The following is a 55,317-nucleotide window of genomic DNA, read 5'->3' as shown; positions in this document are numbered from 1 at the left end:
GCCCGGCACAACCTCGCCCGGTGGCGGGCCATGCACTCCTGATCGGCAGCCCGGCGCGGCGACGCGCTGTTGAGCGGGACGGCGGGACGGGACGGCACGGCACGGCGACGCACGGCTGAGCGGGCCGCCGGCGGGAACGGCGCCGCTGGCGCCCGCCGGGCGGGCGGGCGGGCGGGGCGAACCGTGAATGACAAGATCAAGATGACCTTTTTGTGATCACGCGGTGACGCCTGACGGGGCGCGCTGGCCTGCCTCTCGGCAGGCGACTACAGTGCGCAATGACGGCCCGCCCCGGGCCGGCAACGGTGCCGCGACGGTCTGACGGACTTCGACCCTGGGGCTTGACGGGCTTAATCGAAGGCTCCAGGAGGATGAGCAGATCATGCGTATCGGCGTGCTCACCGGTGGTGGTGACTGCCCGGGTCTGAACGCGGTGATCCGAGCGGTGGTGCGCAAGGGCGTCGCCACCTACGGCCACGAATTCGTCGGATTCCGGGACGGGTGGCGTGGCCCGCTGGAGGGGCTGACCAAGCCGCTCGGCATCGCGGAGGTCCGGGGCATCCTGCCGCGCGGCGGCACTATTCTGGGCTCCTCCCGGACCAACCCGTTCAAGATCGAGGGCGGCGTCGAGCAGATCAAGAGCAACCTCGCCGAGCAGGGTGTCGACGCCCTGGTGGCGATCGGTGGCGAGGACACCCTCGGTGTCGCCACCAAGCTCCACGAGCTCGGTGTCCAGGTGGTCGGCGTACCGAAGACGATCGACAACGACCTCGGCGCCACCGACTACACCTTCGGCTTCGACACCGCGGTCAACATCGCGATGGAGGCGATCGACCGGCTGCACACCACGGCCGAGAGCCACCACCGCACCCTGGTCGTCGAGGTGATGGGCCGGCACGCCGGCTGGATCGCCCTGCACGCGGGTCTCGCCGGTGGCGCGAACGTGATCCTGCTTCCGGAGCGGCCGTTCGACGTCGACCAGGTCGCCGGGTACGTCGAGAAGCGCTTCCAGCACCAGTACGCCCCGATCGTGGTCGTCGCCGAGGGTGCCCAGCCGCTGGAGGGCCAGATGGTCCTGCAGAACCAGGAGCTGGACTCGTTCGGGCACGTCCGGCTCGGTGGCATCGGCCAGTGGCTCGCCGAGCAGCTGGAGGCGAAGACCGGCAAGGAGGCCCGGACGGTTGTCCTCGGGCACATCCAGCGCGGTGGCACCCCGACCGCCTTCGACCGGGTGCTCGCCACCCGGCTCGGCCTGCAGGCGATCGACGCGGTCAACGAGGGCGACTGGGGCAAGATGGTCGCCATGCAGGGCACCAACATCGTCCGGGTGCCGCTGGTCGAGGCGACCAAGGAACTCAAGACCGTGCCGCTGGAGCGTTACACCGAGGCCGAGGTCTTCTTCGGCAGCTGACGCCCGGTGACGGTGGGTGGCCCGCCGCGCCCGGCTCCGAGCGGTCAGACCTGACCTCCCGGCCGGGCCCGGCGGGCCAGCCCCGTCCCGGGTGCACCCGCCCGCGACGGCTTGACGGCTTCCAGCTGAGGAGAAGCGATGGCGCCGGGAGCGCACACGGTGGCCGTGATCGGCACCGGCAAGATCGGTGAGCTGATGCTCTCCGGACTGCTCCGTGCGGGCTGGCCGGCGGAGCGGTTGCTCGCCACCACGCGTCGCCCGTCCCGGGCGGAGGAGATCACCGCCCGGTACGGCGTACCGGTGGTGGACAACCTGGTGGCGGTGGCCGAGGCGGACGTCCTCGCCATCTCGGTCAAGCCGCAGGACGCGGACGCGCTGCTGGACGAGATCGGGCCGAAGGTGCCGGCGGACAAGTTGCTGATTTCGCTCTGTGCCGGCCTGCCGACGAGTTTCTTCGCCCGGCGCCTGCCGGAGGGGACCCCGGTGATCCGGGTGATGACCAACACGCCCGCCCTGGTCGACCAGGCGATGACGGCGATCTCCGCAGGCTCCCACGCCACCGGCGCGCACCTGGAACTGGCCGAGGAGATGTTCCGGCCGCTCGGCGCGACGATCCGGGTCCCCGAGGCGCAGCAGGACGCGGTGACCGCTCTCTCCGGTTCCGGCCCGGCCTACTTCTACCTGCTGGTCGAGGCGATGGTCGACGCCGGGATCCTGCTCGGACTGCCCCGCCAGGTCGCGCACGAGCTGATCGTGCAGACCGCCATCGGTTCCGCGACCATGCTGCGTGATTCCGGTGAGCACCCGGTCAAACTGCGGGAGGCGGTGACCTCGCCGGCCGGGACCACCATCTCGGCGATCCGCGAACTGGAGAACCACGGCGTGCGGGCCGCGCTGCTCGCCGCGCTCGAGGCGGCCCGGGACCGGGCCCGGGAGATCGCCGCCCAGCACGAGTGAACGCTCCGGGCGGGCTCCACCGCGACCAGTGGTCGCGGGCCGGCCCGGGAAACCGTCGTGTTGCCGGGCCGTGAACTTGCCGGTCCGTTGTCGGACGGCCGGCCGTCCGTGCCCGATACTGTCCGTTGTGTTCACCCTCGCCCAGGCACGGCACATGATCGCCACGCTCCGACCCCGGATCGACGAGCTCATCCGGCTCCGCGCCGACCTCGCCGAACTCCGGGTCGACCTGGCCGATCGCGGAACCAGCCCGTTCGGCGGACTGGCCGAGGTCAAGAGCCTGGAGGCGCGGATCTTCGGTCTCCTCGAGGAGCTGACCGGGCACGACATCCAGGTCAAGGGGTTCGCCCCGGTACTGCTCGACTTCCCCGGCGAGCGCGACGGCCGGCCGGTGCTGTGGTGCTGGCTGGAGGGGGATGACGACGTGGGGTGGTACCACCGGGTGGAGTGCGGGTTCCAGGGGCGTCGCCGGGTCTGACCCGAGGCCGGCACCGGCCGTGCCGGTGGGGCTTGGGGCCGGGCACCCGCTCCGGGCGGTCGGGCTTGATCCGGTCGCGGAAGATCCCGGCGCCCCGCCCGCGCCAGGTCCGGCGATGGCTGCGGCGGATTATCCGGCGGCCGAGTCGGGGAGGCGTACCGGCAGGTCGGCGACGGCGTAGACGACCAGGTTGTCCCGGTAGTGCCCGACCGGCCGGTCGAACAGCCCGGTGCAGGTGATCAGCCGCAGTTCGGGGCCGGGGGTGGGACCGTAGACCACGGTGGTGGGGAAGTCCGCCTTGGCGTGCCGGCTGGCGCCGGTGACCCGGAACCGGAGCCAGCGGTTCCCACGCCGTACCTCGACCAGATCGCCCGGCTCCAGTTCCGGTAACCGGTGGAATACCGCCGGACCGGTCTTCGAGTCGACGTGCCCGGCGAGCACCGCCGGGCCGACGTCGCCGGGGACGACTCCGTCCACGTACCAGCCGGCTTCGCCGAAGGCCGCCGGCGGGGTGAGCCGCCCGGACCGGTCCAGCCGCAGTCGGGCCAGCGTGCTGTCGACCCGGATGCGCGGGATCCGTACCCGGGTCGGCGGGCCGCTGGGCGCCGGGTCGGCGGGCCGCGCGGCGTTGCCGGGAGCGGGCGCCTCGACCCGGCACGGCGGCCCGCAGGCCGCCGTGCCGCACACCGGTGGACAGGTCGCGGCCCGGGCCGGAGGAGGTGCCGGCGTCCGCACCGGCAGCCCGCCGTCCCCGGTCAGGGTGACGGCGAGACCGGCGCCGAGTACCAGACAGAGCAGCAGACCGCCGACGCCCCGGGGGCGTACCGGATCGGCGGGTACGAGGTCGCCGACGGGTACCGGCCCGGGTCGACTCCGGCCGGGCCCGTCCGTCACGAGCTGCGGGTACGCCGCCGTAGGGCGTACCGACCGGCCACCGCGACGAGGAACGCGCCCAGCGCGACCAGCGGGGCGGCACCCGTCGGGTACGAACCGTCGCCGCTTCCGGCGGTGCCGCCGGCCCCGGTGTCCACCCCACCGGCCGGTACGACCACGCCACCCCGGGCGTCGACCCGTAGTTCGGTGGTCAGCCCGCCCTGCTTCGCGTCGAGGACCAGCAGCGAGTAGACGGCGCCGTCGTGCAGCGACACGGCGGTGGTGGTCGGCGCGGCTCCGGTGCCGGCCAGCCGCAGTGTGGCGCGTCCCGGTTCGACCTGCTGGTAGGGGGTGGTGGTGGCGAACTGCACGGCGTTGGCGATGCGCTCCCCGTCCGCCACCGACACGTCGATCACGGGTGCCCGGACCGATGCCTGGACGACCCGGACCTTGGCCCTGCCGTCCGCCGGGGCGCTCAGGTCGTCGTCCAGTACCTTCAGTCCCAGTTCGGCGTAACGGCCCACCCCGGCGACGGTGTACGCCTTGCCGGCGGTCACCGAGACGCTGGTGGTCAGTACCGGCGGGTCGCTGGCCGGCGCCCCTGCCCTGCGCATCGCGACGGCGTACGGGCCGACGGGCAGTGGCAGGTACGGCGACAGCACCCCGTAGCCGACCGCCTTGAACACCTGCGGATCCGCCTTGTCGGACTCGGCGCCGAGGTAGACGTCGACCGCCGGGGTGTCCGGGGAGAGGTGGGCCAGCCGGACGTAACCGACCGGGGCGGCGGAGGCCACGGCGGGGCCGGCGACCACCGTGGTCAGTCCCGCGCCGAGCAGAAGTGTGGCGGCCACGGCGACGACCTGCCGTGGGATCCGTGAAAGTTGGTGGTTGTCTGTCATCTCGCCTCCTGAGCATGCCGGGCAACGTGCGCCGGGCAAGGTAACGGCCCGGTGGCCCGGGACGTCGCACTCGCGGTCCGTCGGGCCGGGGATGGTCGCGAGGTGGTGCTCGGGAGGCGGTGATCGCGATCGGATGCTCGGCGGGACCGGTGCCGCCCCAGGGTCGCGATCGTCGGGACAACTACGCAAGCGCGCCACGCAGGGTGATCCGATTGTTACGAGCCGACGGCCGGGTCGTGCCGGTGCCAGTGTGCCCGGCGCTGATCTCACAGCGGCCCACGTAATTCGATTCTCGGGGCGGCCGGACCGGAATTCGTGAAGCAATGCGAATATGGCTATGGAGTGCGGCGGCTTTCCATTGTGGTGAGAATCGTCACGCTCGGGCCCGGGACCGGGATAAGTGCGGCAACGGGATTCGGGGCGGCGCCGCGACCTCTTTATGCTGTGCCGGTCCCGAACGTTCGACCACTGCTCGGGCGGCCTGCACCGGTCAGTCGGGCCCGGTGACGCGCAGAACCCATTCGGGGGAAAGGCACAACGATGAGCGGCACCGCCACGCGTTCCTGGAATGGCATGACCATCCCGGCCGCCGGTACCTACAAGCTTGATCCCGCACACAAACGGATCGGTTTCCTGGCCCGGCACATGATGGTCAGTCCGGTACGGGGCGAGTTCGGCGAGGCGACCGCGAGCATTGTCGTGGCGGACGACCCGGTGGATTCCTGGGTGACCGCGAGCATGTGGTCGGCGAGCCTCACCACCGGCCACGCCGACCGGGACACCCATCTGCGCAGTGCCGACTTCCTCGACGTGGAGCGGTATCCGACGCTCGAGTACCGCAGCACCGGGATCAAGTGGGAACAGGACCGGAACGACGAGATCTTCTTCTGGGCCCGGCTGCGCGGCAACCGCCTGGGCCGCCGGGCCGAGGCACCCAACGTTCCGGAGCAGCCGAGTCGTACGTCGGGACGGTTCCTGCTCGCCGGCGAACTGACGGTGAAGGGGATCACCCGGGCGGTCGATCTGCGGGTGGAGTTCGGCGGTGCCCGCCGGGATCCCTACGGACAGGACATCTTCGGGTTCAGCGCGACGGCGGAGATCGAGCGCGAGGACTACGGCCTGCTCTGGAACGTCGCCCTGGAGAGCGGCGGGGTGCTGGTGGGGAAGACCGTGCTGATCGAGATCGCCGGCGAGGCGATCCGGCAACCCTGACCCCGGCCCTGGGCCCCCGGGACCGTCCCGCGCTGATCGGGCCCGGCCTGCCCGGGCCATGGGTGACCGGGCCGCGGGTGGGCGGGCTGCGGGTGACCAGCCAGCGGGGAATCGAAACATGGACATCTTGACGAACCGGTGAACCGGTGAGTAGCGTCGCCTCACGTTAAATGGAAAGTTTCCTAAAAATAAAGGGAGACGCCATGGGAAGATCCTTCCGTCGGGCGATGTGGGCCGGCGTCGTGGCGGCACTGGCCGTCGCGGCGGTCCCGGTCACCGCCGCCTTCGGCGCCGGCAACCTCACCACCAGCTTCACCTCCACCTCCGACTGGGGTTCCGGCCACGAGGTCAGGGTCACCGTCACCAACGGCACCGACGCTCCGGTGTCCACCTGGCGGGTGGAGTTCGACCTACCGTCCGGAACGACGGTCAGCAGCTTCTGGGACGCGGACGTCACCCGCAGCGGCAACCGCTACACGGCGGTGAAGAAGAGCTGGGCCGGTGCGATCGCCCCCGGGGCGTCGTTCAGCTGGGGCTACGTCGGCACCGGCGGCTACCGGGCACCGTCCAACTGCACCGTCAACGGTGCCGCCTGCGGCGGCGGTGGTACGCCGAATCCGACCACCACGCCACCGACCACCACGCCGACGACCAACCCGCCCACCACCCCGCCGACGACCAACCCGCCGCCGCCCGGCGACCAGAAGGTGGTCGGCTACTTCGCCCAGTGGGGTGTCTACGCCCGCAACTACCACGTGCGGAACATCCACACCAGCGGCTCGGCCAGCAAGCTGACCCACATCATGTACGCCTTCGGCAACACCACCGGCGGCCGGTGCACCATCGGGGACAGCTACGCCGACTACGAGAAGGCGTACACGGCGGCGGAGAGCGTCGACGGCGTCGCCGACACCTGGGACCAGCCGCTGCGGGGCAGCTTCAACCAGCTGCGCAAGCTCAAGCAGATGTACCCGCACATCAAGGTGATCTGGTCGTTCGGCGGTTGGACCTGGTCGGGCGGCTTCACCCAGGCCGCGCAGAACCCGGCCGCGTTCGCCGAGTCCTGCCACAACCTCGTCGAGGACCCGCGCTGGGCGGACGTCTTCGACGGCATCGACATCGACTGGGAGTACCCGAACGCCTGCGGCCTCACCTGTGACAGCAGCGGCCCGAACGCGTTCAAGAACGTGGTTTCCGCGCTGCGCAGCCGGTTCGGTTCGTCCGCGCTGGTCACCGCCGCGATCACCGCTGACGGCAGCAACGGTGGCAAGATCGACGCCGCCGACTACGCCGGTGCGATCAACAACCTCAACTGGCTGATGCCGATGACGTACGACTACTTCGGCGCCTTCGCCGCGCAGGGCCCGACGGCCCCGCACTCGCCGCTGACGTCGTACTCCGGGATTCCGCAGCAGGGCTTCTGGTCCGACGCGGCGATCCAGAAGCTGAAGAGCAAGGGCATCCCGGCCAGCAAGCTGCTGCTCGGCATCGGTTTCTACGGTCGCGGTTGGACCGGCGTCACCCAGGCCACCCCGGGCGGTACGGCGACCGGCGCGGCCCCGGGCACCTACGAGGCCGGCATCGAGGACTACAAGGTCCTGAAGAACACCTGCCCGGCCACCGGCACCATCGCCGGCACGGCGTACGCCAAGTGCGGCAGCAACTGGTGGAGCTACGACACCCCGGCGACCATCGGCGGCAAGATGTCGTACGCGAAGGGTCAGGGCCTGGGCGGCTCCTTCTTCTGGGAGCTCTCCGGCGACACCACCAACGGTGAACTGATCAGCGCCATCTCCAACGGTCTGCGGTAGCCGGACGGCACCCCGGCTGTCGGAGGCGGGCCCTGGTCACCCTCGGGTGACCAGGGCTCCGCCCGTTGTGTGGCACGCCGTACCGGCCCGAGCGCCGGTCAGCCGGTCAGCCGCGGATCAGGAAGACCTGCTGGGTCGCGTCCCGCTGGGTCCGGGTCGCGGCGCGGTCGCCGGTGAAGACCACCGTGCCACGGTCGACCGCCGGCCAGGTGCCGTTGCCCCGGGTGGTCAACCGCACGGCCGGCGTCCAGCCCGTCCGGCTGTCGCGGCGGGAGGTGAAGACCTTCCAGCGCCAGTCGGTGGAGCGCGAGTCGTACCAGACGGCCCGGACCGCGCCGTCGGCGTCGTTGCCCAGCCGGGGTCGCTGACTCATCGCGTTCGGGTCGACCGCCACCGGCTCCGCCGGGGACCAGGTCCTGCCGTCCGTCGACCGGCTCGCCCGCAGGGACAGGTTCACCCCGGCGGGGGAGAGCACCTTGGTCTCCCAGGCGACGACGAGGGATCCGTCCCGGTCCACCGCGAGACTCGGGTGCCGGTCGGCCGCGTCGTCGTTGTTGCTGACCCGGACCAGGCCACTCCAGGCTGACCGGGTACCGGCCCGGACCGCCGCGACGATCTCCCAGTTGTCCGGGTTGGTGCCACCGCTGGCCTCCTCGCCGGGCGGCGGGGTGTGCCCGGTCCAGCCCGGGTCGGGGTCGAACCGGTTGTCCTGCCAGGTGACGACGATCCGCCGATCCGGGGTGACCGCGACCGAGGGGAACAGCGAGGCGGGGTGCCGGGGCGAGCGGGCGTCCGTCGGCGTACCAGGGTCGATCACCTTGCCGGCGGCCGAGACGTTGACCGGAGCCGGATCGACGCCGACGACCTGGACGCGTACGTCGAACGCGCCGCCGCCGTTGTCGGTCCAGGCGACGACCGGGTGCGTGCGGTCCACCAGCGCGATCGCCGGGTGCAGGGCCCGGCCCCGACCGTCGCTGAGCCGGACGGCGGAACCGAAGCTCCGCCCCCCGTCGCGGCTGTGCCGCAGGTGGATCGCGGGCCGGTGCGGCCGCTCGTGGCCCCGGGCGTCCTGCCACACCACCCAGACGTCGTCACCGGCGGCGACCACCCGGGGCGACGACGCCGTCCCCGAGCTGTCGGAGAGGACGATCGGCTCGCCGTGTCCGTCGTGCTCCCCGTCCAGCCGGCGGTACACCACCGCACTCCGGTGGTCCCGGTGCAGCTCGGCGACCACGTGGGTCACCCGGCCCTCGACCGCCAGGTCGGCGAAGCCGGCGAAGTCACCGGACTCGCCGAGGACCAGGCTCGCCCGGTCGTCGCCGCCGAGCGGGGCCGGCAGGTTGAGTTCCGGAGCCGGTACCGCCGGCTGCCGGACCGAGACGAAGATCGGCGAGGTGGCGGCACGGAGCTGGTCGGGCAGGTTCGGGTCGGCCTCGCGTCCGGAGAGTTCGCCCGGAGCCCGCACCTCCACCCGGTACCAGCTCTGCGCACCGCGCAGGGTGAGCGGAAGCAACCAGGTCTGCTCGTCCCGGTCGGGAACGAAGGTGGCCAGCGGGCCGGCGGAACGGCCCGGCGAGCCGTACACCAGGACCTTTGTCCCGACGGCCGCGCGGGCCCGGATCCGCAGCTTCGCCCGCTTCGACAGCCGGTCGGTGCGGACCACGACCTCGTCGCCGCCGATCGCCTCGAACCGGCCGTCGCCGTCCACATCGGCCTCGATCGTCACGAACGGTCCGTCCGGCCCCATCGACAGCGTGGTACGCCCCGCCTTGAGCGCGTCGAGGATTGCCCGGGTCGAGCGTTCGGCGGCGAAGACCCAGGTGGTCGGCCGGCCCGGCGCGCTCACCGGGCGCAGCTCCTTGAAGTGGCTGTCGCTCGCCGCGACGCCGCCGAACCGGAACCCGTGGTTCCACCGGTTCTCGGCGTACTCGATCTCGGCGTCGGGGTTGTTGCTGACGTTCCAGAGCTCGACCACGTCGACACCCTGGGCGCTGGCGTTGTCGTTCGGACCTGTCGCCGGGGTGTACTCGCCGTCGTCGGGGTGCGCGACCGACCAGACCGCGTGCTGGGCGTGCGCGTCCCAGATCGACTGTTGGATGTGCCGGAACGCCGCCGAGCCGGGCGGGTTGGCGCCGTCGACCACGGTGTCCACGGCGCCGAGCACCACCGCGTGCGGTGAACCGTTGACCTCCTCACCGGTGAGCAGCAGCAGTTTCGACGAGGTCCACTGCGGATCCCAGTGCTGGTCGTACGTGCGGTGGTCGGTCAACGGCAGGAAGGCCAGCCCGACCCCCTCGGCGTACCCGATCTGGTCGCCGACCGGCAGGTTGCCGGGGTCGCGCTGGTCCGAGAGCTGCCGTGGCGCGCTGCCGTCCGACGAGTGGTCGTCGTGGACGTGCGTGTCGCCCGGCAGCCACATCCCCTCGGGTCCGGCGCCGTGCTTCCCGGCCTCGTCGTGGTCGCCGGGGTCCGCCTGAGCGGCGGTGGCGGGCCCGAGCCCACCGGCGGCGACCACGGCCCCACCGACCGCGATGAACTGCCTGCGGTCCAATTCCATCCAGTCCCCATTTCCACAGAACCCACGTTGTGGCCGCTCAGGGACCCCACACGGCCCGGCGACCAGGAGTTCGATCACGTCCTAGGCGGGCCGACGCTAATCCTGCGGTGGGCAGGGGACGTGAACCCCGGGTGAACCCCGGACGGCGACGCCACCAGCTACCGGGTGGTATCCGGCAGGACCGGACAACGGTGCTGAGCTGCTCCCGGCCGCCCGGGTCGGGCCGACGGCCGGGCCGCCGGTGCGTAAGGTGATCAAGTGGTCGCGGCGCTGGAGTTGTACCTCGATACCGACGCCACCCGGCGGATCCGGGTGCTCTGGGACGCGCTGGAGTCCGAGGGGGTGCAGAGTCTGCGCTCGCTGCTCGGCCAGCGACACCGGCCGCACATGTCGCTGGCGGTCGCTCCGCGACTCGACCCGGAGCAGGTGGCCGGCGCGTTGACCGGACTGGTCGTGGCCGCGCCGCTGCGACTCGACTTCCAGTGCGCCGGACAGTTCGTCGGTCGGGTGCTCTGGCTCGGGCCGGCGCCCACCGCCGAACTGCTGGCCCACCAGGCGTCGGTGTACGACCGCCTGACCGGTGCCGGGGTCGCGGTCAGCAAGCACTACCGGCCCGGCCGCTGGGTGCCGCACTGCACGCTGTCGATGCGGGTGCCGAACGTGCTGATGGCGGCGTCGGTCCGCCGTTGTCTGGAGGTGCTGCCGATCGACGCGACCGTGGTCGGTGCCGCCGTCGTCGACCACGCCCGGGACATCGTCCGGCCGTTGCCCTGACGGGACGGCGGTAGACACTGTCTACGGCTTCTGGTAGACACTGTCCATGCCTCCCGACCTGGACCGAAGCCTGCGGGACCGGCTCGTTCAGGTCGGCGTCGACCTGGTCGCCCGGTCCGGCACCGAAGCCCTGTCACTGCGCGAGATCGCCCGTCGGGCCGGCGTCTCACACGGCGCCCCACGGCGGCACTTCCCGACCCACCAGGCGTTGTTGGCCGCGATCGCGATGGAGGGCTACCGCGAACTCGGCCGGCGGATCACCGAGCGGGTCACCGGTGACGGGTCCGCCGAACCGTACGCCCAACTGGTCGCCCTCGGTCGGCTCTACCTGGACTTCGCCCGGACCAACACCGGAATGTTCGCCCTGATGTTCCGGCACGACCTGCTGCGGGGCAACGGGATCGGGCTGCGCGAGGCGAGTCAGCCGCTCTTCGGCGTACTCGTCGACCTGGTCGCCCGGGCCCGCCCGCCGGCCGCCGACGTCGCCGCGCCCGCGGTCGTCGCCGGCGCGCTCTGGGCCAACTGGCACGGCATCGCCCAACTCTGGCAGTGGGGGAGCCTGCAGACCACCGTCCGGATCGACGACGTCGAGCCGCTGCTGCGGGCCGCGCTGGCCGCGCACGTCGGCCCGGCTCCCACCCCCGCCGCGACCCACTGAATCCTCCGGAGGAGAAACGTGCTGCTCCAGGGCGCCACCCGGCTGCTGCTGGTCCCACTGTCCCGGCTGGTCTTCCGGCCGGTGATCGAGGGACGGGAGAACGTGCCCCGACGCGGCCCGGTGATCCTGGCCGTCAACCACCTGTCCGCCTTCGACAGCGTGGTGATTCCACTGGTGGCCCCCCGACCGGTCGCCTTCCTGGCCAAGGCGGAGTACTTCCGGCAGCCCGGGCTCAAGGGGTGGCTGGTCCGAACCTGCCTGACCGCCATCGACGCCATACCGGTGCCGCGCGGCGGTCACCGGGCCGCCCAGGACGCGCTGGAGGTGGCGCGGGGTGTCCTCGCCGACGGCAAAGCCTTCGGCATCCACCCCGAGGGCAGCCGGTCCCGGGACGGGCGGATCTACCGTGGTCGTACCGGCGTGGCCTGGTTGGCGCTCGCCTCCGGTGCCCCGGTGGTCCCGGTCGCCGTCCTCGGCACCGACCGGATCCAGCCCGTCGGCACCCGGCTGCCCCGGATCGGCCGGATCACCGTACGGTTCGGGGCGCCGCTGCACTTCACCCCGTCGCCCGGCGCCCGCAGCGGCCAACTGCGGCGGGCCGCCACCGACGAGATCATGGCGGCGATCCAGGAACTCTCCGGCCAGGAACGGGCCGACGACTACAACGAGCTCTCCACGACCGTCTGACCGGTCGTTCGGCCGACCTGGGTAGGCTGCCGGCCGTGCCGACCGACGTGATCGAGGACGCGCTCGCCGTACTCTGCGCCCGATACATCTTCCCGGAGAAGGCGGCGACGGCCGCCGAGACGATCCGGGCCCGGCGCGACGCCGGTGAATACCGGAACCTCACCGAGGAGGCGTTGGCCGCACGGCTGACCGCCGACCTGTTCGAGACCTGCGCGGACCGGCATCTGCGGGTCCGGATCCGGGACGACCAACTGGCGACCGTCTCCACCGAGGCGGAGTTGGCGGCCGCCTGGCGTGAACAGGCGAGGCTGGCCAACTACGGCATCAGCCGGGTCGAGCGACTCGACGGCAACGTCGGCTATCTCGACCTCCGGATGATCGCCGACGCCGCTGCCGGAGGCCGGGCCATCGCGGCGGCGATGGAACTCGTCGCGCGGACCCACGCGCTCATCGTCGACCTGCGCCGGAACCGGGGTGGTTCGCCGAACGGCGTCATCTTCTGGACCAGTTACCTCTTCCCCGACGACCAGACCCACCTGAACAGCATCCAGGACGGGGAGAGTGGCCAGACCCGGCAGTACTGGAGCCTCGCCTACCTGCCCGGCGAGCGTTACCTCGACCGACCGGTCTTCGTGCTGACCAGCGGCGTCACGTTCTCCGCTGGCGAGGAGTTCTGCTACAACCTCAGGACACGCGGCCGGGCGACCCTGATCGGCGAGACCACCCGGGGCGGAGCACACCCGACCAGGATCGTTCCGCTCAGCCCGACGTTGGAGATCACCGTGCCGGACGCCCGGTCGATCAATCCGGTGACCGGCACCAACTGGGAGGGGACCGGCGTCGAGCCGGACGTGGCGGTGCCGGCCGAGCAGGCGTACCAGGTCGCCTACGGTCGCGCGCTACGGCACGTGCTGACCACCACGACCTCGGCCGCGGTGCTGGCGGAGGCGCGGGCCGCGCTGGCCGACCTGCCCGACGTCTGACCCGACGCGCGGGACGCCGCCATCCACACGGGACGGTTGGCGCGGTCGACCTGTCGTGCCGTGTCCCCGGTTGGCCCGTCGTGCCACGACCCGGTTGGAAGGCGGCGAGGTCATCTCCTATCCTCAGCCGCTGGATCATGCGACGGGGGAGGGATCGTGTCCGATCAACATTCAGCCGGCCCAGTGCCAGGTCAGCCGACGGGGCCGGCCGGGTCCGGCGACGAGCCGGCCGCTCCGGATGCTGGTCCAGCGGGCGGCGTGGCTCCGGACGCGGCTCCGCCGACGGCCGCCGGCCCGGGTGCTGGTCCGGGTGGCGACGCCCCCGGTGCCGCCCCACGGAAGCGAGGGCTGCGTGGCGTGCTTGTCGTCGCCCTGGTCGTCGTGCTGGCCTGCGCCGGTCTCTGCGGCATCGGACAGCTCGTCACCAACTTCCTGAACGCCGACGAGTGGGAGGGTCTGGGACAGCCGGTCGCTCCGTCCACTGTGCCCGCCTCCCCGAAGCCGACCTGGCAGCCGCCGAACGAGTTGGTGGACCCGCAGCCGGTGTTGCAGATCCGGCACCAGTTGGAGTCCTGGGTGCTCACCTCGGCGGGCGTGGCACGACCGATGCGGAGCAGCTGCGAGCGCCGTGACTTCACCGGCGAGCAGGCGACGACCTTCACCTGCACCGTCCGGTACGACGGGCAGGACGTCGTCTACACCATCACCGCCCGCCCCTCCGGCGGCAGCACCTTCGAGTGGGACGCAAAGGCCGACCAGACGCTCGTGACCCGGGAAGGGCTGCACGCGCTGCTGTACAGCCGGTTCGGCGGCAACGACGGCACCTGGGAAAACCTGCGGTGCGAGGAGTTCCCCGAGGTCGCGCTCGTACCGGCGGGCGAGCGGCTCGGCCAGGTCTGCTACGCCAGGCACAAGGACAGGATCAAGAGCGCCCGGATCATCATCACGCCCCAGGACCAGGCCGGGCCCTCGCTGGAGACCGAGTTCCAGGAGGAGGGCCTCCGCTGACCTCGTCGTACCGGCGGCGTTGGATCGGTGCCACTGACCGCACGGGCACCTGAATCCACTCGCGGTACCCTCGGCGCCCGACCTACGGTCGCCCGACCAGGTGGTCACCTGGCTGGCCGGCTCCGAACTGCGTGCGGCGGTCTCGGCCGCCCTTCTCGCCGCCGACGACGAGGAGACCCTGGAGATCCTGGCCGACCTCGACGAGCTGCTCGGCTGACCGGCACCTCAGCCGCCGCTCGACCCGATTCGACGGGATGTGAGTTTTCGCGGCCCACCCGGAGCATCGGGAAATCCGGTTCCATGAATCCCCGGTGGGGGAAGGAGGGAGCTCCGGCCGGGGCCGCGACGACGGGTGGAGGGACGATGCCGATGGAGGCGAACGGCGGATTCTGGGGACGTTCCGGGCCCACCGGGTGGGCCACCCGCTGGGTGTTCGGCACCGCGCTCGGCCAGGTGGTCTTCACCGGCACGACGCGGCTGGTGATGGCGGTGCTGATGGGCGCCGCCGTGGGCGGGCTCGCGGTCTGGCTCGTCCTGCGTCGCCGGTCCACCCGGCCCGGGTACGACAACACCGCGACCGCCGGATCCTCCGGCCGCGCCGGTCGGCGGGTACGCCGTCACCACGGTTCCATCCCGAACCCGGCCTACCGGTTGAGCCAGCCGCATCCGGGTGCCGTCCGGGGCCGGTCGATGTTCTCGCCGCGCGCCCGCTCCGCCCCGCTCCGGACCCAGCCGGTCCGCTCCGCTCCGGATCCGACCCGCCGGCCCACGACCGGTCCAGTCACCGGGTCCGGTACGGGCACCACGGTCGCCGGGGGCAGGGCACCACGGGCGGGACGTACCCGGGTGCCCGACGTGACGTCGACGCCGGGCTCGGGCGACCGTCGAGGATGACCAGCGGATAAACTCTGATCCTCGTACCGGGCACGTCCGCAGACGTGGGGAGGGGCCGGCGATGGATCCCGTCCGGGTGCAACGGGTCGAGTCAGCCGCGGTGGCGGCGCTGGTTGTCGTGGTGACCGTCGCCGTCGGGTACGCGTGGTGGTGGCTGCTCGCCCTGTTCCTGCTCTTCGATCTCTCCATGCTCGGCTACCTGCGGGGCCCCCGCCTCGGCGCCCTCTGCTACAACCTCGGGCACTCCTATCTGCTGCCGGCGCTGCTCGGCGCGGTGGCGGTGCTGGCGGCCGTGCTCGGCGATCCGGTCGACTGGCTCGGGGTGCTCGCCACCGCATGGGCGTTCCACATCGCCGTGGACCGGGCTCTCGGCTACGGCCTCAAGACGACCGAGGGTTTCCCGCACACCCATCTCGGTCTCATCGGCCCGGCACGACGGGACCGGACGGAGTGAGTGGCGGCCCCGGCATGCATGCCGTGGAGGTGCACCGGGTGCTGGACGCCCTTGACGAGGCTGGTTGCCCGGCCTGGATCGCCGGTGGCTGGGGCGTCGACGCCCTGGTCGGCGAACAGACCCGGCCGCACCGTGACCTGGACCTGGCGATCTCCGCCGACCGGGAGGCCGCCGCGCTGGACGCGCTCGGCCAACTCGGCTACCTCCTCGAGACCGACTGGCGTCCGGTCCGGGTCGAGGTCGTCGCGCCCGGCCGGGGCTGGGTGGACCTGCATCCGGTGGTCTTCGACGAGTCGGGTGACGGTCGGCAGGCCGGCCTTGACGGCGGCTACTTCGACTACCCGAGGGACTGCCTTGTCACCGGAGTTGTCGCCGGCCGGCAGGTGAACTGCCTCTCCGTCGCCCAGCAGTTGCGTTTCCACAGCGGCTACGAGCCGCGCGACGTCGACCGGGCGGATCTGGCTCTGCTGCACGGGCTCGCCGCGTCGTCAGGCCGGCCGCCGTTCGGTGACCGGGCACGACCATCGGCCTAGGGTCGTTTCTGCCGGTCGACCTCGGCGGTGGGGGCCGACGGCACGCCGCTGACCAGTTGACGCAGTGCCTCGACGTGGCCGTCGAAGGCGGTACGGCCGTGCGGGGTCAGGGTGACCAGGGTTCGACGTCGGCGCCCGGCGCCTTCCTTGCGGATCTTGGCGTATCCGGCCTCGGTGAGGGTCGAGACCTGTTTGGAGAGTGCGGAGTCGGAGAGGTCGAGGCTCTCCTTGAGGAAACTGAACTCGGCCCAGTCGGTCGCCGCCAGGAGGGCCATCAGGCCCAGCCGGGTCGGCGGGTGGATCAGTTCGTCGAAGCCGGCGGGTGTGCTCATGCCGTCTTCCGGCGCAGCAGTGCCCGGTACAGCGGCTCGACGGCCGCCATGTAGGCGACGAGCAGCGCGCCGATCAGGGTGTTACCCAGTGGCAGGTCGATCTGATCGAACAGCCACATGCCGCCGTAGGCGAGGCCGCCGGTGATCGCCGCGAGGCTGCCGATGACCGCCCAGAACCGGCCGGTCAGCTGGGACCGGTGCAGGGTCGCCCGGCTGCGCTGGCCGGCGCGGGTGAAGCAGGTCAGCGCGCCCACCATGGCCACGCCGAACAGGGTCATCCGCAGTGCCGGCGAGGCGGGCAGGTCCATCGCCGCGAAGCCGGCGAGCATCGCGGCCATGCCGGTGGCGTCCCAGCCCCGGTGCCGGCCCCGGGACGCGCCGTCGATGACCTGGTTACGACGTTTGGCGATCTCCGCGAGGCTGGCCTGGGCGTCTTCGATCTGGGTCATCTGGATCCTCCGTAGGTTTGACTTGCCTAGCAGGAAAGTTAACACTTCACTTTCCCGCTAGGCAAGTCAAACTCGGGGCGGCTCCGCCCCACGGCGTCCGGTCAGCTGCCGACGTAGTCCGCGAGGTGCTCGCCGGTGAGGGTCGAGCGGGCGGCGACAAGGTCGGCGGGGGTGCCCTCGAAGACGATGCGGCCGCCGTCGTGGCCGGCGCCGGGGCCGAGGTCGATGATCCAGTCGGCGTGTGCCATGACCGCCTGGTGGTGCTCGATGACGATGACCGACTTGCCGGAGTCGACGAGTCGGTCGAGCAGGCCGAGCAGTTGCTCGACGTCGGCGAGGTGCAGGCCGGTGGTCGGCTCGTCGAGGACGTAGACGCCGCCCTTCTCGGCCATCCGGGTGGCCAGTTTGAGCCGCTGCCGCTCGCCGCCGGAGAGGGTGGTGAGCGGCTGGCCGAGGCTGAGGTAGCCGAGCCCGACGTCGGCGAGCCGGTCGAGGATGGCGTGCGCGGCCGGCGTACGCGCCTCGCCGGCACCGAAGAACTCCTTGGCCTCGGTCACCGACATCCCGAGCACCTCGCTGATGTCACGGCCGCCGAGGTGGTACTCCAGCACCGACGCCTGGAACCGCTTGCCCTCGCACTCCTCGCAGGTGGTGGCGACGCCGGCCATCATCGCCAGGTCAAGGTAGATGACGCCGGCACCGTTGCAGGTGGGGCAGGCGCCCTCGGAGTTGGCGCTGAACAACGCCGGCTTCACGCCGTTGGCCTTCGCGAACGCCTTGCGGATCGGGTCGAGCAACCCGGTGTACGTCGCCGGGTTGCTCCGCCGCGAGCCACGGATCGCGCCCTGGTCGATCGCCACCACCCCGTCCCGGGTCGAGACCGAGCCGTGGATCAGTGAACTCTTGCCCGAGCCCGCCACCCCGGTCACCACCACAAGCACCCCCAGCGGAATGTCGACGTCGACATTCCGCAGGTTGTGCGCTGTCGCACCACGGATCGGCAGTTGGCCGGTCGGCTTCCGGACGCTCTCCTTGAGGACGGCCCGGTCGTCGAGATGACGCCCGGTGAGGGTGCCGCTGGCCCGCAGCCCCTCGACGCTGCCCTCGAAAACGACCTCGCCGCCCGCGACGCCGGCACCGGGGCCGAGGTCGACGACGTGGTCGGCGATCGCGATCGCCTCCGGCTTGTGCTCGACCACGAGCACCGTGTTGCCCTTGTCCCGCAGCCGCAGCAGCAGGTCGTTCATCCGCTGGATGTCGTGGGGGTGCAGACCGATGGTGGGCTCGTCGAAGACGTAGGTGACGTCGGTGAGCGAGGAGCCGAGGTGCCGAATCAGCTTGGTGCGCTGCGCCTCGCCACCCGACAGCGTGCCCGATGGCCGCTCGAGCGAGAGGTAGCCGAGCCCGATCTCCACGAACGAGTCGAGGGTCCGCTGCAGCGCGGTGAGCAGCGGTGCCACCGACGGCTCGTCGAGGCCGCGCACCCAGTCCGCCAGGTCGCTGATCTGCATCGCGCAGGCGTCGGCGATGTTGATGCCCTTGATCTTCGAGGACCGGGCGGCCTCGCTGAGCCGGCTGCCGTCGCACTCGGGGCAGGTGGTGAACGTGACCGCCCGCTCCACGAACGCCCGGATATGCGGCTGCATCGCGTCGACGTCCTTGGACAGGAACGACTTCTGGATCTTCGGGATCAGACCCTCGTACGTCAGGTTGATGCCGTCAACCTTGATCTTGGTTGGCTCCTTGTGGAGCAGGTCGTTGAGTTCCTTCTTCGTGAACCTGCGGATCGGCTTGTCCGGGTCGAAGAAGCCGCAGCCGCTGAAGATGCGGCCGTACCAGCCGTCGACGCTGTAGCCGGGGATGGTGATCGCACCCTCGTTGAGCGACTTGCTGTCGTCGTAGAGCGCGGACAGGTCGAAGTCGGTCACCGAGCCGAGGCCCTCACAGCGCGGACACATGCCGCCGGTGATGCTGAAGCTGCGACGCTCCTTCACGGTCTGCCCGGAGCGCTCCATGGTGACCGCACCCGCGCCACTGATCGAGGCGACGTTGAAGGAAAACGCCTGGGCCGAGCCGATGTGCGGCTGACCGAGCCGGCTGAAGAGGATGCGCAGCATCGCGTTGGTGTCGGTCACGGTGCCGACGGTGGAGCGGACGTTGGCGCCCATCCGCTCCTGGTCGACGATGATCGCGGTGGTCAGCCCCTCGAGTACGTCCACCTCGGGCCGCGCCAGCGTCGGCATGAAACCCTGCAGGAAGGCGCTGTACGTCTCGTTGATCATCCGCTGCGACTCGGCGGCGATCGTGCCGAACACCAGTGAACTCTTGCCCGAGCCGGAGACGCCGGTGAACACCGTCAACCGGCGCTTCGGGATCTCGACGCTGACGTCCTTGAGGTTGTTCTCACGCGCGCCCTGCACGCGGATCAGATCGTGGTTGTCGGCAACGTGCAGCGCGGGCGACTGCGGGTCCGTCCTCGTGGACGTGCTCATCGTGTCTCCATCTGTTACGCGGGAACGCCGTCCGGTCCCTGCCGGCGTCACCTGGCTCGATCTGGCCAGCTTCGAGCAACATGTTCGGTTCTTCGGTGGTGGTGCGGTCGCGGCAACGGTCCGCCGTCCACCTGATCGGCGGCCCGGCCCGGAATGGTGCGACGTCCGTCCGGGCCGATGGCCGCCGTCGCCACGTTCCGGGCAGGAACCAAGGTATACACGCCGCTGCGCCCCGTGCCGCCCCTGGGACCCGGCCACGCCGGTCACGCTAGACGCGATCCGGGGGTCGGCGCTTCTTGATTCCTGACCGGTCCGGCCGGCTGTCGCGCCGGGGCCGGCATCCCCGGCGTCGTACGCCCGACACGCCGGGTCATGGGGTGCCCGGGGGTCAGCTGACCGCCGTGGTGGTGGTGGCGGCGGCCGTCGAGTCCCACATGGTGATCACCACGCCGAGGACGAAGAGCTGCACCGGCAGCGGCAGACCCGGCAGATCGGCGGTGACGTCCCCGCGCCAGGAGTTGCTCCGCTTCACCGACCCGACCCGCTGGCCGTCGGCCTGCAACTCCTGCTCGTTGCCCCAGAACGAGGTGCGCCGGAAGTGGTACGTCCGGCCGTCCGCCTCGACCGTCCACTGCTTGCGGCCCACCCGGTCGGCGGTCGCCACGGTCGTGTCGTTCGCGTCCAGCAGGGTGTAGCGGCTGCCCCAGGTGTTGCTGCGCACCTGGTAGCTCTCCCCGCCGAGGGTGAAGTTCCCGCCGCTGCGCCACATGCTCGGCTCCCAGGTCGCGACCGCCACGCCGTCGGCGCTGACCTCGTACCGGTTTCGCCAGATGCTGGGTTTGCGGGCCTGCAACATGGCGTCAGACTAGCCCCGTCCCGCAAAGAGCCCTTTCCGAGCCGGATTCTGTTTCCGACCGTCGGCCGGCCCGCCGACGGTCGTCGGGGCGGTCGGGCGACCCGCTCGTGTCACACCCGTCAGCCGGCGACAGCGATCCAGGTGGCCCGCGCCCGGGCCAGCGCGGTGCCGTCCGGGCCGTACAACGTGCTGTGCACGAGCGCCTTGCGGCCCTGGGCGGCGGCCAGGGCACCGCGTACCACGCACCGTTCACCGGCGGCCGGCACCAGATCCAGCTGTACGGCGATCCGTCCCAGCACGTACGGCCGGCCTGCCTCGATGATCGCCCAACCGCCCGGGCAGTCCAGCGCGGCCCAGACGGTCGCGGCCGAGACGTCGTCCGGCACGGTCCAGGGCGCGGCGGTGCTGCCGTCCGCCAACCGACCGGGAAAGATCCGCAGCCCGTCGGCGCGTTCCGGGCCGCAGACGTAGCAGGTGGGAAAGGGGTGGTCGGTGAAGCCGGGATAGCGGGCGGCGGCCTCGACGGCTTCGGCGTACCCGGTCGGCGGGACCAGGGTGGTGATCTCGTCGGCCGGGCCGACCTCGGCCACGACGGCGCCGTCCGGCCCCCGGACCTGCCCGTCGAGCAGCGACAGCGCAGTGTCCAGCGGGGGTGGCCGCCGCAGGGTGACCTCGCGGTGTGTGTCGCCGGCCGGGCCGGCGAAGAGGCCGGCGGAGTAGCCGCCGTTGCCCGAGTCCGGTGGGCCGTTGAAACGGGCCGGGATGATCATCTGGAGTCTCCGGGGTACGTGGGCGTCATGGTCTCCGCCGTCCATGGGCGGTGTCGGATGCCGGTCCGTCGGCGGGGCCGGGCGGCTCGGCGGAGGCGGCGGCGTGGCAGGCGCCGTAGCCCTCGGCCCGGGCGACGATCCGACCCGCCCGGATCCGGAGGGCGGATTCGGTGGCGTCGCTGACCACGGGTACGCCGGCAGCCGCCGCCACGGCGCCGGTGGGATCCTGGACGACCTGCAACCGTGGCCACGCCGCGGTGGGGAAGGCCTGGCGCAGGCAGTCGCGGAGTTCGGCGACGGTCAGCCGGGCCAGTGGGGTCAGCTCGGCCGGGGCCTGGGTGACCAGGACGACGGTGACGTCGTCGTCGGGCGGTGCGGCCCGGACCGCCTCCTCGACGGCCGCGACGCGGTGCAGCCCCAGGATCGCCAGCACACCGTCGCCGTCGAGCCGGGCCGGGGTGCCCCGGACCGTGTCGACCGCCGCCGGTGGGGACCAGGGCTCGTCGACCGGCCGTGCCGGCGTGACGTACGGCAGGTGTACCGGCTCCCACCGGTCATCGAGATCGAGGTCGGCGAGCTGGGCGCAGGCGGCGGTGACGGTGAACGGCTCGACGAAGCCGGGCGCGGCGGCGGCCAGCTGGCTCGCGCCGTACAGGGTGGTCAGTGCGGTCTCGGCGACCCGGACCCGGCGACGATCGCCGCCTGCGGTCGGCGTGTCGCGCTGTCGCGGGTCGGGCAGCTGTTCCAGGGCGAGCCCGAGCAGCACCGCGTTCAGCTTCACCAGCTGTGCGAACGGCTGGCGGACCCGCTCGTCGGCGAGGATCTCCGGCACCAGGTCCCGGCCGAGTCGGGCGGCGCTGCGCGGTTCCTCGGTGGCGAGGGGGAGCCGGGCGACCCAGGCCCGGGCGAACGCCTCCAGCGCCTCCCGTGGGGTGCTGCCGGGCGTCGGGGCCGACGGCGGTACGACGCGTTCGGCGTCCTCGGCGAGCACCGCGAAGTAGAGGGCCCGTTTGCCGGGGAAGTTGGAGTAGACGGCGCCCCGGGTCAGTTCGGCCCGTTCGGCGATGTCGTCGATGCGGGCCTCCCGGAAACCCCGTTCGGTGAACTCCTCCCGGGCGGCGGCCAGCACCCGGGCCCGGTTGCGTTCCTGCGTCTCCGCGCGGGTGAGCCGAGCCATCGTTCCTCCTCGCACCGGTGACGTCGACTGTCCGCGATCGCCCCGCCGGGTGGTGTCGCCCGTCGGCCGGTTGCCCGGTGTCGCCTGCACAAGATACCTTCGGCACTCAGATGATAGGACCATCTGATCGTGGCATCTGAAATGAGGAGTCCATGACCGACGTCAGCCCCGGACCACACGCGGTACCCGAACTCGACCTCGCCGACCCGGAGGTGCTGCGCGACCCGTTCGGCGCGTACGGGCGGATCCGGGAGACGGCACCGGTGGCCCGGCTGGTCACCCCCGGATTCGGGGCACTACTGGCCCTGACCAGGTACGCCGACGCCCGGGTCATGCTCACCGACCCGCGCTTCGCCCTCGCCGCCCACAGCTACCTGCGGCCCGAGGTGCCGGAACACTGCCAGCCGTACCTGCGGACCATGGGGGAGATGGACGGACCGGAGCACGTCCGGTTGCGTCGACTGGTGTCACCCGCGTTCAGCGCACGCCGCGCCGCCGAGTTCCGGCCCCGGATCGAACGGATCGTCGACAGACTCCTCGACGAGTTGGCCGCGTACGCCGAGGACGGCGCGGTCGACCTGCTGCGGCACTTCGCCGGGCCGCTGCCGATGGACGTGATCTGCGAACTGGTCGGCGTACCGGAGTCCGACCGGGCCCGCTGGCGGGAGTACGGGGCCGCCGTCACGGCCGGCCACGGGGAGCGGTTCGCCGAGGCGATCCCGGGCATCATCGACGGCGCCCGGGCGACCGTGGCGAGCCGGACCCTCGTACCCGACGAGGACCTGGTCTCCCGGCTCATCCAGATCCGGGCCGAGGACGGCGACCGGCTCACCGAAACCGAACTGGTCACCCTGGTCTGGCACCTGGTGCTCGCCGGGCAGACCCCGACCAACCTGCTCGCCAACGCGGTGGAGACCCTGCTGCGGCACCCCGACCAGCTCGCCGTGCTGCGGGCCGACCCCGACCTGATGCCCGGGGCGGTGGAGGAACTGACCCGCTGGTGCGGGCCGCAGTTGCTCACGGTGCCCCGCTTCCCGAGCGAGGACGTCGAGGTCGCGGGCGTACGGATCGGCAGGGGGGAGCCGGTTACCGCCGCGCTGGTCGCGGTGAACCGGGATCCACGGGTCTTCACCGACCCGGAGCGGCTCGACCTGACCCGCCCACCCGGCCCGCCCGGACATCTCGGGTACGGCCACGGTCCGCACTTCTGCCTCGGCGCGCCCCTGGCCCGGGTGCAGGTCGAGGTGGCGCTCGCCGCGCTGCTGCGCCGGTTCCCCGGCGTCGGTGTCGCGGCGCCGCCGGAACGGATGCCGGACCCGGGCACCTGGCGGCTCGCCTCGCTGCGGCTGACCCTCGGCTGAGCACACCCGGCCGACCGTCTTCCGTCCCCGCCCAGCCCGTGGTCTGTGGCCCACCCGCCCGGGCGCCCCGTCCCGACCACGGGGCGACCCCGGACGGCCGCTGGTGGGCCGGCCGGGGTCGCCCCTGGTCGGGTGCTCCGGAAATCAGCCGCAGAGCGCGGTGTCGAGCGCGGCGAGCAGGTGTTCCACCTCGGCCAGGTCGGTCGGCAGCCGGGTGGCCGCGATGGTGGCCGCCCGGCCGTCGTCGGTCACCGCGTTGACCGTGGAGTACCCGAAGATGTTGCCGCCGTGTCCCCAGGCGAGGCCGCCGCAGCTCATCGGGGTGCTCTGCAGGCCGAGCCCGTACCGGGAGCCGGGCAGCGGGCCGGGGGCGTCGACGGTGTCGCGCATCTGCCGGAGCTGTCCGGGTCCGAGGAGTTCGCCGCCGAGCAGTGCGGTGAAGAACCGGTTCAGGTCACTCGGGGTGGCGACCACCTGCCCGGCGGCCCAGCCCATCGACGGGTCCATCACGGTCACGTCGGTCAGCGGCTGCTCCGGGCGGTCCCGGTGGTAGCCGTTCGGATGCGGTCGACGTACCTCCTGGTCGCCGACGTTCGGGAAGTAGGTGTGCCGCAGCCCGAGCGGCGTGATGATCCGGTTGGTGATCTCCTCCCGTACCGGACGGCCGGTGACCCTCTCCACCAGCAGGCCCGCGACCACGTAGTTGGTGTTGCTGTACGCGAACGTCCCGCCCGGCTCGTCGGTCGCCTGCTGGGACAGCCCCATGTCCAGCAGCTCCCGGGGCTGGACGTAGCGGTGCCGGATCAGCTCGTACGTCTCCGGCAGCAGAGCGGTGTAGTTCGGCAGGCCGCTGGTGTGCTGCAACAGCTGCCGTACGGTGATCCGCCGACCGTCGACGCCGTCACCCCGGACCAGTCCCGGCAGGTACGTCTCGACCGGCTCGTCCAGCCCGATCCGCCCCTCGCCGACGAGTTGCAGCACCACGACCGCCAGGTACGTCTTGGTGTTGCTGCCGATCCGGACGTACCCGTCGGTCGGCACCTTCGCCCGGGTCCGCAGGTCGGCGACGCCGGCCGTGTAGTGGCGGACCCGTCCGTCCCGTTCCCGTACCGAGGCGAGGGCGGCCGGGAAGTCGTCGGCCCGGACCAACTCGTCCAGGCTCCGCTGTACGGCGTCCCGGTGTCGCGGTGCGGTGTCCTCGCGGCCCGGACCGGCCTGCGCCGTCGTCGTCGCCGGTCCGGTCGCGACCGCGACGGTGCCCAGTACGGCGAGCGTGGCCACCACGCCGAGCCAGCGGTGGATGCGGGATCTCTTCTGCTGATCGGTCATGCATCGAACGTTATGGAACGACCCCGGTGCGGATCGATGGTGCGTACCCGTCTCCCTGAGGTGTAGCTGGATGCACCCAAGGAGCCGCGTTGCCCCGGGCACCGTCCAAGCCGTGCCGGGGTGCCGTGCCGACCCGGGCACGGGGAATATCGGTGTCGCTCATCGGCGTTCTCGCCTAACGTGATCGCCATGTACGGCACGGTTGGGTTCGCGCGGCCCGCAGGATTCCTCCTGCAGGGCCCCACCGCCGTGTCCCTGGCGGCGGGTTCCCTGGCCGCGCTGCTGATCCAGCCCGGACGTCTGGCTGCGCTGCTGATCCAGCCCGGACGACTGGATACCGGCGCGCGAGGCTGACCCTCCTCCCGCACCAGCAGAACCCACGGAGGAGGGTGGCCCGGATTCCGGTGCCGCCCGTTCGTACGTCTTCCAGCACCGGATGCGCGGTTCTGGCGCGGTTTCTCTTCCCCAGCGGTGTGGCAGCCGCCCGCGCTCGTCGTCCGCCGACACACTATCCACAAAGGACAGTCGGATCATGGCCAAGAGCCAGTTCATCAGGACCAAGCCGCATCTCAACATCGGCACGATGGGGCACGTCGACCACGGCAAGACCACCCTCACCGCCGCGATCACCAAGGTGCTCGCCGACCGGGACCCGTCGGTCAACCGGTTCGTCGCCTTCGACGGCATCGACCGGGCGCCGGAGGAGGTCGCCCGGGGCATCACCATCACCATCGCGCACGTCGAGTACGAGACCGCGACCCGGCACTACGCGCACGTCGACATGCCCGGACACGCCGACTACGTGAAGAACATGATCACGGGCGCGGCGCAGGTCGACGGGGCGATCCTGGTCGTCTCGGCGCTCGACGGTGCGATGCCGCAGACCCGGGAGCACGTGCTGCTCGCCCAGCGGGTCGGGGTGCCGTACCTGGTGGTGGCGCTGAACAAGGCCGACGCCGTGGACGACCCCGAACTGCTCGACCTGGTCGAACTGGAGGTACGGGAGCTGGTCAGCGAGTACGGCTTCCCCGGCGACGAGGTGCCGGTGGTGCGGGTCTCCGCGCTGCGGGCCCTGGAGGGCGACCCGCACTGGGTGCAGTCCGTCGCCGACCTGCTCGACGCCGTCGACCGGTACGTCCCGGTGCCGCCCCGGATCCTGGACCGGCCGTTCCTGATGCCGATCGAGAACGTGCTGACCATCTCGGGTCGGGGAACCGTGGTGACCGGTGCGATCGAGCAGGGCTGCCTCCGGGCCGGAGAACCGGTCGAGGTGGTGGGTCTGGCGCCGACACTGGGCACCGTCGCCATCGGGCTGGAGACGTTCGGCCGCTCGTTGGAGACCGCCCAGGCCGGCGACAACGCGGCCGTACTGCTCCGTGGGGTGAAGCGTGACCAGGTGCAGCGGGGTCAGGTGGTGGCCGCGCCGGGCAGTGTCACGCCGCACCGGCGGTTCACCGCCCAGCTCCACGCGCTGACCGCCGCCGAAGGTGGCCGGCGCACCCCGTTCCACGCCAACTACCGGCCGCAGTTCTACTTCCGTACCACCGACGTGGTCGGCACCGTCGACCTCGGCGACCTCCCGCAGGTCAACCCCGGTGACACGGTGACGCTCACCGTCGAGCTCGGCAAGCCGATCGCGATGGACGTCGGGCTCGGCTTCGCGGTCCGCGAGGGCGGCCGTACGGTGGCGGCCGGCACCGTCACCGAACTCCTCGACTGAGGTGCAAGGAGGGGGCCCTTCCTATCGTTTCTTGTACAGGAAGGGCCCCCTCCTGACCGGTGTGCCGGCCGGGGCGCTGCAACGCGACCAGCCGGTCACCGTCCTCGGTGCGGTAGTAGAGGACGTACCGGCCCGACCGTCTGCGCTGGACGAGGCGGGCGTCCAGCAGCACCCTGAGGTGACCACCCACCGATCCCAGGCCGTACCCGGTCAACGCGACGAGCTGGGTGGGGCTCCGCGGTGATTCCAACCGGGTGAGGATGTCCGCCCGGACCGGACCGAGCAGCCGGGTCAGGGCCCGGGGCGGGGTACGCCGGACCGGTTCGGCCAGGATGCCGGAGCACGGGTACACCACCGTGTGCCGGAAGGGCGCGTCGGAGCCGACCCAGCCCCGGGGTGACGTACTGGGGATGAAGAACAGTGGCGCGCCGCTGACGTCCTGCGGCGGATGGTCGTACGTGTTGATCTGAAGCTGCCCGCCGCCCAGCCACCGCATCCCCGGTCGCATCCCGTCCAGGGTGGCCGCCCAGCCGCCGGAGCTCAATCGCTGGGTCCGCGACACGATGTCGGCCTGGAACAGCCGTTGACGGCGCGGCCAGTCCGGTTCGATGGTCCGCGTCCACACCCAGGCGAGCAGTTCGGCGGCCCGGTCCGACAGGTCCGGCCCGCACAGTTCGGGCGGCAGCGCCGCGCCGCGCAGCCCGGTCGCCAGATCAGCCCGGGCGACCTCCGGCGGCGTGGCGCGGACCCGTTCGAGTTCGCCCCGGAACGTGCCGTCGACGTCGGTCGGCGGCGTGCTCAGGAAGTCCGGCAGCCACCGTGGCGGAAACGCCGCCTTGACGAACGCCGCGGTGAACGGGTCGGCGGCCAGCCGGGCCCGGTAGGCGGGCAGCTGGGCGGTGACCCAGGCCCGCTGGCCGGGCAGGGTCGGATGCCCGCCGAGCTGCTTGAGCGCCGCGACGGTCTCGATCAGTGGTGAGACGGCGAAACTGCTTCTCGCCAGTACGTCCGCGCCGATCCGCCAGACCCCCACGCCCGCCTCCCGGTCGACCCGCGCGTTTTCACGTCCAGCCGAAAACCTACCGGCGCGGAAGATCGTCCTCCGACACTGCCGGCATGCGTACCTATCGTGAACTGTTCCAGGTTCCGGAGTTCCGGCCGCTCTTCCTGGTGGTGTCCGCCCAGATCGCCGGGAGCACCGTCAACGGGCTCGCCCTCGGCACGCTGGTCTACGCCGGCACAGGGTCGCCGCTGCTGGCCGCGCTGAGCCTGTTCGGACCCTCGTTCGCGCAGGTCGTCGGCGCCACGACCCTGCTGTCGACGGCCGACCGGGTGCCGCCGCGCGCCGCGCTGGTCACGATCGCGCTCCTCCTCGGGACGAGCGTCCTCGTCCTGGCCACACCCGGGATGCCGATCTGGGGGATGTTCGTGGTGATCGGCTTCATGGGACTGGTCAGTTCGATGGGCGGCGGTGTCCGGTGGGGTCTGCTCGGCGAGATCCTGCCCGAGGGCGGCTACCTGCTCGGTCGCTCGGTGTTGAACATGTCCGTCGGTGCCATGCAGATCAGCGGTTTCGCCCTGGGCGGTGCGCTGCTGACCGTCGCCAGCCCTCGACGGGTGCTGCTGATCGGCGCCACGCTGCATCTCACCGCCGCGATCGTCGCCCGGTTCGGGCTCACCCGCCGCGCGCCGCGCGCCCTCGGTCGGCCGTCGGTCCGGCAGACCTGGCGGGTGAACGTCACGCTCTGGTCGGAGCCCGCCCGCCGGTACGTCTACCTCGCGCTGTGGCTGCCGAACGGGCTGGTCGTCGGCTGCGAGGCGCTCTTCATCCCGTACGCCCCCGGGACCGCCGGGGTGCTGTTCATGTCCGGGGCGCTCGGGATGCTGGCCGGCGACACCGTGAGGGGCAGGTTCCTGCCCCCGCACTGGCGGTCGCGTCTGGTCACCCCGCTGCAACTGCTGCTCGGTGTGCCGTACCTGCTGTTCGCCCTGCCGCTTCCGCTGCCGGTCGCGGCGCTCGCGGTCGCCGCCGCCTCGGCCGGCTTCGGCGGTGGGGTGCTGCTCCAGCAGCGGCTGGTCGATCTGACCCCGGTCGACGTCCGGGGGCAGGTACTCGGCCTGCACTCCTCGGGCATGTTGACCATGCAGGCGGTCGCGGCGACGGTGGCGGGCGCTCTCGCCCAGTGGATGTCGGCATCCGGCGCGATGGTGACGATGGCCGCGTTGTCCCTGCTGGTCACGCTGCTGCTCCGGCCGAAGCTCCGACCCCGCCCGTCGGTCGCCGCCCGGCCGGTCGACCCGGTGGTCGTGTGACGTCGACCCGGCGGCCGGCCGACCCGCTGGCGCCCACGTCGGACCTGCCGGGACGGCGACACCGGCTCCTGCCGGGACGGCGACACCGGCTCCGGCTCCTGCCGGGACGGCCGGACCCGCTCCGGGGCGATGTGCCAGACTCCCCGTTTCACTAGTCTGTGGAGCCTGTCCGGTCCGGGGAGCCTGTCCGGGAGGGAGAGCGATGCGCGTCGAGCGACAGCGGGTGGCCGTCCTGGCCGCCGTCCTGGCGGTCGTGCCACTGGGTCTGACCGGCTGCGGCCTGGTCGACTCGCCCCGACGGGCCCCGGAGAAGGCGGTGACGACAACAACCCCGGCCGTCGAGAACGGGGCGGAACGGGCCCGGGCGCGGGTGCAGGCGTACCTCGACGCGATGAAGGCGAAGAGTGTCGACGCCGGGCGCGCGCAGCTCTGCGCCCCGCTGCACGACGCCTTCGACGCGGCCGCGACCACCCCGAACGGAGACTTCGCCGCGCACTTCACCGTCTCCGGGACGGAGATCGTCGACGTCCGGGCCGTCGGCGCCGACCAGGAGGTCAGCACCTCCGTCACGGTGAAGGTGGGCGACCGGACCAGCTCGATAAAGATCCTCTTTACGGTGGCCCGGGCCGACGGTCAGTGGTGCATCGCACGGGAGGTGCCCGGCGGGCACAGTCCGACCCCGACCGGCGCTGCCACGCCGACGGGCTGAGCTGTCGGATTCGTCACGGACGGCCCATTGAGTTCGTACGGGCGGGCTGTCGGGTTCGTCACGGACGGTGGAACTCCCACGAAGCGGACCGGGCCGACCTCGGGCGGTTGCCGACGTCGGCTCGCCGTACGCTTGCCGCATGCGCCAAGAGTGGCATCAACTGAGCTACCCCGCGGTGGGAAGTACCGCGCTGCAGACCAGTCGTCCCACCGTCGACTCGGCCGAGGACGCGGCCCTCGGGTTGGACCGGTGGCGTGACCTCCCGCGAGCTCAGACGCCACCCTGGCCCGACCCGGCCGTGGTCGACGAGGTCAGCAAGGTCCTGCAGAACGTTCCGTCGGTCGTCGCACCCTACGAGGTCGACCAGCTCCGGCGGCGGCTGGCCCTGGTATGCGAGGGTCGGGCGTTCCTGCTGCAGGGTGGCGACTGCGCCGAGACCTTCGTCGACAACACCGAGAGCCACCTGCTGGCCAACGCCCGCACGCTGCTGCAGATGGCGGTGGTGCTGACGTACGGGGCGTCGTTGCCGGTGGTCAAGGTGGCCCGGGTCGCCGGGCAGTACACCAAGCCGCGCTCCCTGCCGACCGACGCGCGCGGGCTGCCGGCGTACCGGGGCGACATGATCAATTCGCTCGATCCGGTGGCCGAGGCCCGGGTCGCCGACCCGCAGCGGATGATCCGGGCGTACGCCAACTCGGCCGCCGCGATGAACATGCTCCGGGCGTACCTCGCCGGTGGCCTGGCCGACCTGCACGCGGTGCACGACTGGAACAAGGACTTCGTCCGCAACTCCCCGGCGGGTGAGCGCTACGAGGCGATCGCCCGGGAGATCGACCGGGCTCTCGCGTTCATCAGGGCCTGCGGGATGACCGACGAGGAGGCACTGCGCACCGTCACCCTCTACTGCTCGCACGAGGCGCTCGCCCTGGAGTACGACCGCGCGCTGACCCGGGTCTCCGACAGCCGGGCGTACGGACTCTCCGGGCACTTCCTCTGGATCGGCGAGCGGACCCGGCAGCTCGACGGCGCGCACATCGACTTCATCTCCCGGATCGCCAACCCCATCGGGGTCAAGCTCGGGCCCACCACCACCCCGGACGAGGCGATCGAGCTCTGCGAGAAGCTCAACCCGGACAACGTCCCCGGCCGGCTCACCCTGATCAGTCGGATGGGCAACAAGCTGGTCCGCGACGTACTGCCGCCGATCGTGTCGAAGGTCACCGCCTCCGGCGCCAAGGTCGTCTGGCAGTGCGACCCGATGCACGGCAACACCCACGAGTCGTCGAACGGCTACAAGACCCGGCATTTCGACCGGATCGTCGACGAGGTGCTCGGCTACTTCGAGGTGCACCGGGGCCTGGACACCCACCCCGGCGGCCTGCACGTCGAGTTGACCGGCGAGGATGTCACCGAGTGCCTCGGCGGTGCCCAGGCGATCGAGGACATCCACCTGCCGGACCGCTACGAGACCGCCTGCGACCCCCGACTCAACACCCAGCAATCACTTGAACTGGCCTTCCTGGTAGCGGAGATGCTTCGTGGCTGACCAAGACGCTGTCCCTCCGGTCGACCTGCGGTCCGACACCGTCACCCGGCCCACCGCCGGGATGCGGGCGGCGATGGCCGAGGCCGAGGTCGGCGACGACGTGTACGGCGAGGACCCGACCGTCAACGCGCTCGAGGCCGAGGTCGCGGCGCTCTTCGGACACGAGGCGGCACTCTTCGCCCCGACCGGTTCGATGGCCAACCAGATCGCCCTGCAACTGCTCGTGCCACCCGGCAGTGAACTGCTCGTCGACGCCGACGCGCACGTGGTGACGTACGAGGTCGGGGCCGCCGCCGCGTACGGCGGTATCTCCTCGCGGACCTGGCCCGCCGTCGGCGCCGACATCGACCCGGACCTGGTCGCGTCGATGATCCGGCCGGACGGTTACCACGCGGTGCCGACCCGGGCGATCGCGGTCGAACAGACCCACAACCGGGGCGGCGGCGGTGTGATCCCGCTCGCCACCCTCCGCGAACTGCGCCGGGTCGCCGACGAGGCCGGCCTCGGCCTGCACTGCGACGGCGCCCGGATCTGGCACGCGCACGTCGCCGACGGGGTGCCGCTGGCCAGCTACGGCGAACTTTTCGACACCATGTCGGTCTGCCTGTCCAAGGGGCTCGGCGCCCCGGTCGGCTCGCTGGTGCTGGGCAGCGCGGAGAAGATCGCGCGGGCCCGGGTGGTCCGCAAGCGGATGGGCGGCGGCATGCGCCAGGTCGGTGTGCTCGCCGCCGCCGGCCGGTACGCCCTCCGGCACCACATCGACCGGCTCGCCGAGGACCACGTCCGGGCGGCCCGGCTCGCCGAGGCGCTCGCCCCGTTCGGGGTGCTGGCCGGTCCGGTGACGACCAACATCGTGCCGCTCGACCTCACCAAGTGCGGATTCGACGCCCCCGCGCTGGGCGCGGCCGCCCGGGCCCGGGGTGTTCTCGTCTCGGTCCTCGGTCCGCGTACCGGACGGCTGGTCACCCATCACGACCTGGACGACGCCGGGGTGGAGCGGGCGGTCGAGGTGCTCACCGAGATCTTCCGGGGCTGACCGGTCGAGGCGTGCCGGGGCGGTGGCCGGTCAGCCGCCGTGCTGACTGAAGTGCTGGTGGTCGGGTGAGCGGAACTCGCCGCCCCAGTGCCATCCGACCGCCGCGAACGCCTCGACCAGCGTGCCGCCCGGGACCGCCATCCCGGGCCGGTCGTCGGCGCGATCGGTGTACGCCGTACCGGCCGGTGGCAGCACCCGGCCGTCGATCAGGTACGGGTTCTCCACCGGGTTGACGTCGATCGCCGCCCCGTACGCGTGCACCGACCACTTGGCCGGGCCGGTCGAGACCGCCTGACGGCAGTTGAAGCCGGAGGTGTTGTCGTCGGCCATCGACCTGTCGTCACTACCGCCGTACGTGTCGACGGGCTGGATCCGGCGGATCGGGAAGTGCGCCCGGTACAGGGTACGGAAGATCGTGATCACGTCGGCGACGACCGACTCGTGTACGACGATCGTGCCGACCTGCGGCTGGTCGTCGAAATCCCGGTAGCTGAGCCGTACGCGTCGAAGCTGGTCCGGCCCGACCGGGCAGCCGGGCCGCCAGCTCTGACCGAGGTCGGCGGCGGTGACGGGGGTGATCTCGGACACGAAGGCGGGTTCGAGCGTGGTGGCGGTCGTGCCGTTGCGCCCGGGGCCGGGGGAGGCCGGTGACCCGGCGGAGACCGTTCCGTCCCGCCCGGTGCCCGACCCGGCCCCGCAACCCGCCAGCGCCAGTCCGGGCAAGAGCAGCGTGAGCAGGGCACAGTACGACCATCGGCGCCGGATGGCGGGCAGTGGTCGGAGGCGTCGCATCGCGGCCACGGTACGCCCCGACCACGCTCCGTTCACCCTGGGCGCCGGTCGGACGTGGCCCGGGTCATCCCGCCCGGCGTCCGGTGCCGGGTGTCCGACGCCCGCAGCGGGCCGAAGTCTGCCGCGCGGTCCCGGCGCCCCTGGCCTACCTGCCCGAGCTCAGGGGCCGGGTCAGGGGCGGAGTCGTTTGAGCGTGCTGATGTCGTCGGCGTGCCCGAAATGCTGCTCGGTCGGCGTTTCGACGATCACCGGCACACCCGCGGTCGCCGGATGAGCCAGCAGTTCGGCGAACGGGGCCTCCCCGATCGCGCCCTTGCCGATCGTCTCGTGCCGGTCCCGGGTCGAGCCGCACGGATCCCGCGAGTCGTTGGCGTGCAGCAGCCACAGCCGCTCCGCGCCGACCGCGGTGACCAGGGCGTCCAGGGCTTCGGTCATGCCGCCCTCGCGGGCCAGGTCATGGCCGGCGGCCCAGGCGTGGCAGGTGTCGAAACAGACGCCGAGCCACGGATGCCGGTCGACCGCGTCGAGGTAGGGCCCGAGGTGCTCCACCCGGGAAGCCAGCGACCGCCCCCCGCCGGCACTCGGCTCCACCAGCAGTTTCGGGCCACCTGCGGCGGAGGTGGAGTCGAGCAGCGGCAGCAACGCCTCCCGGACCTGGCGCATGGCCGCGTCGGCGTGACCGGCGTCGACCGAGCTGCCGGCGTGGAAGACCACTCCGGTCGCGCCGATCGCGGTGCCTCGGGCCAGCGCGTGTGCCAGCGTCGCCACCGAGCGTTCCACGGTGGCCGGGGTGGGGGAGCCGAGGTTCGTCAGGAGCGACGCGTGGATGTAGACCGGAACGCCCCGTTCGGCGCAACCGGCCAGGAACGCGGCGTCCTGGGCCGGGTCGCCGGGCGGCAGCGCCCAGCCACGCGAGTTGCCGACGTAGACCTGGACCGCTTCCGAGCCGGCGGCGTCGACGTACGGCAGCGCGGCCCGGGCCAGCCCGCCGGAGGTCGGAGTGTGCGATCCGATGGGCCGGCTCGGCCGGGCGGCAGCCGGGGGAGAAGAGTTCGGGGTCGGGTCAGAAACAGGTGATGGCAACTTGGGATCCTGGTGGTACCGGAGTGTTCGGACCGGGGTTCTGCGACCGGACCGGTCCGTTCGGGTTGATCTGCAGCCCACCGACGGTGAGCCCCAGCCCCTCCAGGATCTGCCTCGCCTGCGGACATGGCAAGTTCATCACCGAGGGCACGGCGACCAGCGGCGGGCCATTGCTGACCTTGACCGTGACCTTGGCACCCGCCTCGACACCGGCCCCGTCCTGCGGACTCTGCGAGAGCACCTCGTCCTTCGGCTTGTCGGAGTCCTGCGGCTCGACGACGATCTGCAGGCCGAGTTGCTGCAGGATCGTCCGCGCCTCGTTGACGTTCTTGCCGATCAGGACCGGCACCGTGATCGGCGCCCGGCCCTTGCTCACCGTGACGGTGATCTCATCGCCCGCCTTGACCTCGGCACCGACCTCGGGCTTGACCGAGATCACGACGCCTTCCTCCAGGTTGTCGTCGTACCGGTCGGGGCCGCGTTTCATCCGGAGCCCGGCATCCTCAAGATCGAGCTGGGCCAGTTCCAGCGACTTGCCGACCACGTCGGGAACCGGGAAGCGTTCCGGGCCGAGCGAGAGGGTCAGGGTGATGGTGCCGCCCCGGACGATCCGTTCGTCCGAGCCCGGGTCCTGGGCCAGCACCGCGTCCTTGGGGACCTGCTCGCTGTAGCGGGGCTCGGTGAACTCGACCGTGAAACCGGCCCGGTCGGCGCGGGACTGCGCGTCCGTGCCGGCCAGGTTCACCAGGTTCGGCGTGGCGGTGTAGCGGCCCGCCCCGAACCACCAGCCGACCCCGGCGATGACCAGGATGACCGCCAGCGCGGCGGCACCGACCGCGATCCGGCCGCCGCGGTCGGCCAGCAGCCGGTCGCGCAGGTCCGCGAACCGCCCGGCGAGCCCGGTGGGCGGCGGCGCGGCCCGTCGACGGTGCGGCGCGGGCCGCTCCCGCTGCTGGTCCGGCAGCCGGGCCCAGGACGGCCGTTCGGTGGGCTGGACCGCCGCGACCACCATGGTGGGCTGCTGCACCGCCATGGTCGGCTGCTCCGCCGGCTGGATCTGGCGCAGAATCGTCGTGTTGGCGTTGGCCATGGTGCCGAGATCGTCCCGGACCACCTGCACCTCCGCCTGCAGCGCGCCCGCGTCGGTCGGCCGGGCGCCCGGGTCGCGCCGGGTCGCCCGGACCACCAGCTCGTCGAGGACCGGCGGCAGGCCGGGAACCAGCGTGGAGGGGCGCGGCACGTCGCGGTCGACGTGTTGCCAGGCGACGTCGACGGCACGGTCACCGTCGTACGGGACCCGGCCGGTGAGCATCTCGAAGAGCACGATCCCGGCGGCGTAGACGTCCGTGCGCGGATCGGCCCGTCCGTCGGTGACCAGTTCCGGTGCCACGTACGCGACGGTGGCCATCAGCTGGTTGGCGCCGTCGGTCTCGGAACTCGCCTCGACCGCCCGGGCCAGCCCGAAGTCGGCCACCTTGACGACGCTGTCGACCAGGTTCGCCATACCGCCGCTCGGTGCCTCGGCGACCAGTACGTTCTCGGGCTTGACGTCCCGGTGGACCAGGCCGGCGCGGTGGGCGGCGGCGATCGCGGCGAGCATCTGCTCCATGATCGCCAGCGCCTCGCTCGGGTTGAGCCGGCCGCGTTCGGCGAGGATCTCTCGCAGCGTCCGCCCGCGCACGTACTCCATGACGAGGTACGGCAGGCGGGCGTGCGTGCCCTGGTCGTAGACGGCGACCACGTTGGGGTGGGTCAGCCGGGCGATCGTCTTGGCCTCGTCGGTGAACCGTTCGAGGAAGCCGGCGAGCTGCACCTGCGGCGCGTTGGCCTGGTTCGGGTGAATGATCTTTATTGCCACGATGCGGTCGAGGCGCTCGTCGATCGCCGTGTACACGGTCGCCATCCCGCCCCGGGCCACACGCGCGCGGATGCGGTAACGCCCGTCGATGAGCGAGTTCAGCAGTGTGTCGGCGACCTGTATGTCCATCGGCAGGCAGTCTATGTCTCCAGAGGGTGGCGGCAGAACAGGATGCCACAGCCGACACCGAACGGAAATCCGGAGGTGCGATTACGGACAGTTCGGGCTGGCTTTCCGGGACACTCCGGACAACCTGGTTCCGACCCTCCGCAGCGACCGGCCCCACCCTCCGGCACGGCCCGGTCCGCTACTCCGCGCCAGCCCGGTCCGCTACTCCGCGCCAGCCCGGTCCGCTACTCCGCGAAGGGCCGGCCCCGACCCGCCCGCGAGGCGGTCGGGCCCTCCGAGACAGCTGGTTCCGGCCCTCCGGGGCGGCCGGCCCCGACACTCCGGGCCGGCGGTCCGGGAGCCGTCTGGGATCGGTCGGCAGCCACGTGGCAAGGTGATCGGGTGACCGAATCCGTACCCGCCGACGCGCAGCCGACCGAACCGACCGGTTGGCTGGCCCTCCCGGACGTGGCCGAGCGTCTTGAGGTGTCGATCAGCAAGGTGCACCAGATGATCCGCGACCGGGAGCTGCTCGCGGTCCGTCGGGACGGCGTCCGGGTCGTCCCGGCCGAACTGGTGGCCAACCAGACCGTACGCAAGCACCTGCCCGGCATCCTCACCCTGCTGCACGACGCCGGGTACAGCGACGAGGCCGCGCTGCGCTGGCTCTACCTGCCTGACGAGACCCTGCCGGGGACCCCGGCCGACGCCCTCGGCGACCACCGGGCCCGGGAGGTCAAACGGCGGGCCCAGGCGACGGGGTTCTGAGACGGCCTCGCGCCGATGGGACACCTCGGCTATCTGGCGGTGCTCGCCGGCTGCCTCGGCTGCGCGCTGTGGCTGGAGCCGGTGCTGCGGGTGAACGTGCTGCGCCGCTGGCGGCGTCTGCTGCTCACCCTGCTGCCGGTGGTCGTGGTCTTCGTGCTCTGGGACCTGGCGGCGATCGCCGCCGGACACTGGACGTTCGACCCGGAGCAGATCACCGGCGTTCTGCTGCCCGGCGGCCTGCCGCTGGACGAGGTGCTCTTTTTTGTCGTCGTACCGGTCTGCGCCATCCTTGGGTTCGAGGCGGTCCGGGCCGTACGACGCTGGCCGGCCGGGGACGAGCCTCCCCAGCCTGAGCCGCTTCCGGACGAGCCGCTGCGGGGCGGGCCTCCCTGGAGCGGGCCCCTGCGCCACGAGGCGTCCCGGGACGGACCGTCGCGGGGCGGGGCGCGGTGAGCTACACGGCGGCGGTGCTGCTCGGGGTGGCCGGCGTACTGCTGGTCGACCTCGTCGTACTGCGTACGAGGTTGGTGCTGCGGCCGGTCTTCTGGGCGACGTACCCGATCATCGTCTTCTTCCAGTTGGTCTCCAACGGCATCCTGACCGGCCGGCGCATCGTGCGGTACGACCCGGACGCGATCATCGGCTGGCGGCTGGTGTACGCGCCGGTGGAGGACCTGCTGTTCGGCTTCGCCCTGGTCCTGCTCACCCTGACCGTCTGGGTCCGGCTGGGCCGGGCCGGCGTACAACGTGGCCCGGTGGCGGGCGAGGGCGCGCCCCCGCCGTGGCTGCCCTTCCTGCGCCGGCGGGGCACCGGAGGCGGAGGGTCGCCGCCGGACCCGCCACGGCCCGGCTCCGCAGGTCGGGAAGTGCCGTGAGATGCCGGGGCGCCCGGGCCGCCAGGGGTCAGGAACTCGGGCACGGAGCCGCCGTGGCCGGCCGGCCGCAGGTGGCTGTGCTGCACCACCGGCGTAGTCCGCTCTCGTCGAGGAACAGCCACCCACACCGCTTGTCGGGGCAGACCCGGATGGTGAGCCGTCGCGGGTCCGCCAGGAGTTCGGCGGCACTCCACGCGGCGGCGTGGACCGGCACTCGCAGTCCGGCCGCGAGGTCCGGCCACCACCGGCCACGGCCGCTCGCCTCGGCTCGGAACACCAGCGCCTTCGCGGCGGCTTCCGCGGCCCGGGCGACGGCGTCGAACGCGGACCGGTTCTCCGGATCGGTCAGGCAGGTGTACAACCGGGTACGCAGCGCGCGGGCCTCGTCGAGTACGGCGGTGGCGGACCCCGGATCGCGGCGGTCGAGTTCGACCAGCCGGTTCACCGCGACGTCGTCGACCAGCCCCACGTAGCCGGTCCACACCGCCAGCGTGCGATAGCCGCGTAACCACTCCGAGCCCGGCAGCGGTGGCTCGTGGCCCCATCCCGCGAACGTGTTGCAGAACTCCAGCGCCGGATGCCCGCCGACGCTCCACGGCAGGCTCTCGTCCCGGATCCGTACCTCGTAGCAGGGCAGTCCGGGCCGGTCGAGTCGGTGGTCGTCGCGGAGGATCCGCCGGTGCACCTCGCGCAGTCGCGCGCCCGGCTCGATGCCGAGCTGGTCCACCAGCACCTGCCGGGTCACCTGGTAGAGCCGTAACGCGTCGGCCTGCCGGGAGCCCCGGTACAGGGCGGTCATCAGGGCGGCGACGAGCTGCTCCTGGGTCGGGTCCCGGTCGACCAGCGGGGTCAGGTCGGTGATCACATGGGCGTGCTGCCCCAGCGCCAGCTGGGCCTTGGCGCGCAGTTCGACAGCGGTGAGCCGAAGCGCGCCGAGCGGGCCGTGCAGTCGCTCGCGCAGCGCGTCGTCGGCGGTGTCGGCGAGCAGCGGGCCGCGCCAGAGGGCCAGCGCCCGGTCGAGCAGGCGGATCCGCTCGGCCGGGTCGGTGACGTCACTCGCCCGGTACGTCAACCGGTTGAACTCCTCGACGTCGACCTGGTGCCCTTCCGCCGCCACCAGGTAGCCGTCGCCGTGGGTGGTGATCCGGACGCCGTACGGGGTCAGCGAGGCGCGGAGCCGACCGATGTACGTCTGCACGGCGCTGCGGGCCGACCCCGGCGGCCGACCGGCCCAGAGCAGGTCGATGAGCCGGTCGGTGCTCACCACGTGGCCCAGGTCGAGCAGGAGGAGGGCGAGGACGCACCGTTCCTGGCGTCGGCTGCCGAGCTCGACCGGCTGACCGTCGTGGCGCGCCTCGAAGGGCCCGAGTAGTCGGAATTCCATGTCTGTTGGGACTGGCTGGCCCCGGTACCCGGTTGTCGGACGGTGCGCCGGTGGTGATCGTCGGCCGCTGCGGCGGACCGGCGGGCCCGGGTCGGCGCGGATTCGCCGTCGTGGTGGTGACGACGTGGTGAGTGGAGACGGTGATCCTGGTCCGGCCCGATCACCGAGAGGTTCTGGAGTGAACATGCGTTGGACGAAGCGAGCCGCCCTTTCCCTGGCCGCCGCCGGACTCGTCACGACCGGATCGGTTGCCCCGGTCCTCCCGGCCGCCCCGGCCGTCGCGGCCGACCAGGAACGCCGGCAGGGTGGCTGGGTGCCGGCGCCGCAGGAGGCGTTCGAGATGCCCGCAGGGGCACGGTGTGACTTCGCGGTCCGCGTCCAGCCCGTCGTGGACGAGGTACGCAAACTGGTGCTGGCGGTGTACCCGGACGGCTCCCCCCGGCGGGAGATCTACACCGGCGCGTTGATCAACGAGGTGACGAACCTGGAGACCGGGGCCAGGTCGACGGCGGACGCGAGCGGTACTTCACTGGTCGAGTACGCCACCGACGGCTCGATGACGTGGTACGTCACCGGACCGGTGCTGCTCGGCTTCCGGGAGAACGCCGGCTCCCTGCCGCGCGGTCTGTGGCTGGTGGACGGACAGTTCAAGGTCGAGTTCAGTCCCACGTACGACAAGACGATCACCATGCTGCACGGCAGTACCCACGACGTCTGCACCGACGTGGACTGACGGGTGGCACCACGACCCGCCTGCTCCGGCGTCCGACCGGGGACCCCCCGGGCCCGGACGACGGTCCGCGGGGCGGGTTCGTCGTCCCCGGCGGGTCCGGGACCACCGGCGTCAGGTGGCCCGGCCCCGCCGTGAGCGTGCCTTGTACACCCCGACGGCGAGGACCACGACGAGCGCCACGTCGAACAGGGCACCCGGCAGCTTGCTGAGCACCGCCAGCCCCAGCCCGTCCGGCAGGACCAGGAAGCTGGCCAGCAGCACCAGGCCGGCGGCCCGACCGCGCCACCGGTCCGACAGACCCGCCGCGAGCACGGCGACGGCGGTCAGGGCGTACCAGGGATAGAACACCGGCGACAGCACCGCGAGTGCCGCGAAGGCGAGGCCGGTCGCGACCACCACCCGGCGGCGGGCCGTCGGACCCGGTGCCGAGGTCGCCGACCAGGCGCGGACGAGGAGCACGACGACCGTCGCGGCCAGCGTGACCAGGCCGAGCAGTCGGGCCACCCGTACCGCGAGGTCGAACGCCTCGGGATGACCGACCAGCCGCAGCAGGTATCCGGCCGCCATGCCCAGGCCGGTCGGCAGCGACGTCCACTGCACCAGACGGCCGGTGTCGGTGAGCGCGCCGAGCCAGCCCAGGTCGAGTCCGGTGACCAGGCTCAGCCCGGCGAAGGCGCACGCGCCACCCGCCGCCACCGCCCCACCAGCGGAGACGACCGGGCCGGCCGGCGCCGCCCTGCCCGGCGTTGCCCTGTCCCGCGTGGTCCTGGCCGGCGGCATGTCGGCGGGCGACGTCCGCACCGTGCCGAGCAGAACCACGAACGGCACCGCCAGCACCGCCGTGACCTTGACCGCGACCGCCAGACCCAGCAGCGCCCCAGCCCCGCACAGCACGAGGAAGCGGTTGCTGTTCCCGCCGCCGGTAGCCGAAGGGCCCCTTCCGGACAGGCTCAGCCAGAGCGCGGCCACCACCAGTCCCACCATCAGCGCGTCGTTGTGCACCCCGGACACCGCATGGATCATGACCAGCGGCGAGAGCAGCCCGAGCCACGACGCCCGTACCGGGTCGACGCCGCAGGCCCGGGCCAGCCGGGGCAGGCAGCCGGCGACCAGCAGCACACCGGCGAGCGCCACGGCCCGGAGCAGCGCGACCGCGATCAACAGTTGGGCGTCGGTGGACGTGGTCACCAGGCGGGCGAGGGCGACCACCCCGCCGGAGACCGCCACCGCCAGCGGCCCGTACGGGGTCGGGGTGTGCCGCCACAACGCGGGCACCGCGTCCGACCAGACGCACCCGCCCGGCAGCACCCCCACCGTGTACGGGTCGACGCCGTCGAGCCACAGCGCGCCCTGGCAGGCGTACGCGTACGCGTCCCGGCTTCCGGTCGGTGGCGCGAACAGCAGCGGCACCGCCCACAGCAGGCCGGTGCCGAGCAGCGCACGCAGCCGTACCGTCCCCGGTGCCGGTGCCGGGGACGGTGCCGGTGCCGGTGCCGGTGCGGTGATCCGGGCGCCGAGGCGCCACCAGACGGCGGCGAGGGCGGTCAACCCGACCAGCCAGCCGGCCAGACCCCACCAGTAACTGGCCGGTGCGGCAACCGCGCCACCCGGCAGTACGGCGGCGTCCGCGTCGCCCGCCGGCAGCGCTCCCGCCCCGTACGCGCTCGCCGCCATCACGCTGGTGGCGGCGAACCCGACCGTCCGGAGCCGGGTGAGGCGATCCCGGGCAGGCACGCCTCCGATCGTCGCACGGGACCGGTCGCCCCGACCGGGGTGTTAGGAAGGGGCCCTTCCTAAACAAAAAGCGATAACAAGGGGCCCTTCCTTACACCTCAGTCCTTGCGGCGGGTGGCCACCACGGCCAGGTCGACCAGGACCTCGCGGGCCTCGGGGTCGAGTTCGACGCCGACCAGCGCGGCGAGCGCGGTGTCGGTCAACATCGCGATCCGGCGCTCGGTCCGGTCGAGGGCGCCGCTGCCGGTGATCACCTCGCGGAGGGCGTCGACCCCGGACGGGTCGAGGTCGGGGTCGCCGAGCCGGCTGCCGAGCAGGTCCCGTCCGGCCTGGTCGGTCGCCTCGAAGGCGGCGGCGATGAGATAGGTGCGCTTGCCCTCACGAAGGTCGTCCCCGGCCGGCTTGCCGGTCTGCCCGGGATCGCCGAACACCCCCAGTACGTCGTCGCGGAGCTGGAACGCCTCGCCGAGCGGCAGCCCGTACCCGGAGTAGGCGGCCCGGACGGCGGCGGGTGCGTCGGCCAGCGCGGCGCCGAGCAGCAGCGGACGCTCGACGGTGTACTTCGCGGCCTTGTACCGGGCGACCTTGCTGGCCCGTTCGACCGAGGTGTCCCGGCTGGCCTGGGCGAGCACGTCCAGGTACTGCCCGATGGTCACCTCGGTGCGCATCTCGTCGAAGACCGGCCGGGCCCGAGCGACCACCACCGGGTCGAGGCCGCTGCCGTGCAGCAGTTCGTCGGACCAGACCAGGCAGAGGTCGCCGAGGAGGATGGCGCTGGAGTCGCCGAAACCGGCCGGGTCGCCGGCCCAGCCCGCCGCCTGGTGCCGGGCGGCGAACCGGCGGTGGATCGAGGGTTCACCGCGCCGGGTGTCGGAGCGGTCCATCAGGTCGTCGTGGATCAACGCGCTCGCCTGTACGAACTCCAGCGCGGACAGCCCACTGACGATGTTGTCGGAGTCCGGTCCGCCGGCGCCCCGGTAGCCCCAGTAGGCGAACGCCGGCCTGAGCCGTTTGCCGCCGCCGAGCACGAACGCCTCCAGCGCGTCGGCGACCGCGGCGAGTCCGTCGTCGACGCCGGCCATCCAGGCGCGCTGCCTGGCGAGGAACCTGGCCAGGGAGGCGTCGACCCGTTGGCGTAGTCCAGCGCGGTCCACCGGTGGGACGTGGGCGGGTTCGGTCACGCCCTGACGCTAGTGGATCGCCCGATCGGCTGCGGTCGCGGCAGGGCCCCGGGCCTCCGGCGTGGCCGGGTGCGTCGGGCGGAAACGGACACCTGCCCCGTACGGTGCGGGAAGGGGCGGGAGTGACCTTCTGAACCGGTAGAGTCACCTCGTGGCGCTCGGTCTCCCCTCCGTACTCCCCGACTCGCGACCGTCGATCGGGGATCTGGTCCGCGGCTGCGGGCCGACCTTCTCGTTCGAGTTCTTCCCGCCGAAGACCGAGAAGGGTGAACGCCTGCTCTGGCAGGCGATCCGTGAGCTGGAGTCGCTGCGCCCGTCGTTCGTCTCGATCACCTACGGGGCCGGCGGTTCGACCCGGGACACCACCGTGTCGGTGACGGAACGGGTCGCCACCGAGACGACCCTGTTGCCGATGGCGCACCTGACCGCGGTCAACCACTCGGTCGCCGAGCTGCGGCACGTGATCGGGCGGCTGGCCGGCGCCGGCGTGCGCAACGTCCTCGCGGTGCGGGGGGACCCGCCGGGCGACCCGACCGGGGAGTGGGTCCCGCATCCGGAGGGTGTGCACTACGCCGAGGATCTGGTCCGGCTGGTCCGCGAGGCCGGCGACTTCAGCGTCGGCGTCGCCGCCTTCCCGTACAAGCACCCCCGTTCGCCGGACATCGACACCGACACCGAGCACTTCGTCCGCAAGTGCCGGGCCGGAGCCGACTTCGCGATCACCCAGATGTTCTTCGACGCCGACGAGTATCTCCGGCTGCGTGACCGGGTGGCGGCGGCCGGCTGTGACACCCCGATCCTGCCCGGCGTCATGCCGGTGACCCAGATCGGCACCATCGAACGCTCCGAGCAGCTCTCCGGGGCGCCGTTCCCGCCCGCGCTCGCCGCCCAGTTCGAGCGGATCGCGGACGATCCGGAGGCGGTCCACCGGCTCGGCATCCAGCAGGCCAGCGAGATGTGCCGGCGGCTGCTCGACGAGGGGGTGCCGGGCATCCACTTCATCACCCTCAACCGGTCGACGGCGACCCGGGAGGTCTGGCAGAACCTCCAGGTGGGGGCCCGGACGTGAGGTCGGCCGCCGGGTCCGGGAGGCCGCGCGCCGGGGCGGTCGCCGCCGGCCCGGCCGATCCGCCGGGCGGGACGACAACCCGCCGGGCGCGACCTCGGGCGCCGTCCGGCGGTTGAGCCAGAGGTGGGCAACCGGTTGACCTGGGACGAGTACGCCGTCAAGTGGGCGCGGCTGCACGGCGGCTTCGATCCCCGGATGGCGACCACCTCGGTACGGCGCTGGCTGCGGATGTCGTACGTGCTGGGCTGTGCCCTGGCCCGGCTGCGGGTGCCGCCGACCGCGGTGACGGTTGTCGGCGTACTGCTCTGTGTCGGTGTCCCGGTCACCATCGTGCGGAGTCCGACCGGTGTGCTCGGCCCGGTGCTCGCCGCCGTTCTTGTGCTGCTCGCCTCGGTCGCGGACAGCATCGACGGTGCGGTCGCGGTGGTCACCGGCCGGACGACCCGGCTCGGGTACGTCTACGACTCGCTGGCGGACCGGGTCGGTGAGGTCTGCTGGCTGGTCGGGTTCTGGCTGCTGGGGGCCCCGGGCGGGCTGGTGGTCGCCGCCGGGGCGCTGTCCTGGCTGCACGAGTACACCCGGGCCCGCTCCGTCTCGGCGGGGATGAAGGAGATCGGCACGGTGACCGTGGGGGAGCGGCCGAGCCGGGTCAGCGTCGCCGTGGTCGGCCTGCTGGTGGCCGGGCTGGCCCGGCTGGTCATGCCGGAGCTGGCGGCCGGCACGATCACGCTGGCCACGGCGATCTGGGTGCTGCTCGGCTTCTTCGGGATGGTTCAGCTGCTCTCCGTGGTCCGCCGCTCCCTGGACCGGACGGAACCGACCGGGAACCAGCCGGCGGCCCGGCAGCCGGCGGCCGGACCGGCCGGGCCGGGGACGCCCCTGGAGGGGCCGGGCGGGCAGGGGCCGGGCACCTCGACGGCGGCGGAGGGGGCTCGACGCGAGTCGATCGGCCGGGCCCCGGCCGGCCGGGAACTGGTCCGTCTGGAGCCCACCGAGGTGGAGCTGACCCGCCGGGAGCCGAGCGGGACCGAGCCGCCCGGCACCGAGCGCTGACCCGCCGACCGGTGGTGAGGAAGGGGCCCTTCGTCTACCGAATGCGATAGGAAGGGTCCCTTCCTCACCGACCGATCCGCTCGGCGACGATCTGGGCGGAGAGGGTGACCATCGGCAGCCCGCCGCCCGGATGTGTGGAGCCGCCGACCAGGAACAACCCGTGGACGGGCCCCCGGTTCGGCGGCCGGAGCAGACCGCCGGCGCTGCCGTGGATCGCCCCGCCCGGTGCGCCGGCCGTCGTGGCGAGGTCGGCCGGGGTACGCACCTCCCGGAACACCAGCCGGTCCCGTACGTCGACACCACGCGCGGCGAGCACGTCGAGGACGTGGTCGGCGTAGGCGTCCGCCAGCCCCGGGCGACGCCAGTCGACACCACCCAGGGTGCGGCCGTGCCGGGGCGCGTTGACCAGCACGAACCACGCCTCGTGCCCGGCGGGCCGGACCAGCGGGTCGGCGGGGACGCTGACGAACACCGTCGGGTCGGGGACCGGCCGGGCCGGCACCCCCCGCCCCGGATCGCCGAAGACCGCGTCGAACTCGGCGTCGTAGTCGGTGGGGAAGAAGACGTTGTGGTGGGCCAGCCCCGACTCGCCGCGTACCCCGAGCAGCAGGACGAAACCGGCCAGGCTCCGGTCGGCGAGCCGGGCCAGCCGGTCCGGGGTGGGCAGCAGGTCCCGGTAGAGGGTCAGCGCGTCCACGTTGGCCACCACCACGTCGGCCGGTACCCGGGTGCCGCCGAGACGTACCGCCTGCACCCGGCCGCCGGCCGCGTCGATGCCGGTGACGGTGGTACCGGTCGCCACCACCACTCCCAGGTCGAGGCAGCGGGAGAGCAGCGCGTCGGCCAGCGTGCCGAGCCCGCCGCGCGGGTACCAGGCGCCGAAGTGCATCTCGGCGTACGGGATCGCGACCAGTGCGGCGGCTGCCCGGCGAGGGTCGGCACCGGTGTACGTGGCGTACCGGTCCAGCAGCATCCGCAGCCGGGGATCCCGCAGGTGCCGGCGGCCCAGCCCGCGCAGGGTCCGGCCGGGGGCGATGGCGGCGAGTTCCGGCAGCCGCCAGGCCAGCCGGGTCAGTGCCAGCGGCGAGTCGACGGCGCTGCGCAGGACGTCCCGCCAGGAGGCCGCCCAGACCCGTCCGGCCCGACGCCACAGCCGCTGCCAGTCCCGGGCCGCCGGTGCGCCGAACACCGCCCCGATCCGGGCCGCGAAGACGTCCGGGTCGGCGCAGGAGTCGAGGACGGTCGCCGGGGTGTCCGGCCCGGACGCCGGGAAGTGGTGCCGCACGATCGGGTCGAGCGGGGTCAGGTCGACGTACTCGTCCAGCTTCGCGCCGGTCGCCTCGAACAGGTCGGCGAAGACCTGCGGCAGGGTGAGCAGACTCGGGCCGGTGTCGAAGTGGAACGTCCCGACCGGGGTCTCCCGCCGGTACCGGCCGAGTTTGCCGCCGACCTCGTCGGCGCGTTCGTAGACGGTGACCTCGTGGCCGAGGGCCGCCAACCGGGCCGCGGCCGCCAGACCGCCCACCCCGGCGCCGATCACGACCACCCGAGCCACGAACCGCCCGCCTCCTCACCGGTACGCCGGGGGCTGTTGTCCCGATCGGCGGCTCAGCGCACCGGTCGCCCCCGCCACGACAGCCGTCCCCGCCTCCGCAGATGGTACGACCGGACGGTCAGCCAGCCGAGGAGCACGACCGACACCGGGTGTGCCAATACGTCCGGCCAGCCGCGTCCGCCGGTCGCCCGGGCGCTGACCAGTCGACCGGCGACCCCGAGCAGATAGCCGGTCAGCCCGCCCAGGGCGGCCGTGCGGGCGCCGCCGAACGCCGCGACGACGGCGAGCACCGGCGGTACCGCGTACAGCAGGAGGAGCAGCAGTATGACGGCGGTGGCGCCGGCGGCTGGGCCGAACGCGGCCCAGAGCGACTTGCCGTAGCCGTCCCGCAGCTCCGACCAGGACCGGTACATCCGGCAGTCGGCCAACGTCGACCCGTCGGCGAGGGCGATCCGGCCGCCGGCGCGTTTGACCGCCCGGGCCAGCTCGATGTCCTCCAGGACCCGGTCCCGGACCGCCGCGTGTCCGCCGGCCCGCCGGTAGCCGGCCCGGTCCAGGACCAGGAACTGGCCGCCCGCCGCCGCCAGGCTCGGCCGTGCCGAACGTTCCATGGCGCGCAGCGGCAGGAAGGTCAGCCAGAGCCACTGCAGCAGCGGTTGGACCAGGCGTTCCGCCGCCGATCCGGTGACGATCCGGGGGTACGGCGAGAGCAGCGTCGCCGAGGCCGTCCGCAGCGTCGCCACCGCCGCCGCCACCGCGTGCGGAGCGAGGACCACGTCGGCGTCGACGAAGACCAGCGCCGTCGCCGCCGGCCCGGCCCGGTCGGCGAGCTGCTGGCAGGCGTACGGCTTGCCGAGCCAACCCGCCGGCGGCGGTGCGCCGGACAGCAGGCGTACCCGGGGGTCGTCGCCGGCCACGGCCCGGACCACCTGGGCGGTGCCGTCGGTCGACCCGTCGTCGAGTACGACGATCTCCAGCTCGGGTACGCCCCGCTGGGCCAGCAGGGCGCGCAGGCACGGGGTGACCCGGTCCGCCTCGTCGCGCAGCGGCAGCAGCACGGCGACGGGTTCCCGGACCGTCGCCCGGTTCGGGGGCCGGCGGAGCCAGCGGGCGGCATTCAGCCCGGCGTGTGCGGTCAGGCCGCCGACAATGCCGGCGACCGTCCAGGCCAGCGCGGTGACCAGGGCGGTCATCCGGTCCGCCCGCTCGCGGCGGTGTCGCCGCCGGTGGTGCTCGGGACGCTGCCGGTGCTCGGGGCACCGGTGCGCGGAGCACTGGTGGCGGCCCGGGCGCTGTCGGTGGCCCCGGCGCTGGCGCTGGCGGTGTGGGGCCGGGTGTGGCGGCGCCGGGCGAGGGTCACCGCGAGCGGACCGGCGACGACCGCCATGGCCAGCGCGCCCCAGCCGGCCGACGCGGGCAGACCCAGGAAGACCGCGTGCGCGAGAAGACTACCGAGATACGTCCAGAGGTAGAGGGCGTACATCGGGGGGTCGGCGCCGTTCGGCAGCCGGGCGGCCCGGCCGGCGACCGGGCCGAGCAGCGACATCAGCAGTGTCGCGAAGAGCAGCCAGCCCAGATAGTTGCTGACCGGCACCTCCGGTACCCCCGGCAGGGCCGGGTCCGGATCCTGCCAGCTCCAGTAGCCCTCGGCCACCATCTGTGGATCGAGGAAGACGTCCCAGCCGGCCAGTCCGACGGCGGCCAGCACGACCCGGCCCGGTCCGGGACGGCTCAGTCGGACCGCGGCGAGCCAGGCGGGCCAGGCCATCCAGGTCCAGGCGAGCGGGATGACCAGTGGCACCCCGGCCAGTTTCGGGCCCAGTTCGCCGGAGTAGTGGTAGCCGCCGAACGGCACCCCGGTCGCCACGCCGAGCAGTTCGACCCCGAGGCCGCCACCGGTGGTCACCAGCACCAGCGCCGCCGCCGTACGGGGGCCGCGGCTGAGCAGGGCGTGGCTCACCGACAGCAGGTAGCCGAGTCCGACCGTGGCCACGGTCAGCCGGGCCCGTACGGTGTCCCCGGTCAACGGATAACCGATCTGGGCCAGCACCAGTACGCCGAGCAGGAGCCAGGGCAGTCGACGGGCCAGTGTCCCGGCCGGCCGGGCGGCCGGTGCGGGTTTCCGGTCCGTCGGCGGGAACACCCGTCCCGGCCGGCGGCTCATGATTCCGGAGGCGCCAGCGGCAGCGTCCGGCCGAGCACGGCGAAGGCGCGCTCGTCACCGGGGAAGTGGAAGTCCCGCAGCACGTCCACGAAGCCGAACCGCCGGTACAGCCGCCAGGCCCGGGAGGTCCGCTCGTCCGCCTCGGGGGTGGAGAGCAGGGTGGTGCCGCCGGTGGCCATGCCGAGCAGGGCGCGCAACTGGCGGGCGCCGAGCCCGTGTCCCTGGGCCGCCGGGCGGACGTGCAGTTCGACCACTTCGAAGCAGTCGGTGAACCAGGTCTTCCGGGCGTCGTCGGTCAGCGCGTGGTGCACCTGGTCGTGCCACCACTGTCCGGGTGCGGAGAGGTATCCGTAGCCGAAGCCGACCAGGTGACCGTTGGTACTGACGGTGGCGACCGCCCGGAAGCCGGGTCGGCGTACGTGGGTCGCGATGTAGCCGCGCCGGGACTCCAGGAGTTCGGACCGGTAACCCATCGCCTCGCCGTAGACCGCCACCACGTCGTCGAGACGTCGGGCGAGATCGTCCGGCTGCCACGGCACCAACCTCATGCTCGTCCGCTCCTCACTCTCGGCCAGTGTCGGAACCCCTGGTCGTCGTCGGTTCCGACCCAGCCGAGCACCGCCGGGTCACCGACGAGATCGCACACCTCGAACCGGGCGAACAGTTCCTCGGCGTACCACCGTTGGGTGGGGGTACGCATGATCGCCGCCCGGTGCTCGGGGTGACGGTACGCGAAGTCGGTCAGGTGCGTGGCGTCACGCCAGATGCTGACCGTGCCCTGCCAGCCGAGCGGTGCCTCGCCGATGCCGAAGCGCGCCAGCAGGCCGGGTGTCTCCCGTACCGCGGCGGCGACCGGGGGTACGGCCCGCCAGAAGGCGACGGCCCGGTGCGGGCGCAACCGGGCCCGGGTGAGGGCGAGCAGTGGCCGGCCGGGCGCGGTGGGACGGGCGCTACCCGTGGGAAGGGTGCCGAACGGTTCGGTGCCGGCCCAGCGCCCCCGACTGGCGAGCGGACGCAGGTCGAGCCGGACCCCGGCGTGGGCGATCCGCCGCCAGGCCCGGCCCACCGGTGTGTCGTCGAATCCGGCGGCCCGGGCCGGGTCCGCCCAGACGACCAGGGCGGCCCACCGGGTCGGGTCGGCGTCGGTCGGCCCGAAGCCGTCGCCGGTGCCGAGCAGCTTGCCGAACCGTACGCCGGGCGTGCCGCGCAGCCGGTGCCGGTCGACCGCCATCCGGGCCAGGGCCCGGGGCAGCGACCGCCTGGGAACGCGCCAGACGTGCAGGGTGACCAACCGGGCGGACCCGGTTCCGTCGTACGGCGGACCGGCTCCCGGGTCGGGCCGGGTCATCAGAAGCCGCCTGAGAAGCCCCTGGCTTTGGCCATGGGGAGGTAAGGGCGGCCCGAGCTGCGAAAATGCCGTATCCGGGCCGCTGGTTGTGGAACGAGGCCGTCCACCAGCAGAGATCTGGACGCGGGCCGACGTTGTGCAAGCAGGTGACGCCCGCCTACACCACGATGACCTGCTCGCAGTGCGGTACGAGAACGAAGGAACGCCTCGGGCTGGGTGTGCGGACTTTCCGGTGCGACGACTGCGGGTACACCGCCTGCCGCGACCGGAACGCCGCGAGGACGATCCTCGCCACGGTGGAACGCGACCGTGCTGGTGCCGGCGACGTGAGACATGCGATCACCTCCTCCCGGGAGGGCGGTCCTGTGCGGTCTGAGCCGGAAATCCCCCGGCTTCGCCCTGGGAAGCGTTAAGCCACCTCGGCGGGGCTGCCGGCGGTGATCCGGAGCAGTTCGGCGTAGGTGGTGGGGAAGACGGCCTGCGGCACGCCACCCGCCGCCCAGATCTCGGGGTAGCCGGCGAGTGCCGTGTCGACCAGGGTACGGACCGGTTTCGGGTGCCCGAGTGGGGCGACCCCGCCGATCGGCTGGCCGGTGTGCTCCCGGACGAACTCCGGGGTGGCCCGCTTGACCGTGCTCACCCCGAGTGTCGCGGCGACCCGGGCGGTGTCCACCCGGTGTGCTCCCGAGGTCAGCACCAGCAGGGGCTCCCCGTCCGCGTTGAAGATCAGCGAGTTGGCGATCTGGCCCACCTCGATCCCGAGCGCGGCGGCTGCCGCGGCCGCGGTGTGTACCGCCTCGGGCAGGACGCGGACCCGGCTGGCCGCGCCGGAGCCGTCCCGGCCGCCCGCGTTGTCGAGCGCGTCCTGTACCGCCTGCACGTTGGGATGTGACTGCATGGGCATCATCTTGCCCGGAACCCGGCGGCCCACGTCCAGTCGAATTGCCGTCACCCGACCCGACCCGGCCCGGTGCCGGCCCGGACGCCCACTGGCCCGGGGTCAGGTGGCGGCGGGGTGGGGGCTGGGCCGGGGTCAGGTGGCGGCGGACCGGGTCGCCCCTGGTGGGAACACCCTCAGCGGGGACCGTTCCAGTCGACGAGCTGGACGATGACGCCGTTGGGGTCGCGGACCTGGAAGGCACGCTCGCCCCACTCCTCGGTGGTGAGCGGCATGGTGATGGTCACCCCTTCGGCCTGCAGCCGGGCCAGCTCGCCCTCCAGGTCGTCGACCACGAAGGCGAGGATGAGTCCCCGGGCGTGGTCGTCGCGCTGGTCCGCCGGCAACGTTGCCAGGCCCCGCCGCAGGAAGACGACGTTCATCCCGGCGTCGTCGCGGGCCAGCGAGGCGAAGCCGTCGGCGGCCATCTCCTCCCGGAAGCCGAAGTGGGTGGTGAGGAAGTCGCTGGAGGCGGCGACGTCGTCGACGTTCAGTGACACGGCGGATGAGGTGATCTTCACTCGGTGCTCCCTCGGGAAGGGGGGACGGAACTCCGTGGAGTGTACACCGTACAGCGTATAGAGTTTTTTCGCCACCGGCTTCCACGGGTGGTGTGGACAGCGTCCACGGTCGCGGTACGGCGTGGCACATCGCGATAAATGGGGCGAGTGGTCCACTGTGAAGGGATGATCGGTTTCGGGCCCTCCCGCTGGGCGGCATCACCGCCGCAACTGTTGATGTCGGTACCGCTGACGAAGGTCGTACGACCGAGATGACCTTCGGGCGGAGTCAGGGAACGTCGTCGTGGCTAGCTTGGGGCGCCATGACGACCATGCGACGGATCCTGGTGGCGGTACTGGCGCTCGCGGCGGGCGCGGTGGTGGTGACCCTGCTCGCCCCCGGCGGGTTGGGGGACCCGCGATTGCAGGTGGTGACCGACGGGCCGTCCGCCGAGGCGTACCGGGCGGTGGTCGGTGGGGCCGGTCGGCTGCCCGACTGGTTGCACGCCCCCGGCGAGCACGTCGCGCTCGCCGGAGTGCTGGCCCTCGCCGGCCTGCTGGCCTGGACGGGGTGGACCGGGTGGCGGCGTCGGACCTCGGCGGCGACCGGTGCCGTACTGGTCATGGCGGGCGCGCTGCTGGCGTATCTGACCAGCGAGGCGGTGAAGCTGGTGGTCGACCAGGAACGGCCCTGCCGGGCGTTCGGGGACGTGGCCACCTGGGTGCCGTGCCCGCCGCCCGGTGACTGGTCCTTTCCGAGCAACCACTCGACGGTCGTCGGGGCGCTGGCCGCCGGGATTGTCGTCCTGGCGCCCCGACTCGGCTTTGTCGCCGTACCGGTGGCCGGGGTCGTGGCGGCGATGCGGGTGGTGGCTGGCGTGCACTATCCGCACGACGTGCTGGCCGGGCTCCTGCTCGGTGCGACGACCACCCTCGCGCTGCTGGTGACGCTGACCCCGGTCGCCGAACGGCTGATGGCGCGCTACGCCGGTCGACCCCGGTCGGCACGTCTCCGGCGGTGACCGGCCGGCGCGGCGCCGGCCAGCGCCGTGGCCGGTGGACAGGTTCGGTGGCGCGTCGGTAGGCGGCGTCTCCGGCACGCAGCCTCGGTGGCGCGGGCCAGTGGAGGGTATCGGCGCTGCTCGGTAGGCGGCGTCTCCGGCGGCGTCGTCGGTCAGCGGGGCGCGGCGATCACGTCGGGAGCCGGTGCGGGAGTGCCCGGCGCGGCCGGCGGCGCGCTGATCCGGGCCGTCTCGGCGAGTGCGACACCGGCCAGTACCAGTAGGCCGCCGGCGAGCTGGGCGGCGTTGAGCGCCTCGCCGACGCCGAGGACGGTCCAGGCGACCGCGGCGGCGATCACCGGCTCGACCATGCCGAGGATTCCGACACTGGTCGCGGGGAGGTGCCGCAGCGCGCCGGCGACCAGCAGGTACGGCACGATCGAGCCGAGTACGACGACGTACCCGCAGAGCAGTGCGACCGGCACGCCGGCCTCGGTCGTCGCGCCCAGCGGCTCCCAGCCGCCGGTTCCGTCGGTGACCGCCCGGACCAGCAGCCCGGCCACGGCGGAGGTGCCGAACGCCCAGGTGGTCAGCGACAGGGTGTCCCGTTCCTGTACGCCCCGGGCGCCGAGCACGTAGTAGCCGGCCAGCAGGACGGCGGCACCCAGCCCGGCGAGCACCCCGAGCGTGTCCAGCTTGAGTTCTCCCCAGACCTCGGCCACGCAGGCCAGTCCGACGAGGCTGAGCGCCAGCCCGCCCCAGAGTCGGGAGCGGACCTGCTGGCGCTGGCCGAACCGGGCCCAGAGGGCGACCAGCAGCGGGGCGGTGTACTCGAACAGCAGCGCGATCCCGACCGGCATCCGGGAGATCGCCACGAAGTAGAGCATCGGGACGAGGAAGAACCCGGCCAGGCCGTACCCGATCAGCAGGGGGAGCTGTCCGGCGGTGACCCGGAGGCGGCGGATGCCGGGGCGCAGGACCACGCTCAGCGCGAGCAGGCCGACGAACGCGCCCGCGGCGCGGAGCAGGGTGAGCTGCGGCGCCTCGACGCCGGCCTGCAGGACCAGTTTCGAGACGGTGCCGTTGACCGCGAAGAGGACCCCTGACGAGAGCACCATCAGTACGCCGAGCGCCGGCTTGCGTGTTGTCGCCACCGGATGAGGCTACCCGCCGCCCTGTCAGGGGCGAAGTAAGTATTGGCCATTACGAAGGGCTGTTGGCCCGGGGGCGGATCCATCGATGGATGGCATTGACTCTATTGAAACGATTCGATACGTTGCCGGAACGCTGGGAAAGCCTTTTCCCCTGCGATCGGTCAACTCGTCGGGCGGTTTTCCCGGCCACCGTTCCCAGCTCAGGAGGACCGATGACACTCATCACCACCAGGATCCCGCCCGACGCCGGAACCCGACGGCGCGGCTGGCGTACCGCCCTCGTCGTGGCCGTCGCGGCAATGCTGGCCGGCTTCGGTACGGCGATCGGCGTACCGCCCGCCGACGCGGCCGCCACCGTCGACGCCGGGGCCCACCACGTGCTCGTCTCACCGGACGGCGGCGAGACGACCGACCTCCGCAACTCCACCGCCGGCGACGTCGGCGTCCTCGCCGACTGCGGCACCGGCTCGTTCCACGCCGAGGCGGTGCTGAACGGCGGCACCTGGACCGCCCGTAACGGCGGCAGCACGGTCTACACCGGCAGCGACATGCGTTCCGCGATGCAGGCGGCGGTGAACAGCCTGTCGTCGGGGCGTACCTCGAAGCAGCGGGTGGTCGTCCGGGGCTCCGGCTCGGTGAGCGCCAACTCCCGGTTGTCACTGCCCAGTTACACGATCCTCGACGTGTGCGGCACGATCAACGTGACCGGTTCCGGCTCCGGGGACCAGGCCCCGGTGTACGCCCGCGGTGCCACCGACATCGAGGTGCAGCACCTGAACCTCACCGGCTCGCCGCTGTACGGCATCTTCATGCGCAACGTGAACAACCTGACGCTCGGCCAGATCGACATGCGGCTCTCCGCCGGTCTCGGGGTGCGGATCGACAACCACGGCGGCGACCGGGCGGTGAAGGTCCGCAACATCCGGATCGACAACGTGTACGTCCAGGGCAGTCGCAGCCAGGCCGTGGAGACGTACGGGGTGGACGGGTTGACCGTCGGCACCGTGACGGCCCGTAACGTCGGCGAGTCCGGGCTGCTGCTCAACGACACCATCAACGCCACCATCGGTACGGTCGACGCCGACAACGCCGGTGCCGGCACCGGGTACGCGGCGTTCCGGATGGCCAACCGCAACGGCCGGGTGGGCAGCGGCTACCCGACGAACATCCGGGTCGGCACGGTGATCGCCCGGGGCGGCGGGCGCGGGATCTTCTGCGTCTCGGAGAGCGGCGGCGCGGTGATCGACCGGGTGACCATCTCGAACACCGGCAACAACTCGATCCTGATCGAGAACTGCTACAACGTCACCATCGCCGGGCAGTCGGGAACGGTGACCGGTGGCGGCGAGGTTCGGATCGCGGCGCGGTCGGAGTTTCCGATCTCCTCCGGCATCACCCTGCAGAACCTGACGGTGACCAACACCAACGTCACCCAGAACCCCTGCGGTGGTGCCAACAACGTGATCCGCAATGTCACCCGGGTCAACTCCACCCTGAGGTGGTGCTGACCGTGACCTGACGACGCCGGGCCACGGCACGGCCGTGACCCGGCGTCCCGGGTCGGGCGAGGTCGATGGAACACCCCCTCGACCTCGCCGACCGACCGCGGTTACTTGCGTTCTTGTCGGTGTCGGGGTGTACTCTCTCCAGTAGTTAGAACGAGTGTTCGATTGGGTGAGGGTCGATGTCGACTTCGGCGTCGAGCCCCGATGCCGAGAGATTGACACCCGGGCGCGGCGCC

At 72.4% G+C, this 55,317-nt stretch carries 54 protein-coding genes and 1 pseudogene (1 of these 55 only partly in view); 30 read left to right on the top strand and 25 right to left on the bottom strand.

Features of this window, described 5'->3' with window-relative positions; translation table 11 throughout:
- From V1633_RS26740 to V1633_RS26725, 4 genes are all read left to right on the top strand, one after another.
- Positions 1–42, top strand: the final stretch of a protein-coding gene (locus V1633_RS26740; protein WP_331215673.1) for a polyadenylate-specific 3'-exoribonuclease AS. The gene continues 453 nt to the left of window position 1, outside the view; the window shows 42 of its 495 coding nt (coding positions 454–495); the start codon falls outside the window, past its left edge; its stop codon occupies positions 40–42.
- Between the two features lie 340 nt (positions 43–382).
- Positions 383–1,411, top strand: coding sequence for a 6-phosphofructokinase (locus V1633_RS26735; protein WP_331215674.1), 1,029 nt, complete (start codon positions 383–385; stop codon positions 1,409–1,411).
- Positions 1,412–1,549: 138 nt separating this feature from the next.
- The gene (gene proC, locus V1633_RS26730; RefSeq protein ID WP_331215675.1) at positions 1,550–2,368 is read left to right on the top strand and encodes a pyrroline-5-carboxylate reductase; all 819 of its coding nucleotides are present in this window, start codon (positions 1,550–1,552) and stop codon (positions 2,366–2,368) included.
- A 127-nt stretch (positions 2,369–2,495) separates the two neighbouring features.
- On the top strand, positions 2,496–2,846 hold the full coding sequence (locus V1633_RS26725; RefSeq protein WP_331215676.1) for a DUF2203 domain-containing protein: 351 nt from the start codon (positions 2,496–2,498) through the stop codon (positions 2,844–2,846).
- A gap of 129 nt (positions 2,847–2,975) precedes the next feature.
- Here the strand turns inward: V1633_RS26725 and V1633_RS26720 are convergent, their stop codons facing one another.
- Both V1633_RS26720 and V1633_RS26715 read right to left on the bottom strand, forming a co-directional pair.
- Positions 2,976–3,740: a sortase domain-containing protein gene (locus V1633_RS26720; protein WP_331215677.1), complete on the bottom strand. Its 765-nt coding sequence runs from the start codon at positions 3,738–3,740 to the stop codon at positions 2,976–2,978.
- Positions 3,737–4,618 carry a DUF4397 domain-containing protein gene (locus tag V1633_RS26715; RefSeq protein ID WP_331215678.1) on the bottom strand — a complete coding sequence of 294 codons (882 nt, stop codon included), beginning with the start codon at positions 4,616–4,618 and terminating at the stop codon, positions 3,737–3,739. Before V1633_RS26715 ends, V1633_RS26720 begins: the two co-directional genes overlap by 4 nt.
- 540 nt (positions 4,619–5,158) lie before the next feature.
- On the opposite strand from V1633_RS26715, the gene V1633_RS26710 reads away from it, so the two are divergent.
- Both V1633_RS26710 and V1633_RS26705 read left to right on the top strand, forming a co-directional pair.
- A complete protein-coding gene (locus tag V1633_RS26710) occupies positions 5,159–5,830 on the top strand; it encodes a YceI family protein (RefSeq protein ID WP_331215679.1) in 672 nt (223 codons plus the stop codon).
- A gap of 203 nt (positions 5,831–6,033) precedes the next feature.
- Positions 6,034–7,641, top strand: coding sequence for a glycosyl hydrolase family 18 protein (locus V1633_RS26705; protein WP_331215680.1), 1,608 nt, complete (start codon positions 6,034–6,036; stop codon positions 7,639–7,641).
- A 106-nt stretch (positions 7,642–7,747) separates the two neighbouring features.
- On the opposite strand, the gene V1633_RS26700 is transcribed toward V1633_RS26705, so the two are convergent.
- Positions 7,748–10,198: a CehA/McbA family metallohydrolase gene (locus tag V1633_RS26700; RefSeq protein ID WP_331215681.1), complete on the bottom strand. Its 2,451-nt coding sequence runs from the start codon at positions 10,196–10,198 to the stop codon at positions 7,748–7,750.
- Positions 10,199–10,456: 258 nt separating this feature from the next.
- Between V1633_RS26700 and V1633_RS26695 the strand changes: the two genes are divergently transcribed.
- The 8 genes from V1633_RS26695 to V1633_RS26660 all read left to right on the top strand — a co-directional run bounded on the left by V1633_RS26695 (position 10,457) and on the right by V1633_RS26660 (position 16,189).
- The gene (locus tag V1633_RS26695) at positions 10,457–10,972 is read left to right on the top strand and encodes a 2'-5' RNA ligase family protein (RefSeq protein WP_331215682.1); all 516 of its coding nucleotides are present in this window, start codon (positions 10,457–10,459) and stop codon (positions 10,970–10,972) included.
- Between the two features lie 46 nt (positions 10,973–11,018).
- Positions 11,019–11,630, top strand: coding sequence for a TetR/AcrR family transcriptional regulator (locus V1633_RS26690; protein WP_331215683.1), 612 nt, complete (start codon positions 11,019–11,021; stop codon positions 11,628–11,630).
- 18 nt (positions 11,631–11,648) lie between these two features.
- A complete protein-coding gene (locus V1633_RS26685) occupies positions 11,649–12,317 on the top strand; it encodes a lysophospholipid acyltransferase family protein (protein WP_331215684.1) in 669 nt (222 codons plus the stop codon).
- 35 nt (positions 12,318–12,352) lie between these two features.
- Positions 12,353–13,300 carry a S41 family peptidase gene (locus V1633_RS26680; protein WP_331215685.1) on the top strand — a complete coding sequence of 316 codons (948 nt, stop codon included), beginning with the start codon at positions 12,353–12,355 and terminating at the stop codon, positions 13,298–13,300.
- A 357-nt stretch (positions 13,301–13,657) separates the two neighbouring features.
- Positions 13,658–14,308: a hypothetical protein gene (locus tag V1633_RS26675; RefSeq protein WP_331215686.1), complete on the top strand. Its 651-nt coding sequence runs from the start codon at positions 13,658–13,660 to the stop codon at positions 14,306–14,308.
- Between the two features lie 363 nt (positions 14,309–14,671).
- Positions 14,672–15,202 carry a hypothetical protein gene (locus V1633_RS26670; RefSeq protein ID WP_331215687.1) on the top strand — a complete coding sequence of 177 codons (531 nt, stop codon included), beginning with the start codon at positions 14,672–14,674 and terminating at the stop codon, positions 15,200–15,202.
- A gap of 61 nt (positions 15,203–15,263) precedes the next feature.
- Positions 15,264–15,656 (top strand): DUF4260 family protein, encoded by a 393-nt coding sequence (locus tag V1633_RS26665; RefSeq protein WP_331215688.1) that lies wholly within the window; start codon positions 15,264–15,266, stop codon positions 15,654–15,656.
- A 14-nt stretch (positions 15,657–15,670) separates the two neighbouring features.
- The gene (locus V1633_RS26660) at positions 15,671–16,189 is read left to right on the top strand and encodes a nucleotidyltransferase domain-containing protein (RefSeq protein ID WP_331215689.1); all 519 of its coding nucleotides are present in this window, start codon (positions 15,671–15,673) and stop codon (positions 16,187–16,189) included.
- Here V1633_RS26660 and V1633_RS26655 read toward each other — a convergent pair.
- From V1633_RS26655 to V1633_RS26630, 6 genes are all read right to left on the bottom strand, one after another.
- The gene (locus tag V1633_RS26655) at positions 16,186–16,521 is read right to left on the bottom strand and encodes a winged helix-turn-helix domain-containing protein (RefSeq protein ID WP_331215690.1); all 336 of its coding nucleotides are present in this window, start codon (positions 16,519–16,521) and stop codon (positions 16,186–16,188) included. The genes V1633_RS26660 and V1633_RS26655 overlap by 4 nt on opposite strands.
- Entirely contained in the window at positions 16,518–16,970 is a 453-nt protein-coding gene (locus V1633_RS26650) for a hypothetical protein (RefSeq protein ID WP_331215691.1), read from the bottom strand. Before V1633_RS26650 ends, V1633_RS26655 begins: the two co-directional genes overlap by 4 nt.
- A gap of 101 nt (positions 16,971–17,071) precedes the next feature.
- Positions 17,072–19,462, bottom strand: a complete 2,391-nt coding sequence (locus V1633_RS26645) for an excinuclease ABC subunit UvrA (protein WP_331215692.1) — start codon at positions 19,460–19,462, stop codon at positions 17,072–17,074.
- Between the two features lie 388 nt (positions 19,463–19,850).
- Entirely contained in the window at positions 19,851–20,318 is a 468-nt protein-coding gene (locus V1633_RS26640; protein ID WP_331215693.1) for a hypothetical protein, read from the bottom strand.
- A gap of 119 nt (positions 20,319–20,437) precedes the next feature.
- Positions 20,438–21,088 carry a hypothetical protein gene (locus tag V1633_RS26635; protein WP_331215694.1) on the bottom strand — a complete coding sequence of 217 codons (651 nt, stop codon included), beginning with the start codon at positions 21,086–21,088 and terminating at the stop codon, positions 20,438–20,440.
- 25 nt (positions 21,089–21,113) lie between these two features.
- Positions 21,114–22,265 (bottom strand): TetR/AcrR family transcriptional regulator, encoded by a 1,152-nt coding sequence (locus tag V1633_RS26630; RefSeq protein WP_331215695.1) that lies wholly within the window; start codon positions 22,263–22,265, stop codon positions 21,114–21,116.
- A 152-nt stretch (positions 22,266–22,417) separates the two neighbouring features.
- Between V1633_RS26630 and V1633_RS26625 the strand changes: the two genes are divergently transcribed.
- On the top strand, positions 22,418–23,626 hold the full coding sequence (locus V1633_RS26625; protein WP_331215696.1) for a cytochrome P450 family protein: 1,209 nt from the start codon (positions 22,418–22,420) through the stop codon (positions 23,624–23,626).
- Between the two features lie 144 nt (positions 23,627–23,770).
- Here the strand turns inward: V1633_RS26625 and V1633_RS26620 are convergent, their stop codons facing one another.
- Entirely contained in the window at positions 23,771–24,955 is a 1,185-nt protein-coding gene (locus V1633_RS26620; RefSeq protein WP_331215697.1) for a serine hydrolase domain-containing protein, read from the bottom strand.
- 189 nt (positions 24,956–25,144) lie between these two features.
- Between V1633_RS26620 and V1633_RS26615 the strand changes: the two genes are divergently transcribed.
- Together V1633_RS26615 and tuf are read left to right on the top strand one after the other, a co-directional pair.
- Positions 25,145–25,309 carry a hypothetical protein gene (locus tag V1633_RS26615; RefSeq protein WP_331215698.1) on the top strand — a complete coding sequence of 55 codons (165 nt, stop codon included), beginning with the start codon at positions 25,145–25,147 and terminating at the stop codon, positions 25,307–25,309.
- Between the two features lie 178 nt (positions 25,310–25,487).
- Entirely contained in the window at positions 25,488–26,675 is a 1,188-nt protein-coding gene (gene tuf, locus V1633_RS26610) for an elongation factor Tu (protein WP_331215699.1), read from the top strand.
- Here the strand turns inward: tuf and V1633_RS26605 are convergent.
- Complete coding sequence (locus V1633_RS26605; protein WP_331215700.1) at positions 26,656–27,708, bottom strand: ArsR/SmtB family transcription factor; 1,053 nt, start codon at positions 27,706–27,708, stop codon at positions 26,656–26,658. The genes tuf and V1633_RS26605 overlap by 20 nt on opposite strands.
- An 83-nt stretch (positions 27,709–27,791) precedes the next feature.
- Here V1633_RS26605 and V1633_RS26600 point away from each other — a divergent pair, with 83 nt between their 5' ends.
- The 4 genes from V1633_RS26600 (at position 27,792) to V1633_RS26585 (ending at position 32,279) form a co-directional block, all read left to right on the top strand.
- On the top strand, positions 27,792–28,988 hold the full coding sequence (locus V1633_RS26600; protein ID WP_331215701.1) for an MFS transporter: 1,197 nt from the start codon (positions 27,792–27,794) through the stop codon (positions 28,986–28,988).
- A 202-nt stretch (positions 28,989–29,190) separates the two neighbouring features.
- A complete protein-coding gene (locus tag V1633_RS26595) occupies positions 29,191–29,697 on the top strand; it encodes a hypothetical protein (protein ID WP_331215702.1) in 507 nt (168 codons plus the stop codon).
- A gap of 139 nt (positions 29,698–29,836) precedes the next feature.
- Positions 29,837–31,243 carry a class II 3-deoxy-7-phosphoheptulonate synthase gene (locus V1633_RS26590; RefSeq protein ID WP_331215703.1) on the top strand — a complete coding sequence of 469 codons (1,407 nt, stop codon included), beginning with the start codon at positions 29,837–29,839 and terminating at the stop codon, positions 31,241–31,243.
- Entirely contained in the window at positions 31,236–32,279 is a 1,044-nt protein-coding gene (locus V1633_RS26585; protein WP_331215704.1) for a threonine aldolase family protein, read from the top strand. The genes V1633_RS26590 and V1633_RS26585 overlap by 8 nt, the downstream gene beginning before the upstream one ends.
- 30 nt (positions 32,280–32,309) lie before the next feature.
- Here the strand turns inward: V1633_RS26585 and V1633_RS26580 are convergent, their stop codons facing one another.
- From V1633_RS26580 to pknB, 3 genes are all read right to left on the bottom strand, one after another.
- Positions 32,310–33,071 (bottom strand): M15 family metallopeptidase, encoded by a 762-nt coding sequence (locus tag V1633_RS26580; RefSeq protein WP_331215705.1) that lies wholly within the window; start codon positions 33,069–33,071, stop codon positions 32,310–32,312.
- 171 nt (positions 33,072–33,242) lie between these two features.
- Positions 33,243–34,085, bottom strand: coding sequence for a deoxyribonuclease IV (locus tag V1633_RS26575; protein ID WP_331215910.1), 843 nt, complete (start codon positions 34,083–34,085; stop codon positions 33,243–33,245).
- 49 nt (positions 34,086–34,134) lie between these two features.
- Positions 34,135–36,141, bottom strand: a complete 2,007-nt coding sequence (gene pknB, locus V1633_RS26570) for a Stk1 family PASTA domain-containing Ser/Thr kinase (protein ID WP_331215706.1) — start codon at positions 36,139–36,141, stop codon at positions 34,135–34,137.
- A 381-nt stretch (positions 36,142–36,522) separates the two neighbouring features.
- On the opposite strand from pknB, the gene V1633_RS26565 reads away from it, so the two are divergent.
- From V1633_RS26565 to V1633_RS26555, 3 genes are read left to right on the top strand one after another with little or no spacing between them, the layout of a single operon-like run.
- Positions 36,523–36,888, top strand: coding sequence for an Rv2175c family DNA-binding protein (locus V1633_RS26565; protein WP_331215707.1), 366 nt, complete (start codon positions 36,523–36,525; stop codon positions 36,886–36,888).
- A gap of 15 nt (positions 36,889–36,903) precedes the next feature.
- Positions 36,904–37,341, top strand: a complete 438-nt coding sequence (locus V1633_RS26560; protein WP_331215708.1) for a lycopene cyclase domain-containing protein — start codon at positions 36,904–36,906, stop codon at positions 37,339–37,341.
- Positions 37,338–37,763 (top strand): lycopene cyclase domain-containing protein, encoded by a 426-nt coding sequence (locus V1633_RS26555; protein WP_331215709.1) that lies wholly within the window; start codon positions 37,338–37,340, stop codon positions 37,761–37,763. The genes V1633_RS26560 and V1633_RS26555 overlap by 4 nt, the downstream gene beginning before the upstream one ends.
- Before the next feature lie 28 nt (positions 37,764–37,791).
- Here V1633_RS26555 and V1633_RS26550 read toward each other — a convergent pair whose 3' ends face one another.
- Positions 37,792–39,147: a BTAD domain-containing putative transcriptional regulator gene (locus tag V1633_RS26550; RefSeq protein WP_331215710.1), complete on the bottom strand. Its 1,356-nt coding sequence runs from the start codon at positions 39,145–39,147 to the stop codon at positions 37,792–37,794.
- 184 nt (positions 39,148–39,331) lie between these two features.
- Between V1633_RS26550 and V1633_RS26545 the strand changes: the two genes are divergently transcribed.
- Positions 39,332–39,880: a hypothetical protein gene (locus V1633_RS26545; protein ID WP_331215711.1), complete on the top strand. Its 549-nt coding sequence runs from the start codon at positions 39,332–39,334 to the stop codon at positions 39,878–39,880.
- Positions 39,881–39,991: 111 nt separating this feature from the next.
- Here the strand turns inward: V1633_RS26545 and mptB are convergent, their stop codons facing one another.
- Positions 39,992–41,614, bottom strand: a complete 1,623-nt coding sequence (gene mptB, locus V1633_RS26540) for a polyprenol phosphomannose-dependent alpha 1,6 mannosyltransferase MptB (RefSeq protein WP_331215712.1) — start codon at positions 41,612–41,614, stop codon at positions 39,992–39,994.
- Between the two features lie 98 nt (positions 41,615–41,712).
- Positions 41,713–42,795, bottom strand: coding sequence for a polyprenyl synthetase family protein (locus V1633_RS26535; protein ID WP_331215713.1), 1,083 nt, complete (start codon positions 42,793–42,795; stop codon positions 41,713–41,715).
- Between the two features lie 151 nt (positions 42,796–42,946).
- On the opposite strand from V1633_RS26535, the gene metF reads away from it, so the two are divergent.
- Positions 42,947–43,864 carry a methylenetetrahydrofolate reductase [NAD(P)H] gene (metF, locus tag V1633_RS26530; protein ID WP_331215714.1) on the top strand — a complete coding sequence of 306 codons (918 nt, stop codon included), beginning with the start codon at positions 42,947–42,949 and terminating at the stop codon, positions 43,862–43,864.
- A 123-nt stretch (positions 43,865–43,987) separates the two neighbouring features.
- A pseudogene (locus V1633_RS26525) lies at positions 43,988–44,668 on the top strand (CDP-alcohol phosphatidyltransferase family protein); the annotation flags it as partial.
- A gap of 313 nt (positions 44,669–44,981) precedes the next feature.
- On the opposite strand, the gene V1633_RS26520 reads toward V1633_RS26525, so the two are convergent.
- The 5 genes from V1633_RS26520 to V1633_RS26500 are packed head-to-tail and all read right to left on the bottom strand — an operon-like array spanning position 44,982 to position 49,984.
- Positions 44,982–46,472 carry a phytoene desaturase family protein gene (locus tag V1633_RS26520; protein WP_331215715.1) on the bottom strand — a complete coding sequence of 497 codons (1,491 nt, stop codon included), beginning with the start codon at positions 46,470–46,472 and terminating at the stop codon, positions 44,982–44,984.
- 53 nt (positions 46,473–46,525) lie between these two features.
- Positions 46,526–47,665, bottom strand: a complete 1,140-nt coding sequence (locus V1633_RS26515; protein ID WP_331215716.1) for a glycosyltransferase — start codon at positions 47,663–47,665, stop codon at positions 46,526–46,528.
- A complete protein-coding gene (locus V1633_RS26510) occupies positions 47,662–48,636 on the bottom strand; it encodes a carotenoid biosynthesis protein (RefSeq protein WP_331215717.1) in 975 nt (324 codons plus the stop codon). Before V1633_RS26510 ends, V1633_RS26515 begins: the two co-directional genes overlap by 4 nt.
- Positions 48,633–49,184: a GNAT family N-acetyltransferase gene (locus V1633_RS26505; protein ID WP_331215718.1), complete on the bottom strand. Its 552-nt coding sequence runs from the start codon at positions 49,182–49,184 to the stop codon at positions 48,633–48,635. The genes V1633_RS26510 and V1633_RS26505 overlap by 4 nt, the downstream gene beginning before the upstream one ends.
- Entirely contained in the window at positions 49,181–49,984 is an 804-nt protein-coding gene (locus V1633_RS26500; protein WP_331215719.1) for a monooxygenase, read from the bottom strand. The genes V1633_RS26505 and V1633_RS26500 overlap by 4 nt, the downstream gene beginning before the upstream one ends.
- A gap of 65 nt (positions 49,985–50,049) precedes the next feature.
- On the opposite strand from V1633_RS26500, the gene V1633_RS37070 reads away from it, so the two are divergent.
- Entirely contained in the window at positions 50,050–50,397 is a 348-nt protein-coding gene (locus tag V1633_RS37070; RefSeq protein ID WP_407952054.1) for a zinc ribbon domain-containing protein, read from the top strand.
- Here the strand turns inward: V1633_RS37070 and V1633_RS26495 are convergent.
- Both V1633_RS26495 and V1633_RS26490 read right to left on the bottom strand, forming a co-directional pair.
- On the bottom strand, positions 50,394–50,882 hold the full coding sequence (locus V1633_RS26495) for a YbaK/EbsC family protein (RefSeq protein ID WP_331215720.1): 489 nt from the start codon (positions 50,880–50,882) through the stop codon (positions 50,394–50,396). The two genes, V1633_RS37070 and V1633_RS26495, sit on opposite strands and share 4 nt — an antisense overlap.
- Positions 50,883–51,058: 176 nt before the next feature.
- Positions 51,059–51,442 (bottom strand): VOC family protein, encoded by a 384-nt coding sequence (locus tag V1633_RS26490; protein ID WP_331215721.1) that lies wholly within the window; start codon positions 51,440–51,442, stop codon positions 51,059–51,061.
- Positions 51,443–51,744: 302 nt separating this feature from the next.
- Between V1633_RS26490 and V1633_RS26485 the strand changes: the two genes are divergently transcribed.
- Complete coding sequence (locus V1633_RS26485; protein WP_331215722.1) at positions 51,745–52,443, top strand: phosphatase PAP2 family protein; 699 nt, start codon at positions 51,745–51,747, stop codon at positions 52,441–52,443.
- A 152-nt stretch (positions 52,444–52,595) separates the two neighbouring features.
- On the opposite strand, the gene V1633_RS26480 is transcribed toward V1633_RS26485, so the two are convergent.
- On the bottom strand, positions 52,596–53,576 hold the full coding sequence (locus V1633_RS26480) for an EamA family transporter (protein WP_331215723.1): 981 nt from the start codon (positions 53,574–53,576) through the stop codon (positions 52,596–52,598).
- A 212-nt stretch (positions 53,577–53,788) separates the two neighbouring features.
- Between V1633_RS26480 and V1633_RS26475 the strand changes: the two genes are divergently transcribed.
- Complete coding sequence (locus V1633_RS26475) at positions 53,789–55,084, top strand: hypothetical protein (protein ID WP_331215724.1); 1,296 nt, start codon at positions 53,789–53,791, stop codon at positions 55,082–55,084.
- Positions 55,085–55,317 lie beyond the last annotated feature (233 nt).

The organism is Plantactinospora sonchi (genome assembly GCF_036422035.1).
GTDB lineage: Bacteria > Actinomycetota > Actinomycetes > Mycobacteriales > Micromonosporaceae > Plantactinospora > Plantactinospora sonchi.
This window is presented reverse-complemented; position numbering and strand designations above follow the sequence as displayed.

What these genes read in the sequence shown, in the direction of transcription:
- proC (WP_331215675.1), top strand. Translation starts at nt 1,550, where the DNA reads ATGGCGCCGGGAGCGCACACGGTGGCCGTGATCGGCACCGGCAAGATC.
- V1633_RS26505 (WP_331215718.1), bottom strand. Translation starts at nt 49,184, where the DNA reads ATGAGGTTGGTGCCGTGGCAGCCGGACGATCTCGCCCGACGTCTCGAC.
- V1633_RS26640 (WP_331215693.1), bottom strand. Translation starts at nt 20,318, where the DNA reads ATGTTGCAGGCCCGCAAACCCAGCATCTGGCGAAACCGGTACGAGGTC.
- V1633_RS26635 (WP_331215694.1), bottom strand. Translation starts at nt 21,088, where the DNA reads ATGATCATCCCGGCCCGTTTCAACGGCCCACCGGACTCGGGCAACGGC.
- V1633_RS26705 (WP_331215680.1), top strand. Translation starts at nt 6,034, where the DNA reads ATGGGAAGATCCTTCCGTCGGGCGATGTGGGCCGGCGTCGTGGCGGCA.
- V1633_RS26630 (WP_331215695.1), bottom strand. Translation starts at nt 22,265, where the DNA reads ATGGCTCGGCTCACCCGCGCGGAGACGCAGGAACGCAACCGGGCCCGG.
- V1633_RS26500 (WP_331215719.1), bottom strand. Translation starts at nt 49,984, where the DNA reads ATGACCCGGCCCGACCCGGGAGCCGGTCCGCCGTACGACGGAACCGGG.
- V1633_RS26495 (WP_331215720.1), bottom strand. Translation starts at nt 50,882, where the DNA reads ATGCAGTCACATCCCAACGTGCAGGCGGTACAGGACGCGCTCGACAAC.
- V1633_RS26485 (WP_331215722.1), top strand. Translation starts at nt 51,745, where the DNA reads ATGACGACCATGCGACGGATCCTGGTGGCGGTACTGGCGCTCGCGGCG.
- V1633_RS26545 (WP_331215711.1), top strand. Translation starts at nt 39,332, where the DNA reads ATGCGTTGGACGAAGCGAGCCGCCCTTTCCCTGGCCGCCGCCGGACTC.
- V1633_RS26550 (WP_331215710.1), bottom strand. Translation starts at nt 39,147, where the DNA reads ATGGAATTCCGACTACTCGGGCCCTTCGAGGCGCGCCACGACGGTCAG.
- V1633_RS26670 (WP_331215687.1), top strand. Translation starts at nt 14,672, where the DNA reads ATGCCGATGGAGGCGAACGGCGGATTCTGGGGACGTTCCGGGCCCACC.
- V1633_RS26510 (WP_331215717.1), bottom strand. Translation starts at nt 48,636, where the DNA reads ATGAGCCGCCGGCCGGGACGGGTGTTCCCGCCGACGGACCGGAAACCC.
- V1633_RS26580 (WP_331215705.1), bottom strand. Translation starts at nt 33,071, where the DNA reads ATGCGACGCCTCCGACCACTGCCCGCCATCCGGCGCCGATGGTCGTAC.
- V1633_RS26560 (WP_331215708.1), top strand. Translation starts at nt 36,904, where the DNA reads ATGGGACACCTCGGCTATCTGGCGGTGCTCGCCGGCTGCCTCGGCTGC.
- V1633_RS26660 (WP_331215689.1), top strand. Translation starts at nt 15,671, where the DNA reads ATGCATGCCGTGGAGGTGCACCGGGTGCTGGACGCCCTTGACGAGGCT.
- V1633_RS26600 (WP_331215701.1), top strand. Translation starts at nt 27,792, where the DNA reads ATGCGTACCTATCGTGAACTGTTCCAGGTTCCGGAGTTCCGGCCGCTC.
- V1633_RS26690 (WP_331215683.1), top strand. Translation starts at nt 11,019, where the DNA reads ATGCCTCCCGACCTGGACCGAAGCCTGCGGGACCGGCTCGTTCAGGTC.
- V1633_RS26590 (WP_331215703.1), top strand. Translation starts at nt 29,837, where the DNA reads ATGCGCCAAGAGTGGCATCAACTGAGCTACCCCGCGGTGGGAAGTACC.
- V1633_RS26475 (WP_331215724.1), top strand. Translation starts at nt 53,789, where the DNA reads ATGACACTCATCACCACCAGGATCCCGCCCGACGCCGGAACCCGACGG.
- V1633_RS26655 (WP_331215690.1), bottom strand. Translation starts at nt 16,521, where the DNA reads ATGAGCACACCCGCCGGCTTCGACGAACTGATCCACCCGCCGACCCGG.
- V1633_RS26625 (WP_331215696.1), top strand. Translation starts at nt 22,418, where the DNA reads ATGACCGACGTCAGCCCCGGACCACACGCGGTACCCGAACTCGACCTC.
- V1633_RS26710 (WP_331215679.1), top strand. Translation starts at nt 5,159, where the DNA reads ATGAGCGGCACCGCCACGCGTTCCTGGAATGGCATGACCATCCCGGCC.
- V1633_RS26515 (WP_331215716.1), bottom strand. Translation starts at nt 47,665, where the DNA reads ATGACCGCCCTGGTCACCGCGCTGGCCTGGACGGTCGCCGGCATTGTC.
- V1633_RS26735 (WP_331215674.1), top strand. Translation starts at nt 383, where the DNA reads ATGCGTATCGGCGTGCTCACCGGTGGTGGTGACTGCCCGGGTCTGAAC.
- V1633_RS26645 (WP_331215692.1), bottom strand. Translation starts at nt 19,462, where the DNA reads ATGAGCACGTCCACGAGGACGGACCCGCAGTCGCCCGCGCTGCACGTT.
- V1633_RS26615 (WP_331215698.1), top strand. Translation starts at nt 25,145, where the DNA reads ATGTACGGCACGGTTGGGTTCGCGCGGCCCGCAGGATTCCTCCTGCAG.
- V1633_RS26595 (WP_331215702.1), top strand. Translation starts at nt 29,191, where the DNA reads ATGCGCGTCGAGCGACAGCGGGTGGCCGTCCTGGCCGCCGTCCTGGCG.
- pknB (WP_331215706.1), bottom strand. Translation starts at nt 36,141, where the DNA reads ATGGACATACAGGTCGCCGACACACTGCTGAACTCGCTCATCGACGGG.
- V1633_RS26650 (WP_331215691.1), bottom strand. Translation starts at nt 16,970, where the DNA reads ATGACCCAGATCGAAGACGCCCAGGCCAGCCTCGCGGAGATCGCCAAA.
- tuf (WP_331215699.1), top strand. Translation starts at nt 25,488, where the DNA reads ATGGCCAAGAGCCAGTTCATCAGGACCAAGCCGCATCTCAACATCGGC.
- V1633_RS26715 (WP_331215678.1), bottom strand. Translation starts at nt 4,618, where the DNA reads ATGACAGACAACCACCAACTTTCACGGATCCCACGGCAGGTCGTCGCC.
- V1633_RS26665 (WP_331215688.1), top strand. Translation starts at nt 15,264, where the DNA reads ATGGATCCCGTCCGGGTGCAACGGGTCGAGTCAGCCGCGGTGGCGGCG.
- V1633_RS37070 (WP_407952054.1), top strand. Translation starts at nt 50,050, where the DNA reads ATGCCGTATCCGGGCCGCTGGTTGTGGAACGAGGCCGTCCACCAGCAG.
- V1633_RS26700 (WP_331215681.1), bottom strand. Translation starts at nt 10,198, where the DNA reads ATGGAATTGGACCGCAGGCAGTTCATCGCGGTCGGTGGGGCCGTGGTC.
- V1633_RS26620 (WP_331215697.1), bottom strand. Translation starts at nt 24,955, where the DNA reads ATGACCGATCAGCAGAAGAGATCCCGCATCCACCGCTGGCTCGGCGTG.